Here is a 55,225-nt window from a genome sequence, read left to right on the forward strand (position 1 = left end):
AGGGGCGGCGAAGAGGTTACGGGTCCAGTGGTTGTTGTAGCCGCCGGCCGGCAGGTCGAGGATCTTCTTCCCGGGGGCGGTGACACGGGTTTCGCCCAGCTTGTACGGAAAGCGCCAAACGCCATCCGTGCCCGCGACGTAGAAGGCCGTCTGGGTGCCGTTGGTGGCCGCCGGACCGAGCGAGTACGGCGCGGACGCGGCCAGCAGCGCCATCCCGAACGGCTGGTTGAGGTTCTCCAGGAACACACTGCGGAAGTCGGCCACGCCGTCGCCGTCGGTGTCGCGCAGCAGCGTGATCCGGTTGGCGCTGCGTTCGGTGGTCGAGCCGTCGTTGCGGCGCAGCCAGTAGAACAGCCCCATGATCGGGGACTCCGGGTCCTTGGGCAGGGTGGCCGACTCCGCCACGAGCACATCGCCGTTGGGCAACTCGTAGAGCCAGCGGGGATGCTCCAACTCGCCCGCGAACCTGGTGACCGCGAACCCGGCCGGCGCCTTGGGCGCTCTGCCGGAGGGCCAGCCGACCACGTCAGGGGCGTTGACCTTGGGGATGGGGAACGTCTCGCGTTCCCCGAGTTGGGGGTCGGAGCCCAAGTGGGCGGCTGTCTGAGGGGCTCCGCCCCGGTTCACCGCGTAGGCCGCGCCGGCCACTGCGAGGAGCATGAGAAGGAGCAGCACAAGCAGGGCTCGAGGCAGGATTCGGCGTCTGGGGCGACGCGGCGCCGTCACCGGCGGTGTCACTTCGGAGGCTGTGGACACGGGGGTGTCTCCCGGTGAGCGGCTGATCGTTGATGGATGACTGGACGGCACGTAAGAACGGCAGCCAAGGATCCTCTCCCCTCGGATAAGCTGTCCGGAGTTAACGGCCGTTAGATTTCTAACATGTGTTAAGCGCGAGGTCAATTCTGATGCTCACCCGTCACAAGATCCTGGAAGCCGGCCTGGAGGTCCTCGAGGCCGACGGCGCCCACGGCATCAGCATGCGTAAGCTGGCCAAACGTCTCGATGTGACGGCGACGGCGATCTATCACTACTTCGACGGGCGGGAGTCGCTGCTGGAGGCCATCGTGGACGAGGTGTGCAGCAAGATCGTCTCTGAAGCCCCTCGTGAAGGGGGATGGAAGGACCAGCTGCGTGGCCTCATGGCCTCGATGGTCAGGCAGTCGCTGGAGCATCCCAGGGCCTCGGTCTGGTCCATCACCACGTATGCCCGGCGCGCGCCCGTGATGAGCCTCCACGAGGCCATCTTCGGAATCCTCCTGGATGCGGGCTTCCCTCCTGACCAGGCGGATCACGTGAAGGGGGCGGTGCTGCGCGTGTGCGTCGGGCATCTCGTCCTGCACGAGGCCGCCGCGAGGGACTGGACCGAACTGCCCGCCGACCGGTATCCGCACTATCACGCGGTCGAGGCCGCCCGGCTGCGGGCCGACCAGGTCGAACACTTCAAGTTCGCGCTCGACGCCGTCCTCGCCGGGTTGCCCGACCCCAGCCATGAAGGCGATGCCCCTGCTTGACCGCCTTCGAGCCACGATGTGGCGGCCCAGGAAGCCGGTAGCCGCGCGAGTTAACGGGTGTTAGGGTTTGGCTCGGCTCCGCATCCAACAAGACGACCTGATCGATCCTTCTCTTGTCCCTCATGACGTGATAGCACCGTTGACGGATCCGGAACGACAGGAGATGGGCAAGTCATGAGCGTCGTGGTGTGCGGTGAGGCCATGCTCCTGATGCTGGCCGAGCCCGGCATTCCCTTGGAACGTGCCACGGTCTTCCGTCGCTCCATCGCGGGCGCGGAGTCGAACGTGGCCGCGGGGCTCGCCAGGCTGGGCCATGACGTGCGCTGGCTCGGCCGGGTCGGCGCTGACCCGGCGGGCCGGGCGGTCCTGTCCATGCTCCGAGCCGAGAATGTCGACACCCGGCACGCGGTCATCGACCCCGGTGCGCCGACCGGTCTGCTGGTCCGCGACAGCCATCCCTCCCGGGCCATCGACGTGCAGTACTACCGTTCCGGGACCGCCGCGTCCAGGCTGAGGCCGGACGAGCTGACGCCGGAGATGGTGAGCGGTGCGAAGGTCGTCCACATCACGGGCATCACTCCGATGTTGTCGGATTCCGCGCACCTGGCCACCCTGCGGCTGCTGGAGCTGGCCGGGCAGGCCGGAGCGCTCGTCTCCATCGACCCGAACATCCGCTACAAGCTGGGCGAACCCGCGGCATGGCGTGAGCGGGTGGCGCCGCTCCTGGCCAGGGCGGACGTGGTGCTGGCCGGCGAGGACGAACTCGAACTGCTCCACGTCGACCCGGCGACGCTGCCCGGCCTCACGGTGGTCAAGCACCGGGACAAGTCCGCAACGTGCGCAGGGCTGCGGCAGGAGGCGTTCTTGGTGCCGGTGGCCGACCCCGTGGGAGCAGGGGACGGCTTCGCCGCCGGGTTCCTGTCGGGGATGTTGCGCGGTGAGTCGTACGACGTGTGCCTGCGCGAGGCGGCGGCGGTGGCGGCGCTCGTCGTCCAGTGCGCCGCCGACACCGACGGCCTTCCGGACCGGCCGGGTCTGGATCGTGCCTTGGCCGCCTTCACCGGGCACACCGAAACGGTCCACCGATAGCTGCCAACCAGCCGATGATTCTCCGCCGCCAAGAGTGCGATCGCCGCCGAGGAACAGCCGCTGCTGATCACTGATTCGTCGAAGTCATTCGCTACCAAGCACGAGCCTGTCGAAGGCGATCGAGTACGAAGTTTGCGTCCGTCCATGAGCTGACGAGGCCAGGGCGAAGGCGGTTCGTGGGAGGCGGGCAGGGCGTTGGGTGGGCAGGGCGTGGTGGGCAGGGGGGATCGTGCGTCACCACTGAGGGCGGCTCGCCGTGGCCGTTCGTCGGTGAGGAGACCGAAGGAAGGAAGTCATGTACCGCTGGGAGATCGTCCAGGCTGTCACGGAGCAACGCGTGTTCGGCATCCTCAGGGCCGCCACGCCCGAGGCGGCCCTGACGTCGGCCGAGGTCGTGCTGGATGCCGGGTTGCGTGCCGTCGAGATCGCGCTCACCACGCCCCGCGCCCTCAGCGCCGTGGCAAGGCTCACCGAACAGCGGCCCGACGCGCTGGTCGGGGCGGGGACCGTCCTCGACGCGGCCGCTGCCAGAGCCGCCGTGGAGGCCGGCGCGCGCTTCCTGGTCTCGCCCAGCCTGCACCCTGAGGTGATCCGCACCGGGCACCGCTACGGCGTGCCGGTCTTCCCGGGCGTGGCCACCCCGACCGAGATCGTTCGTGCCCTGGAAGAGGGGGCGGACGCGGTCAAGATCTTCCCGGCGACGGGCGTTTCACCGGCCTGGCTGCGGGATGTGCGGGCCGCCCTTCCGCAGGCGCCCGCGATCCCCACCGGCGGCGTGACCTTGGACGATGCGCCCGAGTGGATCGCGGCCGGCGCCGTGGCCTGCGGCATGGGCTCGGCGCTGACTTCGGGTGGTCGGGGCGCCGTGGCTGCACGGGTTGCGGCGCTGCTCGCCGGGCTGGCGGGGGCCCGATGAGCGTGGAGACTCTGCGGGGCCTGCACGGGCAGGTGCTCGACGCGGTCGGCCGGTCACCGGCGGGCGGGGAGATTGTGCGGGGCAGGTGCTGCGTCTGGAGCGTGCGGGGCAGGTTCTGCGTCTGGAGGACGTCCAGGAGCGATACGGGGTGCCCCGGACCGTCGCGCGAGGCCGTCCGCGTGCTGGAGTCGAAGCGCGTGGTCACCAGCCGGCCTCGTGTCGGGGTCACCGTACGGCCGATGAGTGCCTGGAACCTTTATGATCCCCAGGTGATCCGCTGGCGGCCGGCCTCGCCGGGGCGTGAGGCGCAGCTGCGTGAGCTGGCCGAGCTGCGCGCCGCGGTCGAGCCTGCCTGCGCCGCGCTGACCGCGTCCAGGCCCGACCCCCGCGTGCGGGACGAGCTCACCACCCACGACCGCGCCATGGACGCCGCCGCTCGCGAGGGTGACGGCCAGGCCTACGTCACAGCGGACGCCGCCTTCCACCGGGTGTTGCTGACCGAGTCGGGCAGCGGCATGTTCGCCCAGCTCGCCGAGGTGACCGAGGTGCTGCTCGAAGCCAGGCGCGAGCTGCTGCTCCTGCCCGTACGTCTGGAGACGACCGCCATCGGACTCCACCACGAGATCGCCGAAGCGGTCGCCGCCGGGCGGGCTGCCGAGGCGGCGCAGACCGCTGCGGACATCGTCGGGCGGGCCCGCGCCGAGGTCGAGCAGATCCTGGCAGACAGCCGAAAGCACGTCACGGAGGTTCCCCGATGAGTGTCGCCGTCCACGTCGGCCCTGAGCCGGTCCCCATGTTGGTCGACGCCGTACGGCGGTCGGGCGGCAGCGTCGTGCCGCTGGAGGAGGCCGAGGCGATCGTCTACTACGGCCGCGGCGGCCCCGAGGAGCTGCGGTCCATGATTCATGACGGCATCCGGTGGGTGCAGCTTCCTGCAGCGGGGGTCGAGCGGTACGCCGAGGCGGGAGTGATCACTGAGGAGCCCGTCTTCACCGCCGCCACCGGCTCCTACGGCGTGCCCGTCGCCGAGCACGCGCTCGCGCTCATGCTGGCCGCGGCCCGCAACCTGCCCCGGCTGGCCAGGGCCACCGAGTGGGGGAAGAACGAGTCGAGGGAGTTCGCCGGCTCGACCGTCGCGATCATCGGCTGCGGAGGCATCGGGCGGGCGCTCATCAGGATGCTGGAGCCGTTCGGCTGTCCGGTGATCGCGGTCACCGACAGCGGCCGGGCGCCCGGTGCGCACCGGATCCTGCCTCGTGACCGGTATCGGGAGGCGTTGCCGGAGGCCGCGTACGTCGTCCTCGCCGCTGCGACGACGCCGAGCACCAAGGGCATGATCGGTGCTTCCGAGCTTGACCTGATGCGTACGGACGCCTGGCTGGTCAACATCGCCCGGGGCGCGCTCGTCGTGACCGACGACCTGGTGACGGCGCTGCGCGAGAGGCGGATCGGTGGTGCCGCGCTGGACGTCACCGACCCCGAGCCGCTGCCGTCCGGGCACCCGTTGTGGCACATGGAGAACGTGCTGATCACGCCGCACACGGCGAATCCGTCGTCGTCCTACTGGCGCGGCCTGGCCGAGCGGGTGGCCGCGAACGTGCGCCACTTCGCGGACGGCGCCCCGATGGAAGGGGTGGTGTCGCCGGCGCAGGGGTTCTGAGGGGGTAGGACCGTGGGCATCATCGGAACTGGGAAGTGCCCTTGTCACGAGTCGTGACTTCTTGTCCGGTGTCCTGCGTTCCCGACTGACGTCGCGATCACGCTGCCAATGGACCAAGGCCTGGTTGGAGAGGGCTCGGCGTGGGGCTGTTGGTCTGTGCGGGGTGGGGATGGGTGGCGGTCCAGGGGGCCGTTTTGTTGGGGGTGATGGCTGGTTGATGGGCAGCCCCAGGGCTACTTACGTCCAGGGCTGCTTACGCTCCAGGCTGCTTACGCCTCAGGTCTACTTATGCCCCAGGGCTCACCTGCGTTGCTGGCTGGTTCAGGGTTGCTTGTGTTCTGGCGCTGGAGGGCTGAGTCGCTGGCTGGCTCAGGGCTACTCCGGCTCTGCGGCTTATACCTGAGTCGCTGGTTGGCCCACGGTTGTTCCCGCTCGCAGGCTATGCCTGAGTTGTGGGCCGGCTTAGGGCTGCTTGTGTGCTGGCATTCAGGTTTGAGTCGCTGGTTAGCTCAGGGTTACGCGGGCTCCGGCGCTCAGGCCTGAGTCGTGTACTTCGAGGCCCGCGGGCTCGGCGCTTTTCGGCAGGTCGAACACCAGTGTGCCGGTGAAGGACTGGCCGGGGGCGATGCGGACCGGGGTGATCTCGGCGCCGCTCTTGTCCAGGAGCTTGCTGCCGCCGTGCAGGGCCTCGTCCTCGTCGATCAGCTTCTGCTGGCCGGGGTAGAGGACGCGGGCGTCGGGGCCGACGTTGTTCACCTTCACCGTGACCTGACAGGTGCGGCGGGAGGCGGACTTCGCGGGTTGGGGGCACTTTGTGCCGGTTACCGCGAACTTCAGCTTTCCGTCCTGAACCGGGCCTTCATCGCCTATGGCGGGGGAGCGGAAGATCCACGCCAGGGTGGCCAGGACCACCACGAACAGGACGATCACGATCACCAGCGCGGTCATGCAGCCGGTGAACACGCCGCGCTTGCGGCGCACAGGCGGGTACCCGGGCAACGGGCCCTGGCCCGTGGTGTGCGGCGGTAGCGGGCCCTGGCCGGTGGTGTGTGGCGGTAGTGGGCCTTGACCGGTGGTCTGGTGGTGGGGGAGCGGGATGTTCCCGGTCCGGTCGACGGGCGGCGGCATCTGTGGCGCGCGAGGTCCCGGGTGCTCCGTGGGGGCGGGCATGGGCGGGCGAGGGCCCGTGCGTTCGGCCGAGGAGGGCATCTGCGGCGGACGCGGTCCGGTGCGCTCGGCCGGCGAGGGCATGGGCGGGCGGGGGCCGGTGCGTTCGGCGGGGGAAGGCACGTGCGGTGGGCGCATGCCGGTGTGCTCGGTCGCGGGAGGCATCTGGGCGGCGTGGGGTGCCGCGGGGTCGGCTGCGGACGGGGGCTGCGGTGTGCCTGACCCGGGGTGGTCTGCAGGGACGGGCATGGGCGGGCGGGGGCCCGTGCGTTCGGCCGGGGAGGGCATGTGCGGCGGACGCGGGCCCGTACGCTCGGCGGAAGGCGGCATCGCGGCGCCCGCCCCCGTGCGTTCGGCCGCGGGTGGCATCGGAGGGTGCGACCCCGTGCGTTCGGCCGCGGGCATCGGAACGGCGGATCCCGGGCGATCAGCTGCGGGTGGCATCGGAACGGGGGATCCCGGGCGATCAGCCGCGGGAGGCATGGGGGAGCGGGACCCCGTCCGGTCGGCGGACGGGGGCATCGGAGGGCGTGAGCCCGGCGCGGAGGGCATCGGAGGGCGAGGCCCCGTGCGTTCCGCAGGGGGAATCAGGTGGGGGGAGCCCGTGCGCTCCGCAGGTGAGGGCGGGTGCGGAGGGCCCGTGCGTTCGGCAGGTGGGGGGAGGTGTGGATGGCCGGTGCGTTCGGCGGGTGGGGGGGTGTGGCCGAGGGGGCGGAACTCCGAGGGGTTCCACGCGTTCGTCAGGTGTTCGGTGGCCGCCAGCTGGGCCGCGGGCTCGTCGGCCGCGCCCACCAGTTCCAGCAGGAGCTGCTTGGCCGCGGGCCGGCGCGCCGGGTCGGGGTGGATGGCCGCGGCGACCAGCCGGTCCAGGGGGGCGGGCAGGCCGCGCAGGTCCGGCGGCGCGGTACGGGCCCGCGCCGCCATCACGTACGCGTCCCCCTCGCCGAACGGATGCCCGCCGAGCCCCGCGTACGCGATCAGCGAGCCCCAGGCGAAGACGTCGCCGGCCGGGCTGGTGTGGCCCTCGAAGACCTGCTCGGGAGCGATCCATCCGGGCGTGCCCATCACCATGCCGGCGTTCGTGTGCCGGGACGCGACGTGCGTGGAGCGCGCCAGGCCGAAGTCGATCACCCGCGGCCCGGCCAGCGTCAGCATGACGTTGGCCGGCTTGAGGTCGCGGTGGACGAGCCCCGCGGCGTGGATGGCGGTCAGCGCCGCCGCCACGCCCACGGCCGCCGAGTGCAGCACCGACGGCGGCAGCGCGCCGTGCTCGATCAGCTGGTCTTCCAGCGAGATGCCGTCGATGTACTCGGTGACCAGGTAGAGCACGCCACGGTCCTCGCCGTGGTCGAGCACCCGCGCGGTGCAGAACGAGGCCACCTTGCGCGCGTTGGACACCTCTTCGTGGAAACGCGCCCGGTAGACCGGGTCGGCCGTGTAGTCACGCCTGATGGCCTTGAGCGCCACCTTGACCCCGTCGGCGCCCCTGGCGAGATAGACGGTGCCCATGCCGCCCGAGCCGAGGCGGCTCAACAGCTCGTAGGGGCCGATCGCCGGCGGATCCTCAGGCTTCAGCGGAGTGCCTGCCGAGCGCCCCACGGTCGCCGTCCTCTCGCCGTCGTCATCCCGTCGCAAACCGAACCGTTTCTTCCGCCGGTACGCCTTTTTCCACCCCAGACTCTAACGGAGAAGCCGCGGCCCGGTGGCGACGAAGCCCGGTCAGCTCTGGCCCGGACGCCGCTTCAGCGGACGCATCGTCACCCGCAGGCGGGCGGCGTTGAGCGTCGGGGGCAGCGGGCGGTGCGGGGACAGCGTCCGGCCGGACAGCGTCCGGCCGGACGCCTTCGGGCGGGCCGAGGCCAGGATCCCGCCCAGGAAGGCCGTGCCGACGCCGAGCATCAGGTGCACGCCGTCGCAGCGCGGCAGGGCCCACCATTCGCCGGCGGCGGTGCCGTCGAGCCAGATCTCGGGGGCGAAGGAGTCGGCGTAGTGCAGGCGGGGGCTGCGCTGGTGGGGGGCGAACGGGAGGATCACGTGGGTGCCGGCGGGCACCGGGACGCCGTACCAGTCGGTCTCCTCGGTGGTGAGGCGGGACAGGGCCGGGACCGGCGGCCACAGGCGCAGGCCCTCGCGCAGGCAGGCGCGCAGGTAGTCGGGGTCGGCGCGGGCGCACTTGCGCTGGACGGGGTAGGTCGCCAGCAGCGCGAGGGTGCGCATGAGGCTGCCGGCGGTCACGCTGAAACCGAGCAGCCAGAACGCCGCCTGCCGCAGGCCGCGCGCCTCCGGGCCGCTGGTCTCGGCGAGCAGGCCGGCGAGGGTGCCGGGCTCGGCGCGGCGCAGGTGGTCGAGGATGCGGGCGTCGTAGCGGCCGGACAGGATCTCCTGGCGGCGTCTGGCACGTCCCCTGCCTGCCCTTCTGACCTGGGCGAGCAGGGCGCTCAGCTCCTCGTCGCCGGCCGCGCCGGCGCCGTAGACGCACCGCCGCGCCACCCGCTGCCAGCACGACTCCAGCCGAGCGTAGTCGATCACGCCGTCCGTCAGCGCGGCCGCCTCCTGCCGGGCCACCTCCGCGAACGCCGGCCGCAGCACGTCGTAGGGCAGGCCGGCGGCCCGTTCGCGCACGGTGGGGACGAAGGCGGGCTCGGACAACACACGTTCGGCGTCCCGCTGGGACAGCACCACCAGGGCCGTGCGGCGCGGGCCGCGCACGAGCACGGGACGCCCGCCGTACCGGACGTGCAGGCCGGTCAGCAGGGAGCGGGAGCGCAGCAGGTCGAGTCCGGCCGTCAGGTGCGGCGTGCCCGGCGGCAGGAGGGCGCCGGCCAGGCGCAGGCTCTCCAGCACGGTGGCCCTGTGCAGGCCTCTAGGCACGCGCGGCCTCCCCCTCGCCGGTCGGCCTCCGCGTGCGGGGGACGGTCCCGGCCTCCCCGTCTCCGGCCGGCGTCGGCTTGCCCTGGGGCGTCCGGGTCTTCCCGTCTCCGGTGGGCCTCCGCGTGCCCCGGGTCTTCCCGTCTCCGGTGGGCCTCTGTGTGCGCGGGGTCGTCCGGGGCTGAGATGGCCGGGCCGTGGGCGCCTCCTCGGGTGCCGGAACGGGAAGGAAGTTCATGGGGTCATGCGATCGCCCGTCCGCCGGGCGCGCAAGCGGAGGTCTCGCTGGGCGGAACGTTTTCGGGCCGCGCTCTGTGGAGCGTTCCAGGAGCCGGAACACCTCAGGCCACCACCAGCGCGGCCGAGATCGCCTGCGCCGCGCCGCGTACGGTGAGGCCCAGCCGGGCCAGCGGCGCGGACGGGCCGGGCGCCGCCACCCCCACCGACATGCACACGCCGCCGCCCGGCCCGAACACCGGCGCGGCCACGCACGACACGCCCTCGGTGTACTCCTCCTGGGCGTAGGCCACGCCGTACCGGCGGACCTGGGCCAGCTCGCGCTCCAGCGTGGCCACGCCGGTGATCGTGCGGCTGGTCAGCCGCTCGAAGCCGCCCTGTCCGAGCACCTCCTCGCGCAGCCCGCTGTCGAAGGCCAGCAGCGCCTTGCCGGTCGCGGTGCAGTGCAGCGGCGCGAGGTCGGTGCCGTCGGAGCGGGACCGGACGCGGTCGTGGCCGTACAGGCGCTCGACGTAGCGGGCCTCCAGGCCGGCGGGCACGGCCAGGTTGACGGTCTGGCGGGTCGTCTCCTGCAGGCAGAGCAGGTACGGCAACACCACCCGCCGCGACCCGGGGATGCGGTTGCGGGCGATGCCGGCCATCGTCTCCAGTTGCCGGCCGGGCAGGTAGCCGGTGCCCACCCGCCGGGCCAGTTCGCGCGCGCACAACACGCCCAGGATCCGGTGGGCCGTGGACTTGGGCAGGCCCGTGCTCCGGCTGAGCTGGGCCAGGCTGACCGGCCGGGGCGCGGCGCTCAGCGCGAGGAGGATGTCGATGCCCCGCTCCAGGCTCCCGATCGGCGTCACCGGACGCGTGAGGTGTTCCTGGCGGGCCGTTTGCAGCGGCATGGTGCTCCCTTTCGCTCTCCGAGGAGCGGATGGGGCTTCCCGGGGCTACGGCTTGGCATTCCTTGCCCTACCCCGCCCGTCGCGGTCCGAATACCGGGTTCGGCGCAGGCTGATGATCTCGGCGTGCCCGGAAAGGGCCACTTCAGCGGGGGTTCTGGGATATAAGTCCAGACTTGCGGCATATGATCGGGCGCGCCGTTTCAAGACAGCCGCACGCGCGCCCGTCACCGAGCGCGCGCAGTCACGGCGAGGCCACGGCCCACCACCGGTGGACGAACGCAGGAACCTACCGGGGCAGAGCTGCCGCGGCGGCGGCGAGCTTCTCCACGCGGGCCCAGTCGCCCGCGGCCAGCGCGTCGGCCGGGGTGAGCCAGCTTCCGCCCACGCAGCCCACGTTCGGCAGCCGCAGGTAGTCGGCCGCGCTCTCGGCCCGGATCCCGCCGGTCGGGCAGAACCGCACGTCCGGCAGCGGCCCGGCCAGCGACTTCAGGTACGCGACGCCGCCGGCCGCCTCGGCCGGGAAGAACTTCAGCTCCTTGATGCCGCGCTCGGCCAGCGCCATCACCTCCGAGACGGTGGCCGCGCCCGGCAGGTACGGCACCCCGCTGGACTCCAGCGCCTCCACCAGCGACAACGTCGTGCCCGGCGAGACCAGGAACCGGGATCCGGCCGCCACGGCCGCCGAGATGTCGGCGGTGGTGCGGATCGTGCCGGCGCCGACCGTCGCCCCCGGCACCTCGGCGGCGATCCGCTCGATCGCTCCGAGCGCGGCCGGCGTGCGCAGCGTCACCTCGATGACGGGCAGCCCGCCCGCCACGAGAGCCTCGGCCATCGGCACGGCGGTCGCCACGTCGTCGATCACCACGACGGGGATCACGGGGGCGAGGTCGAGCAAGCTCATCAGAGTCTTCTCCTCATCGGCCGGGGTCACGGCCGTCTAGTGATGATCAGGGTGGGCCTCAGCCCACGAGTTCGGTGGTGGCCCGCCCGCGCAGCCAGGCGGCCGCGCCGGTGAGCGCCGGCTGGGGCGCGACGATCAGCGTGGTGGAGATCGCCTCCAGGTATCCGGGCATGTCGGGGTTGCCGACGAACCGGGCACGGAAGCCGCTGGTCCGCACCCGTTCCACGATACGGGGCAGCACCCCGCCGCCCAGGTAGACCCCACCCCTGGCGCCCAGGGTGAGCGCCACGTTCCCGGCGAAGCTGCCCAGCATCTCGCAGAACACCTCGACGGTCTCCGCGCAGAGCGAGTCGTCGAGCCGGGCCACGATGTCGGAGGCGTTCAGGTCGGGCGCGGTCACGCCGTTGACCTTGGCCAGCGCCCGGTGCAGGCGTACCAGGCCGGGGCCGGACAGCAGGTGCTCGGCCACGACGTGCGGCAGCCCCTCGGTCTGCAGCACCCGGACGATCTCCAGCTCGCGCCGGTCGATCACCGGCACCGTGACGTGCCCGCCCTCACCCGGGACGGGCGTCCAGCCCCGGTCGGTGGGTACGAGCCCGCCGACGCCGAGCCCGGTCCCGGGGCCCAGCACGGCCTTGACGCCGTGGGAGGGCTCGGGCCCGCCCAGGGACACCAGGTCGGGGCCGTCCAGGTGGGGCAGCGACACGGCCAGCGCCTCGAAGTCGTTGAGCAGCACCGCGTACGGGATGCCCAGGTCGCGTACGGACCCGGCCCACGCCGAGTTGGTCAGCCGGTACCGGTCGCCGTCGATCGGCCCGGCCAGCGCCAGGCATGCCGCGCCCGGCCGCGCCCCGCCCGCGTGCTCGGCGAGATAGGCGTCGACGGCGTCGGGCAGGGTGGGGTAGGCGGACCCGGCCAGCACCGCGACGTTCGAGGGCCGGGCCTGCGGCGAGGTGACCAGCCCGAACCGGGCGTTGGTCCCCCCGATGTCGGCGACCAGCCAGGGAAGGTCAAAGGCACTCATCCCACACCTCCGATGCTCACGCCTCCGATGCCCACGACGACGGGGCCAAGATCGTACGCCGTCGTCACCGGAAGGATGCCACGCACGCTCACCGGCTCCGCCCGGCGGCCCGCGTGCCCACGGGCGCGCCGCTCTCCAGGTGGGAGGCGCCCGCCTCGGCGGGGAAGCCCAGCCCGGGGCCGTGGTGCGGCGACTCGGCGCCGCTCACCCCGAAGATCCCGGCGCCCTGCTCGGCGTGCCCGGCCATGCGGCGGAACGTGGCGAACAGCTCGCGTCCCGTGCCGACCCACTCCGCGTCGCTCAGCGGCCGGCCCTCGGGCGTGCGCCGGGCCAGCTCCTCGGCCGGCACCAGCAGCTCCAGCGTCCCGGCGGCCGAGTCGAGCCTGATCACGTCGCCGTCGCGGACGATCGCGATCGGACCGCCGTCGGCGGCCTCGGGCGACAGGTGGATGGCCGCGGGGACCTTGCCCGACGCGCCCGACATGCGGCCGTCGGTGACGATCGCCACCCGCTGCCCGCGGTCGAGCAGCACGGCCATCGGCGGCGTGAGCTTGTGCAGCTCGGGCATGCCGTTGGCGCTGGGGCCCTGGTAGCGGATGACGGCCACGAAGTCCTGGCCGTCCAGCTCGCCGGCCTCGAAGGCGCGCAGCAGGTCGAGCTGGTCGTCGAACACCTTGGCCGGGGCCTCGATCACCAGGTGCTCGGGCTTGACCGCCGACACCTTGCTGACGGCCCGGCCGAGGTTGCCCTCGACCATGTGGATGCCGCCGTCGGCCGAGAACGGCTCGGCGACCGGGCGCAGCACGTCGCGGTCCTTGCTGCCGCCCGTGACCGGCTCCCAGACCAGCTCGCCGTCCACCAGCGAGGGCGCCTGGCGGTAGCGGTCGAGGCCGGGGCCGGCGACGGTCAGCACGTCGCCGTGGAGCAGGCCCTCGTCCAGCAGGTCGCCGATGAGCACCTGCATGCCGCCGGCGTCGCGGAAGTGGTTCACGTCCGCCTGGCCGTTGGGGTAGATCTTGGTCAGCGACGGCACGACGCGCGACAGGCAGGCCAGGTCGTCCCAGGTCAGCACGATGCCCGCGGCGGCGGCCATGGCGACCAGGTGCAGCGTGTGGTTGGTGGAGCCGCCGGTGGCCAGCAGCGCCACGCAGGCGTTCACGATCGACTTCTCGTCCACCAGCTCGCCGATCGGCGTGTACTCCGGGCCGTGGGCGGTGATCTCCACCGCGCGGCGGCCGGCCGCCTCGGTCAGGGCGTGGCGCAGCTCGGTGTGCGGGTTGACGAACGTCGAGCCGGGCAGGTGCAGGCCCATGACCTCCATCAGCGCCTGGTTGGAGTTGGCGGTGCCGTAGAAGGTGCAGGTGCCGGGGGAGTGGTAGGACTTGGCCTCGGCGTCCAGCAGCTCCGCCCGTCCGACCTTGCCCTCGGCGAAGAGCTGGCGGGTGCGCGCCTTGACCTTGTTGGGCAGGCCGGAGGTCATCGGCCCGGCCGGCACGAAGATCGCCGGCAGGTGCCCGAAGTGCAGCGCGCCGATGAACAGGCCCGGCACGATCTTGTCGCAGACGCCCAGCAGCAGCGACGCGTCGAACATGTCGTGCGACAGCGCGATGGCGGCCGCCATGGCGATCACGTCGCGGCTGTAGAGGGACAGCTCCATGCCGGCGCGGCCCTGCGTGATGCCGTCGCACATCGCGGGCACGCCGCCGGCGACCTGCGCCACGCCGCCCGCCCTGCGCACCGCCGCCTTCAGCTCGGGCGGGTAGGTCTCGTACGGCTGGTGGGCGGAGAGCATGTCGTTGTAGCTCGTCACGATCGCCACGCCGGGTTTGGCCGTGCCTCGCAACGAGGGCTTGTCCTCATCGGAGGCGGCGGCGAACCCGTGCGCCAGGTTCGCGCAGCCCAGGTGGGCGCGCGCCGGGCCCTTGGCCCGCGCCGCCTCGCCGTCGCGCCGGATCCGCGCCAGGTAGGCGGTACGGCTGGCCGCGCTGCGCTCGGCGATCCGATCGGTGATCTCCTGGATGACGGAATTCACAGGTCTTCCTCCTCGTGCCAGGCGCGACCGCTGCGGCCGAGCAGTTCGTGGGCCCCGGCGGGGCCGGTGGTTCCTGCGGGGTAGGGCTCGGGCAGGTCGGCGGAGGACTCCCAGGCCGCCAGGATCGGATCGATCCAGCGCCAGGCCGCCTCCACCTCGTCACGCCGCATGAACAGCGTCGGGTTGCCCGCCAGCACGTCGGTCAGCAGCCGCTCGTAGGCCTCCGGCACCCGCGCGGTGAACGTCTTGCCGAAGCTGAGCGACAGCGGTACCGGCTTCAGCGTCACCTCGCCCGCGCCCGGCTCCTTGGCCATGATGTGCAGCTCGATGCCCTCCTCGGGCTGCAGCCGCAGCACCAGGCGGTTGGGCGTGCCGCCGGGGAAGATGGAGTGCGGCACGTCCTTGAACTGCACCACGATCTCCGACCGCCGGTACGGCATGCGCTTGCCGGTCCGCAGGTAGAACGGCACCCCCGCCCAGCGCCAGTTCTTGATCTCGGCCCGGATCGCGGTGAACGTCTCCACCCGCCGCGAGGCCTCGGTCGTCGGCGTGGAGGCGGGCTCGTCCAGGTAGGACGGCATGCCGCCGGCCTCGGTGTACTGGCCGCGCACGGTGAACCGGTCCACCTCGGTCCCCACGATCGGCCGCAGCGACTGCAGCACCTTGACCTTCTCGTCCCGGATGGACTCGCGGTCGTTGCGCGACGGCGGTTCCATCGCGGTCAGCGTGAGGAGCTGGAGCAGGTGGTTCTGCACCATGTCGCGCAGCGCGCCCGCGTGGTCGTAGTAGCCGCGCCGTCCCGGCGTGCCGACGGTCTCGGCGGCGGTGATCTGGACGTGGTCGATCCACAACGAGTTCCAGATCGGCTCGAGGAAGGCGTTGGCGAAGCGCAGGACCAGCAGGTTCTGCACCGTCTCCTTGCCCAGGTAGTGGTCGATGCGGAAGATCTGGCGCTCGTCGAAGATGGCGCCGACCTCGTCGTTGATCCGCTGGGCGCTGGGCAGGTCGCGGCCGAGCGGCTTCTCCAGCACCACCCGCGAGAGCGGGGTGACCAGGCCGGCCTCCTCCAGCTCGCGGCAGAAGGGGCCGAACGTCATCGGCGGGCTGGCCAGGTAGAACACCCGGTCCCGCTGCTCGTGACCGGCCAGCAGTCTGGTCAGCGCGCCCCAGCCCGACTTGTCCTCGCCGCCGACGTCCACCGAGACGTGGTGCAGGCGGCCCAGGAAGCGCTGCCAGACGGCGGGGTCGTCCACGGGGACCTGGTCGCGTACCTCGGCGTCCACCTTGCCGCGGAAGTCGGCGTCGGTCAGCCCGCCCCGGGACATGGCGATGACGCGGGTCTCGGGGGACAGCCGGCCGTCCCTGTCGCTGTGGTAGAGCGCCGGGATCAGCTTGCGCATGGACAGGTCGCCGGTCCCGCCGAAGACGACGAGATCGGCGGTATGGGCGGGGCTGGCGGTCGAGAGGGGGGACAAGGCGAAGCTCCGTTGATCTACCAAGCAAGGACAGAACGGACACTAACGAGAGTTTGGGTCGTGCACAAGCAGGGTTTTGGCATCTGAGATGAAAAAGTCTTCACTTTTCATTACCGAAGCCCATGTGATTCACTTGGCCGATGCCTCGACGTACCGCCGCGACCCTCGCCACGAGTGGCGAGGTGCTCCGCCTCATCCGCACAGGTGAGGCCGTCACGCGCGCCGACCTCGGCCGGGTGACCGGTCTGTCGCGCCCGGCGGTGCAACTGCGCGTCGGTGAGCTGCTCGACCGCGGCCTGGTCGTCGAGCGCACCGACGCCCCCTCGACCGGCGGGCGGCCGCCGGTCCGGCTGGAGTTCAACGCCGGGGGCGGCGTCGTCCTGGTCGCCGCGCTGGGCGCGAGCCGCACCCGGGTCGCGGTCTGCGACCTGGCCGGGCGCGAGCTGGCCGGCCGCGACTTCTTCATCGACGTCGAGCAGGGCCCCGACGTCGTGCTCCCGCTGCTCATGGACACCTGGGACGAACTGCTCGGCGACCGCCCCCGCTCCAGCGTCAGGGGCGTCGGCATGGGCGTGCCCGCCACCGTCGAGTTCGCCCAGGGCCGCACCGAGAGCGCCCGGGTGATGGCCTCGTGGACCGGCGTGGTCATCCCGCCGATCATCCGCGAGCGGTTCCCCGTGCCGGTGCTCGTCGACAACGACGTCAACGTGCTGGCCATCGGCGAGCACCGCGGCGCCTACCCCGACCTCGGCGACCTCATGTTCGTGAAGGTCTCCACCCGCATCGGCGCGGGCGTGATCGCCGGCGGCGAGATCCTGCGCGGCGCGCTCGGCGCGGCCGGCGAGATCGGCCACATCCCCGTGCTCGACGGCGGCGGCGTGCTCTGCCGCTGCGGCAACACCGACTGCGTCGACTCCGTCGCCAGCGGCACCGCGCTGCTGCGCGACCTGCGCGAGGCGGGCAAGGACGTCGGCACCATCGCCGACGTGACCGCCCTGGTCCGCGCGGGCGACGCCGAGACGATGGCCATCGTGCGCACGGCCGGCCGCCGCATCGGCGAGGTGCTGGCCGGGGCGGTCAACATCCTCAACCCCTCGGTCGTGGTGCTCGGCGGCGACATGGCCGAGGCGTTCGGTCCGCTGGTGTCGAGCATCCGCGAGGTCGTCTACCGCCGCTCCACCGCCCTGGCCACCCGGCGGTTGCGCATCGAGCCGAGCCGGCTCGGCGCGGGCGCGGGCATCAGCGGCTGCGCCGTGATGGTGCTCGACCACGTGCTCTCGCCCGAGGCGGTCGACGAGACGATGACCGTCTCGACGCTGCGCCGCGAGCGCGGGCTGGCCGGCGCCGGCTAGAGGTCCCAGCGCGGTTCGGGGCTCTCCCGCACCACGCCGTCCGCGCCGAAGATCAGGTGGCGGTCCAGGTCGTCGGCGAACCAGCGGTCGTGCGTGACCGCCAGCACCGTGCCGGCGAAGCCGTCCAGGCCCTCCTGCAACGCCTGCGCGCTGGCCAGGTCGAGGTTGTCGGTCGGCTCGTCGAGCAGCAGCAGCGTCGCCCCCGACAGCTCCAGCAGCAGGATCTGCAGCCGTGCCTGCTGGCCGCCGGACAACGTCTCGAACCGCTGCCCGCCCGCCGGGGCCAGCTCGTAGCGGGCCAGCGCGGCCATGGCGTCGTTCCTGGTCAGCCCGAACGTCTCCGTCACCAGCTCGGCGACGGGCCGTCCGTGCAGGTCGGGCCGCAGGTGGGTCTGCGCGAAGTGGCCGGGCACCACGCGGGCGCCCAGGCGGGCCACGCCGGTGTGCGCAACGGGCTCGCCGGCCAGCAGGCGCAGGAAGTGGCTCTTGCCGGTGCCGTTCAGGCCGAGCACGCCGACCCGCTCGCCGTAGGCCACCTCGGCCGAGAAGGGCCGCACCAGCCCGGTCAGCTCCAGATCCACGCACGTCACGGCCCGCTTCCCGGTACGCCCGCCGCGCAGCCGCATCCGTACGTTCTGCTCCTTCGGCGGCCGGCTCGGCGGCCCCGCCCGCTCGAAGCGCTCCAGCCGGGACACCGCCGACCGGTAGGCCCCCGCCAGCGCGTCGTTGTTCGCCGACCGCTGCCGCAGCACGTGCACCAGCCGGCGCAGCCGGGCCCGCTCGTCCTCCCAGCGCCGCCGCCGCTCCTCCAGGCGCTCGCCGCGCCGCCTGCGGGCCTCGGCGTAACCGGCGAAGCCGCCGCCGTGCACCCACACCTCGCGGCCCTCGACGGTGACGACGCGGTCGGCCGCCTCGGCCAGCAGCCGCCGGTCGTGCGAGACCAGCAGCACGGTCTTGGCCGAGCTCCTGATCGCCCGCTCCAGCCACTGCTTGGCCGGCACGTCGAGGTAGTTGTCCGGCTCGTCGAGCAGCAGGATCTCGTCGGGGCCGCGCAGCAGCGCCGCCAGCATCAGCCGTTTCTGCTCGCCGCCGGACAGCGTGGCCAGCCCCCGGCCGGCGACCTGTTCGTAGGGCAGCCCGAGCGCCTCGGTCGCGCACGCGTCCCACACCACCTCCAGCTCGTAGCCGCCCACGTCGGCGTAGTCGGCGACGGCCTGGGCGTAGGCGAGCTGGCGGGGCTCGTCGTCGCACAGCGCGATCGCCGCCTCGGCGCGGGCCAGCTCGGCCGCGGCCGCCCGCACCCGCGCGGGCGCGACGCCCAGCAGCAGGTCGCGCACGCTGCCGGTGCCGAGGAACTGCCGCATCACCCCGACGCCGCCGCCGGTGGTGATACGCCCGTCGTCGGGCCGCAGGTCGCCCGCGATCAGCCGGAGCAGCGTCGTCTTGCCCGCGCCGTTGGGGCCGACCAGCGCCGCCTTGGCGCCGTCGCCCACCTTGAACGACGCCTCCAGCAGCAGCGGACGCCCGTCCGGCAGCAGGTACGTCACGCCGCTCACCTCGATATGACCCATGTTCCATTACTAGACCATCGATCCGGTTCACGTACAACGTATTATCCGTCGTGTGGACAACGTTTGGGTTCGCCCCCGCAAGGACGCCAAGCCGAGGCTGACGCTCGACCGGATCGTCGCCGAGGCCGTCGCGCTGCTCGACGAGGAGGGCGTGGCCCGGCTGACCATGCGCCGCCTGGCCGAACGTCTCGACACGGGCTCGACCACCCTCTACTGGCACGTCCGGACCAAGGAGGACGTGCTGGACCTGGCGCTCGACGCCGTCTTCGGCGAGGTGCCGCTCCCCGGCGGGCACGACGACTGGCAGGCCGCCGCGCGCGACCTGATGAACGGCTGGCGCGCCGCCCTGCTGCGCCACCCCTGGTCGGCCACCATCCTCGACCGCCCGCTCATGGGCCCCAACGCCTTGGAACGCACCGACTTCCTCTACCGCACCCTGTCCGGGGCCGGCCTGGACGGCCCGCAGGCCGCCTACAGCCTGTCCAACTACGTCATGGGCTCGGTCATCATGCAGGTCACCTGGCAGCGTCGCGAAGGGCTCGACACCGACGCCTTCCTGCGCGAGCGGGCCGCCAGCTACCCGTCCCTGGCCGAGCACGGCCTCGGCCACGACTGGGACGCCACCTTCGCCACGGGCCTCGGCTACCTGTTGCGCGGCATGACGCACGACGCCGCCTGAACCGCCCGCAGCGGGCCGTCAGCAGCCGTCGCACCCCGGCGACGGGCGGTCATCCCCTGGGCTTGTGGGTCCTGGACGGGTGGCGGCCCGGCGGCGTGCCGTGCGGGTGTGACGACGGAGTCGCCGCCGGATCGCCGCTCCAGGACGGCGTCGGCGCAGTGCTGGGGCGAGAGCCGTGCGAGGGCGACGACGACGACGGCGACGACGGCGAGGGGGCCGGGGTCCGGCCGGGGGAGGCGACGACGGCGCCGGGGGTGGCGCCGGCGACGGTGCCGGACGTGGTCGAGCGCGGCCTGCGCGTGCCCCGCCCGCCCTCGGGCCGGACGCCGTCAGGCGTGGAACCGGTCACGGCGGGCCCCGTGCGCACCCGGGTGGGCCGGGCCGTGGCGGTGGCAGCAGGGGTGAGGGGGGTGGCCGTGGCCCTCTCGGAACCCACGGCGACGGGCCCCGGATCGCCGGAGGTGCGGCCCGGAGCGTGCGGCCAGTGCACCGGGTCGAGGCCGGGCGAGCTGAACGCGTCGCCCATCAGCGCCCCCGCCCCGGCCAGCATGAGCGTGCCGAGCAGCACCCCGGCGGCCATCAGCGCCCGGCCGCGCCGCGCGCCCCCCTCCGCCGGGGAGGAGGCGGTCCGCGTCGTCGATCGATGGGTTCCGCTCACGTACCCCGATGGTAGTGACGTGCGGGCATGGGTCGGGCCGTGGCGGACGTCCAGGGGGAAAATTCAGCGTCAATCGTGATCAACAGCCGCACAGCAGCCCGCGCAGGGCCGTCTCCAGGCACAGCCCGGACCGGGCGGGGACCGGCCACGGGAAGCGCACCAGCGACTCGTCCACCCGTACGGTGGCGCCGTACCGGTCGAGCTCCCACAACCACACCTCGCCGGGCTCCTCGCCGAGCTGCCTGGCCACGCCCGCGGTGAGCTGCGGCCGGTGGGAGTCGTTGACGTGCGCGATCACCCGTTCGGCCGTCTCGGTGAGCGGGTCGGGGGCCGCGCCGAGGTAGTCGTCGGCGTCCAGCAGGCCGGACTCCTGGCCGGTCAGGTAGACGACCTGGGCCACGTCCAGGCGCAGCAGGCGCGGGGCGTCGGGACGGCCGTACCGCTCCAGGGCCTCGAACAGGCCCTCGTCGGCGCTGTGCGCGGCCACCGCCACCGCCGCGGAGCGGGCCTGCGACTCCGGCACGGCCTCCGCCCACCCGTGCACCTCGATCATCGCCCGCGGATGTGTCACCGCGCCGAGCTGCCGCATGGCCGTCAGGTTCACCGCGACCACGGCGTCCTCGCGCAATCCGTGCAGGGGTTCGCCGGGCCGGACCAGCAGCACCGGGCGGCCGCTCTCGTCCACGCCGCCCCGGGCGGGGGCGCAGGCGCCGTCCACCGTGAGTTTGGCCAGCGTCGAGGTCGAGGCGAGAGTGCGGATCCGCTCGGCGAGGGGCAACATTGAGATCACATCCATTGGTAGGTTAGGCTCACCTAAGTAAGGATTACCTAACCACATCGAGGTGAACGTGCGCTACACCGGCCCGAAGGTGCGACTGTCGCGTCGCGCGGGCGTCCCGCTGACCAGGAAAGCCGTCCGCTACTTCGAGCAGCGCCCCTACCCGCCGGGCGAGCACGGCCGCAGGACCAACCGCCGCACCACCGGCGACTATGGGCTGCGGTTGATGGAGAAGCAGAAGCTGCGCTGGTACTACGACGTGTCCGAGCGGCAGCTGCGCCGCTACTGGGACCTGGCGGTGCGCAAGCCGGGCGCCTCGGGCGCCGAGCTGGTCACCATCCTGGAGACCCGCCTGGCCTCCCTGGTGCTGCGGGCCGGCCTGGCCCCGTCGATCTACGCCGCCCGCCAGTACGTCAACCACGGCCACATCGCCGTGGACGGCCGCAAGGTGGACATCCCCAGCTACCTGGTCAAACCCGGCCAGGTCATCACCGTGCGGGAGCGCTCGCGCCGGATGCAGCCCTTCGTGGCCGCCGCCGAGGGCGTGCACGCCGACGAGCGGATCGCGCCCTACCTGTCGGTCGACCACGCCGAGCTGCGCGTCACCCTGCTGCACCGGCCCGAGCGCGAGCAGATCGCGGTCCCCGTGGACGAGCAGCTCGTGGTGGAGTTCTATTCTCGTTAGCCGTGACTGAAGCGGGAGAGCGCCACGCGAGCTGGCTTGAGCTGTTCTTCGACCTGGTCGTCGTCGTGGCGGTCGCCCAACTCGCCCATCGGCTCCAGCATCCGACCTGGACGAACGTCGTCCTGTTCGTGGTGCTCTACTACGCGGTGTGGAGCGTCTGGACGTCCTTGACGCTCTACTCCAACGTCCGGGCCGGCAAGACGCGGGTGCGCAGCATGCTGGTCGGCATGTTCGGCATCGCGGTGATGGCCGCCGCCGCGCCCGACGTGGCCCACGAGATCGACAAGGCGGCCGGCACGCACGACGGGTGGTTCATCGCGGCGTACATCGTCTGCCGGATCAGCGCCTCCCGGTCGATCCAGCACGCCGGCACGATCATGACGGCCTGGCCGGCGGCCCAGCTCGGCGCCGGGCTGTTCCCCTGGGTCGCCTCCATCTGGGCGGACGGCTCGACCCGCTACGGCCTGTGGGCCCTCGGCATCCTGCTCGACGTGGTCTTCTCCGTCGTCAACAGCCGCCGGCCCGAACGTTTCCTGGCCGAGATGCGCGGCCAGGCACACCGGCTGGCCGCGCGCGAGGAGCGCCGGATCAGGGCCGGCCGCCCGGCCCGCCCACTGCCCCGGCCCGCCGCCGCCGTGCTCGATCCGGCCCACCTGGGGGAGCGGCTCGGCCTGTTCGTGATCATCGTGCTGGGCGAGGCGGTCATGCAGGTCGTCGTCTCGGCGTCGGGCCACTCGTGGGGGCCGGAGCTCGCCGTCGCCGCCGCGGCCGGCTTCGGGCTGATCGTCGCCCTGTGGTGGCTGACCTTCCAGTACGGCCTGACCACCGTGCCGGGGGCCGCCGAGCGCGGCCTGCCGCCGTACGTCGCGCTGCCCGCGCACTTCGCCATGACCGCCGGGGTGACGGCCACGGCGGCCGGGCTCGGCGTCGTCGCCGCCGAGCCGGCGCAGTCCCTGCACCACGGCGCCGGCTGGGTGCTGGGCGGCGGGCTGGCGCTGTACTTCGCCGCCTCGGCCGTGCTCGGCGTGGCCCTGCGCGCCGGGTGGCGCTGGATCTGGGGGTGGGCGGTGCCCACCGCCCTCGCGCCGCTGGGCGTCGCCGCGCTGTCGGGGCTCGTCCCCGGGTACGTCTCGGTCACGCTGTTGCTGGCCGTGGCCCTGTGGCGGCTGGTCTACCGGTCCGGCCGGACCGGCTCGGAACACTCTGACCAGGTGCGCTCAGCCGGTGACGTCCTGCCGGCGTAGCTCGGCGACCTCGCGGCGCAGGGCGGTCAGCTCCTCCAGGATGCGCTGGGTGTGCAGGTTGTTGTCCTGCTCCAGCGCGGCGCGCTCCTCGGCCGACTCCTCGTCCATGGCGCTGACCACGACCGCCATGAACAGGTTCAGCACGACGAACGTGCAGACCAGGATGAAGATGGTGAAGAAGATCCAGGCCGTGGGGTGGGCGCCCATCACCTCGCGGGCGATGTTGCCCCAGTCGTCCCCGGTCATCGTCTGGTAGAGGGTGAACAGCGAGGTCGGCAGGCTGCCGAAGCGCTCGGGGGAGTCGCCGCCGTACAGCTTGGTGGCCATGACGGCGGCGACGTACAGGACCAGGGAGAGCAGCAGCACGATCGAGCTCATCCCGGGCAGGGCGCGCAGCAGCGCCGAGACCACCCGGCGCAGGCTCGGCACCACCGACAACAGCCGCAGGGCCCGCAGGATGCGCAGCGAGCGCAGCACCGACAGTCCGCCGGTCGCCGGGACCAGGGCGATGCCCACGATCAGGGTGTCGAACAGGTTCCACGGGTCGCGCACGAACGCCGAACGCTCGACGTAGACCTTGGCCAGCAGCTCGGCCACGAAGATGTAGAGGGCGGTGTGGTCGATCACGACCAGCAGGTGGCCGAACTCCCCGACGACGGCGGGAACGGTCTCCAGGCCGAGAGTGGCCGCGTTGACCAGGATGACGCCGACGACGAAGCGCTGGAAACGCCGGTCGGCGAGGAGGGCGCGGACGCGTTCACGCACGGGGGCAAGCTCCTAAAGATCGGTCATGTGCCGTTCCATGATGCAGCAACATGATCAAGGAGGCGCCTGTGGTATAAATCGCACCTGACAGTCACCGGGGCAAGGGGGCACAAGGGGCATGTCGTATCCGAACTACGGTCCGTCCTATTACGGCCCGCCGCCCCAGAGTCACCCCAACGGCACCACGATCCTCGTGCTCGGCATCCTCAGCCTGGTGGTCTGCGGCATCCTCGGCCCCTTCGCCTGGTCGATGGGCAACAAGGCGCTCAAGGAGATCGACGCCAGCGGTTACGCCTACGACAACCGCGGCGCGGTGCAGGCCGGCCGCATCTGCGGCATGATCGCCACGATCCTGCTAATCCTCGGGGCCGCCTTCATGGTGCTCGGGCTCGGGGCCGGCATCCTGTCGGCCGTCTTCTCCAACTGAGGGCCGCACGCAGTAGTCCCCGATGCCCGACTCCAGCAGGTCGAAGGCCGCCGTGGCCTGGGCCCGCAGGTCGGGCGCGATCGTCTCCCAGCTCTCGCCGGCCAGCATCCGGGTCACCGCGTGCGTGGTGAGGATCCTGGTCGTGCCGAGGATCTGGGTGGCCACCATCTGCGGGGTCAGGTCGTCGGGGTCGGCGTCGAGCTCGTCGGCCAGGGCCCGGGCCAGCGCCTGCTCCCGCGCGACGTGCAGCTCGCGCAGCTTGGCCACCAGTGACGGGCTGCCGTTGACGATGCGGGCGAACACGTCGCCGCCCTCGTTGAGGCCGTAGCGCCAGTGGCGTGAGTCGAGGGCCTCCAGGAAGTCGCGCCGGAAGGCCCGCGCCACGCTCTCGCCGGGCCGCCGCCCGCGCACCACCTGCTGCGGCAGGTCGGTCACCAGCTCCTGCCGGTCGGCGAACAGGTCTTCCTTGGTCGGGAAGTAGTTGAACACCGTGTTGACGGACACGTCCGCGGCGCGGGCGATCTCGGCCACCGTCACGGGGTCGAACCCGCGCGTCATGAACAGGCCCATCGCCACGTCGGCGATGCGCTGCCTGGTCTCCCGCTTCTTGCGCTCCCGCAGCCCCTCTTCCATGCCGCAATGATACCGAACTTGCAGTGACTCCAAAATTGTGGCTACCCTAATTTTGGAGGCGATCACATGTTGAGAACCACAGGTCTGACCAAGACCTTCGAAGGCGGCGTGGAGGCCGTCAAAGGCGTCGACATCTCGGTGGAGGCGGGCGAGATCGTCGGCTTCCTCGGGCCCAACGGCGCCGGCAAGACCACGACCATGCGCATGCTGACGACCCTGCTCCGCCCCACCTCGGGCACCGCCACCGTGGCGGGCCGCGACCTGCTGGGCGACCCGCGCGAGGTGCGCCGCCGCATCGGCTACGTCTCGCAGGGCGGCGGCGTCAACGTCATGGCCCCGCTCGCCGAGCAACTGGAGCTCCAGGGCATGCTGTACGGCCTGAGCCGCGCCGAGGCCAGGTCCCGGTACCGTGAGGTGCTGGCCCGGCTCGGCCTGGCCGGCATGGAGGAACGCGTGGGCGCCGCGCTGTCGGGCGGCCAGCGGCGCCGCTTCGACATCGCCTTCGCCCTGCTGCACGACCCCCGTCTGCTCTTCCTCGACGAGCCGACCACCGGCCTGGACCCCCAGAGCCGCGCCAACCTGTGGGAGCACGTCCGCTCCCTGCGCGAGGAGCACGGCGTGACGATCTTCCTGACCACCCACTACCTGGACGAGGCCGACGCGCTCTGCGACCGGCTGCTGATCATCGACGACGGCCGGATCGCCGCCGCGGGCACCCCGGCCGAGCTCAAGGCGGGCCGCACCCTCGACGAGGCGTTCCTCGACATCACCGGCCGGTCGCTGCGCGAGGAGGCGGGGGTCTGATGCTGCGCGACACCTGGGTGCTGTTCCGCCACTCGCTGCGCGCCACCCTGCGCCAGAAGCTCGGCATCGTCTTCGGCGCCGTCCAGCCGCTGCTGTTCCTGGTGCTGTTCGGGCCGATCTTCGCCACGTTCGGCACCTGGGAGGTGCTGGTGCCGGGGCTGATCGTCCAGCTCGGCCTGATGAGCATGGGGCTGGCCGGGTTCGGGGTGGTCTTCGACAGGCGCTTCGGCGTGCTGGAACGGCTGCGCGTCACCCCGGCCAGCCGCCTGGCCCTGCTGCTCGGGCGGGTACTCGACAACGTCGTGACGATGGCCGTGCAGACGACGATGGTGCTGGCCGTCGGGTTCGCCTTCGGGATGCGGGTGCCGGTCGCCGGGCTCGCGGCCGGGTTCGTGCTGGTCGTGGTGCTGGGGGCGAGCCTGGCCGCCCTGTCGTACGCCGTCGCGCTGACCATCGGCGAGCAGCTCTTCGCGCCGGTGATGTCGACGGCGGTCGTCCCGCTGGTGCTGCTGTCGGGCGCGTTCCTGCCCATGTCGATGGCGCCCGGCTGGCTGGACGCGCTGTCGCACCTCAGCCCCTTCAGGTACGTCCTGGAGGCGCTGCGCGACCTGTTCGCCGGCCACTACGCCACCGGCACGGTCGGGATCGGCGTGGCCGTCACGGCCGGGCTCGCCGTGGTCGGCCTGACCGTCGGGGCCCGCGTCTTCAACCGGGAGACGGCGTGAGCGGGCCGCTCCGGGACGGCCCGCCCGCCCGTGCTCAGGGGTGTACGCAGGGCCGCGCTCAGGCCGCGGCCTTGGCCCGCCGGTGCAGCGCGGCCAGGATGCCCGCCGGATCGACCGTCCCGTAGCCGTAGTCGTAGTCGAAACCCACCTCGCTGCGGTCCTCGGCGGTGCGCCGCAGCAGCGCCCGCAGCTGCGCCGGCGACAGCTTGGCGGCCGGCCACCGGGTGCGCACCGCGGCCACCAGCCCGGCGGCCACCGGCGTCGCCGCCGAGGTGCCGGTGTCCGGCTCGCCGTCGCCGAACGCCCGCGACCCCGAGAAGTGCGTGTACGCGCACACGTCGGGCTTGCGCGCGGTCAGCCGCCCCGGCCCCTGCGAGGAGTAGCCCACCCGCTCGCCGTTGACGTCGACCCCGCCGATCGACAACGCCTTGGGATGGGAGTTGGCGCCCCCGATGGGCCGGTTGGGGAAGGCGCACCGGCCGTCGGGACACTGCCTGCCGCAGTTGCCCGCCGCGAACAGCACGTCCGCGCCCGCCCGGTCGAGACTGGCCACGACCAGGTTGAACGGGTGGGCGGCGTTGTCGGAGTAGTTGCCCGGATGCCCGACCGGGAAGTCCCACTCGGGGGAGAACGACCCCCAGGAGTTGCTCACCACCAGCGACCTGGACGCCGCGGGCTGGGCCTCCAGCACCGTCCGCAGGTGCGTGAAGGCGGCCACCGCGTCCGACAGCAGCCCGTCGAGCGCCGAGCCGCCCGGCCGGGCCGACCGCAGCAGCGGGACGTCGATCAGGGACGCCTGCGGCGCGGCGATGAGCGCGTCGAAGGCGCACATCGTGCCGTGGTCGACCTCGAACTGGCCGGCCCGGCCGGGGACGCCGGAGGGGTTCCAGCTGCGCTCGGCGTCCAGCGTGACGGCGCGGCCGAGCTGGCGGGCCACGTGCGCGGCGTTGACGCCGGTGTCCAGGACGGCCAGCGCCACCCCGGCGCCGTCGAACCCCTCGGCGTGCAGCCCGGCCACGTTCAGCAGCCGCTCGACGTCGTGCCAGTCGCCCACCGGCGGATCGCCGCCGCAGGTCAGGCTGGACTCGATCACCGGGTCGGCGAACACGCCGACGACGTCGGGACGCAGCGTGGGCAGCAGCGTGACCCGCGAGGTCAGCTCGTCGTCGGAGATCGTGCCGCGGACGAGCACGGAGGCGTCCTCGGCGGCCAGCGAGAAGTCGAGGGGCTGGTGGAGGGAGAGGGGATCGCCGCCGGCCGCCGGGACCGGCCTCGGCACGGCGACCGGTGTGAAGGCCGTGTCGAGCTCGACGCCGGGCAAGCCGTCGGCGACGTCGGCCGTGGTGGCGGTCTGGCCGGGATCGGCGACGGCCGCGACCAGATCGGGGGAGGGACGGAGCTGGATCAGGACCCGCATGAGTCACCACCGAACGTAATGGGGGTAAACGAACGACCCAACATTCCTGCATCCGTCAAGGCGCGTCCAGCCCCTTACGGCGGTTGTGACCTGCGAAAACACCGCATAACTGACGAAGCGGACCATAATTGTTTCCGGGGCGTCAGGCTTCCTTGTCCTCGGTCTGTTCACTACGGTGATGCATCATGACGCTCCAGGCGCAGACGCCGGTTTCCGACGGGGAAAGACAACACTGGCTGCCGGTCCGGCCGAGGCTCGTCCTCGCCAGTGCCTTCATGCTCTTCCTCGAACTGGCGCTCATCCGGTGGACCGGCTCGAACATCGTTCATCTGAGCTATTTCACCAATTTTGTCCTGCTCGGTTCTTTTCTGGGAATCGGGCTCGGATTTCTGCGCGTGGGGCGCTCGCGCCGCCAGCCCTATTACTCGCCGGTCGTCCTGCTCGTCCTGGTGGCCCTCGTGCTGGCCTTCCCGGTGACGGTCGACCGCAACACCGAGGGCGTCCTGTACTGGACGAGCCTGGGCACCGTCGGGCCGCCCGCCTGGCTGATCCTGCCGGTGATCTTCATCGCCGCGGCGGCGGTGCTCATGGGCCCCGCCGAACTGGTCGGGCGCTGCTTCCCCGAGCTGCCGCGCCTGGAGGCCTACCGCTACGACCTGATCGGCAGCCTCAGCGGCATCGCCGCGTTCACCGCGCTGTCGTTCCTGTCGGCGCCGCCGGTGTTCTGGGGGGTGGTCGCGGCCCTGTGCTACGGCCTGCTCCTGGCGCCCCGGCCCCGCTCGCTCTACCTGGGCCTGGTGGTCCTGCCCTCGCTCCTGGTCGCCGGCCTGCTGCTGTCGGAGACGCTGACGGCCGGGGCGCTGTGGTCGCCGTACTACAAGGTGACCTACAAGGCGATGCAGATGCTCGGCGTGCCGGTCACCGACATCTCCGTCAACGGCATCCCGCACCAGCAGGCCGTGCCCGCCTACGCCCGCCTGCAGTGGGAACGCCAGTACGGGCTGCCCTACGAGCGCACCACCAGGCCGCCCGAGGACGTGCTGATCGTCGGCGCGGGCAGCGGCACCGACGTGGCCATCGCGCTGTCCAAGGGCGCCCAGCACGTCGACGCCGTCGAGATCGACCCCAAGCTGCGCGAGCTGGGCGGCAGCCTGCACCCCGACAAGCCCTACGCCGACCCGCGCGTCACCACCCACATCACCGACGGCCGCGCCTTCCTGGAACGCAGCGGCGACCGCTACGACCTGATCCTGTTCGCCCTGCCCGACTCGCTCACCCTCGTGTCCGGGGCCAGCTCGCTGCGCCTGGAGAGCTACCTGTTCACCGCGGAGGCCATGCAGGCCGCCCGCGCCCACCTGCGGCCGGGCGGCACGTTCTCGATGTACAACTACTACCGCGAGAGCTGGCTGGTCGACCGCCTGGCCTCGACCATGCAGACCGCCTTCGGCCACAAGCCGTGCGTCGACGTGGTCAGCACCGCCGGTCAGCAGGCCGTCATCACCGCCGGCCTGACCGCCGCCGACCAGCGCTGCGCGAGCCAGTGGCCCGGCGCCGCCGCCGGCACCCCGGCCCCCGCCGACGACGACCGCCCCTTCCTCTACCTGAAGGACCGGACGATCCCGCCGATCTACATCATCACCCTCGGCCTGATCCTCATCGTCAGCCTGCTGGCCGTCCGCGTCGTGGCGGGCCCCTACGGCCGCATGAAGCCCTACGCCGACCTGTTCCTGCTCGGGGTGGCGTTCATGCTGCTGGAGACCAAGAGCGTGACCGGCTTCGCGCTGCTGTTCGGCACCACCTGGGTGGTCAACGCGATCGTCTTCGCCGGGGTGCTGGTCGCCGTGCTCGCCGCCGTCGAGGTGACCCGCCGCTTCCGCACCCCGCCGCTGCCCGTCATGTACGCCGTCCTGCTGGCCGGCCTGCTGCTGGCCTGGCTGGTGCCGAACGCCTGGCTGTTGTCGCTGCCGGTGCCGTTGCGCGCCGTGGCGGCCGTGACGGTGGCGTTCCTGCCGATCTTCGCCGCGAACGTGGTCTTCGCCAAACGTTTCTCCGACACCGCCGACGCGACCACGTCCTTCGGCGCGAACCTGCTCGGCGCGATGGTCGGCGGCTGCCTGGAATACCTGGCGCTGGTGATCGGCTACAAGGGCCTGCTCATCGTGGCCGCCCTGCTCTACCTGGGCGCCCTGGCGCTGATGCCGCGAAAGACCGCGCTCGTGTGACAAAGGGAAATGGTCCGCGGCGGTCCTGTGTAATGCCTTGACCGAGGGTCAGGATGAATTGTCGGCGGCGCGGGTTGATTTGTCGCCGCGGGCGAGGTGAGCTGGAGACGTCATCGAATCCGGAAAAAGATCGAACGATATTCAGAAAGGCGGGGCACGCGAATCGGGGGTCACATCCGGTAACCCACGAGAAAAGGTGACAGTCATGGCGACACCAGGGGCGGCCAGGATCGACGTCGAGCGCGTTCAGGCACAGGAGTCCGGGCCCGCGCCCGCCGGACGCGCGCAACAGATCGCCGGAGCGCTCCCCACGGGGGTGTTCTTCGCGCACGACCCCGCCGGCTCCGGGGAGCGCCGCGAGCCCGACGCGCGGTGGGAGCTCACCTCCGCCTGGCCCTACCAGGGCCGGCTCGCCACGGGGACGGCCGCCGTCCATCTCGCCGCCGGCCACGACGCGCTCGTCCGTGCCATGATCTTCGCCGACGGGTTCGGCCTCGGGCCCAGCGACCTGGCCGGGCTGTGGGGACGGCTCGACGCGCCGTACCCGCCGCACGGCGACCGGCTGCTCAGCCGGCTCCTCGCCCAGGGCATCGACGTCGTGCTGCTCGGCTTCGCCGCCCGCCACACCCACCTCCAGGCCAACGCCGGCGTCGCGGCGGCGTGCGTGGGCCGCGTGATCTCGGAGCGGCTCGGCACCACGCCGCTGATCGTCGGCGGCCTCGGCGCGGGCGGCCTGGTCACCCGGTACGCGCTGGCGGAGATGGAACGCCGCCGCGAGGACCACCAGACGACGACCTACCTGTCCTACGACTCGCCGCACAACGGCGCCTGGCTCCCGCTCGTCCTGCAACAGCTCGCCCACTTCGCCGAGGCCCTCGCGCCGGCCGCCCCCGGCACGCCCGGCCAGGCCGAGCTGATCAGGAGCCCGGCCGCGCAGCAGCTCCTGTGGGGCTGGGTCCCGGACGGGCGCTACTCCGGGCCGGTCGCCACGGCCAGCCCGCTGCGCCTGGCGTTCATCGAGGACCTGCGCGCCGCCGGCTGGTTCCCGCTCAGGCCGCGCAAGCTCGGCGTCTCCAACGGCGCCGCCGACGGCACCGGCCGCAACGTCCCGCCCGACGCCCTGGCCTTCGAGTGGACCGCCCTGGACGGGCTGGCCGGCGCCACCGTGCGCACCCAGCCGGACCGGGGCGCCGGCCGGCGGGTGGGCGGCATGCGAGCCGTCCCGCTGTGGGCCAGCACCAGCCGCACCAGCGACGTCGCGCCCTTCGACGGGGCGCCCGGCGGCACGCTGGCCTGCTACGGCACGGTCGCCGACGCGTTCGGCGCGCCGATCGCCGGCCGGTTCCGGTCGGCCTGCTTCGTCCCCACCGTGAGCGCCCTCGCGCTCCAGTACGACCCCCTGGACTGGACCGTGGACCTCTACACCGACATCACCGCCCTGTCGCCGGAGCAGAGCGAGCTGGACGACTACCAGTGCGACTCCGACAACTCCGAGCACGGCACGGTCACCGGCACGCTCGCCGACTGGATACTCGGGCACCTGACGAAGTGACCCGAGGCCGCGGGCTCTCGCGGTCGCAGCCCCGCCGGAGCCGGGCTCCGGCGGGGGTGCCGGTCACAGGCCGCACAGCTCCGTCAGGGACTTCGCGCCGCCCCGCTGGCTGTTGCGGGTCGGGGTCTCGGTCGGCGTGGCGCCCTGGGCCTGCGTACGGGTCCGCGACGGCGTGGCCGTCGGGGAGCCGGGGGACGCGGTCACGTTGGCGGTCTGGGCCTGGCGGGCCGAACGGTCGGAGTCGGCGATCGCCTTCCTCGCGGCCGCGCGGATCTTGACCCAGTCGGGCCTGCCCGAGTAGAAGTCCGGCGGCACGAACTGCAGGCTGGTGATCTTGGCGTCCTTGACCTTGAGCGCCAGGTCCGCCAGCGGCGCGACGAGCGGACGCGGGATGTTCGTCTGGGCCAGCCGCTTGGCCGCCCCGGCGATCTTGGTGAAGTTCGTCAGGATCACGCCGGGCGTGGCCTGCTGGGCGAAGGCGCCGATCACGCAGCGCTGGCGTCCCATGCGGGAGAAGTCGTCGCTGTTGACGCGGGAGCGGCCGTACCACAGGGCCTCCTCGCCCGACAGCTTGCGGTAGCCGGCCTTGATCGTGCCCGCGGTGCCGAAGTGGCCGCCCCACTTGACGTCCTCCTCGACCCGGATCTTCAGGCCGCCGATGGCGTCCACCAGGGCGGCGAAGCCGTACATGTTGATCAGGGCGTAGTAGTCGATCCGGAGGTTCAGGGTGTAGCCGATGGCGTCCATGAGGGCCCGCGGGCCGCGGTTCTTGCCGCCCATGAGCTGCGGGTTGTCGTTGGCGTACTGCCAGACCTCGTTGAGCAGGCCGCCGTTGGGCAGCTCGGCCATGTAGCCGTTCGGGAAGTGCTTGTGCAGCGGCGAGGACGGGGGGAAGCGCACGTGCTGCAGGTTGCGCGGCAGGCTGAACAGCACGGTGTTGCCGGTCCTGGTGTCCACGCTGGCCACCGTCATGCTGTCGGTGCGCACGCCCACGCGGTTGCCCGCGGCGTCGCCGCCGACCAGCAGGAAGTTCACCCGGGTCTTGCCGTCCCAGGGGTCCTCGGGGTTCTTGATCTGGACGGGGTTCTCCGGGTCGGGGTGCGAGGGGAAGATCGCGTTGACGGCGTTCCGCCCGGCCAGCACGTAGTTGGCCGTCAGCGCGAACGGCGACATGACGGCCACGCACAGCACGCCCACGACGATCCCGGTCACCACCTGGCCCTGCTGGTTCAGCCTGTTGGGGCCCAGCGCCACGTACGAGACGGCGATCACGGCGAACCAGGCCAGCGCGCACGCGGCCGCGATGACGATCACCGTGACCATGGCGCCGTCCTCGGCCAGGCCCGTCAGGTTGCTCAGGTCCCGGGTCAGGCCGAAGGCCAGGGCCGCGAGCAGGATCACCGCGTACGCGCCGATCATGATCAGCCCGGTACGACGGCGCCCGGCCCGCAGATGCGCGGCGCCGGGCACCAGGGCGGACAGAGCCGTCCAGCCGATCACGGAGGCGGTCGTCAGGGGTTTGGCGAAGCGCGGCGCGGGGGAGGAGCCCTTGCGCGGGCGTGGAGTCCGCCGCTTGGCGCCTCCGGGCACGGCGTCCACCCGATCGCGCTTGCTCACACCGGCTCCTTCACACGCCTACCAGGCAAAAAATGACGTTCGCCCCATGTCGGGCACAAGATTGCCAGGATTCTAGCCCCCATACCTGGACATCAGAGACAACTCTTCAACATGAGATGAACGCCACGTGTCGCTCAGGAGGTCGTCGAGGACGGCGCCAGCCACGTGTTGCACTGGTACGTCTTGTCCCTCTCCCACCCCTGCCGGAACCAGCGGTTGTTGTTGGCGGGCGTGCCGTGGTCGCGCGGATAGCCCGGGTAGTCGCCCACCTGCGCGTAGAACCAGAACAGCCGCGAGCGCAGCGAGGACGGCACCGGGTAGGACGAGGCGACCGAGCGCATCCACATGCCGCCGAGACAGGTGGCCTGCAGCTCCAGCTTCCTGCTCAGCGCGAGCTTGCCGCTCTGGCTGGAGGAGTTCATGGTGCCCTGCCACCAGGAGTCCATCACGCCGGTGATGTTCTGGATGTGGTGGCCGTACTCGTGGGCCATCATGCTGATGATGCCGCCGTGCCAGGAGATGATCTGGCCGTAGCCGCGGGCGTTGCCGTTGCCCCTGGACATCGCCGAGGTCGAGGCGTAGATCGTGTTGTTGCGCGGGCAGTAGTAGGGCACCATGCTCCCGGCCGACGGGTAGTCGCCGCACGCGCCCCGTCCGCGCCCGGCCGCGATGGCGTAGTGCGGCGGGCTGAAGGCGATGCCCTGCCGCTGCAGGATCGGCCCCCACGCCTGGTCCATGCACCGGCCGGTCTTCAGGATCAGCGCCTTGAGCTGGCTGTGGCTGAAGATGTTCGTGTTCCCGGCCCGGCAGTTCACCCGGGGCAGGCTGCCCGCCCGGTAGAGGGTGTTGTTCTTCAGGCTGGTGTTGAGCGTGACCTGCTTGGGCGGCGTCACCGTGTCCTGGGTCGGCCGCTCGGTGGGCCGCTGCGACGGCTCCCGCGTCGGCTGCCGCGTCGGCTCCTGGGTCGGCTCCTGCGTCGGCTCCCGGGTCTGTTCCTGGGTGGGCTCCTGCGACGACGACGTGTCGTGCGTCGGCTCGTGGCTGGGGAAGGGCTCGTCGGTCCGCGACGGCTCGTACGACGGCAGCGCGACCGGCGTGGTCGTGTCCGGGTGCGAGGACGACTTCAGCATCGCCGCCCCGATGACGATCAGCACGAACAGCGCCGCCAGCGACCCGAACACGGCCCCGAGGACGCCGGCGACCCCCATGCCGGACTTCTTCCTCGGCTGCTGCGGCCACTGCCTCGTGGGCATGGGCGGCATGGGCGGTGGCGGTGGCGGCGGCTGGTACTGCTGCCCGTACTGCGGCGGCGGATACTGCGGGCCGCGCGGCGGGTGTCCCTGCGGCGGATAGCCCTGCGGAGGCTGCGGCGGCCCGTGCGGGGGACCCTGAGGGGGGCCCTGCGGGGGCGGCGGCTGCGGCGGATAACCCTGCGGCTGGGGGTGCTGCGGCGGATAGGGCTGATGGCCGGGCGGCGGCCCCGGCGGAGGGCCCTGCGGAGGCCCCTGGGGCGGGGCCGGCGGCGCCTGCGGGTAGGGCTGGCCGCCCTGCGGCTGCGGCTGCCGGTAGCCCGGCGGCGGCCATGGCCGCGAAGGGGGCCGCAGGGGCTGCCCGGGCCCTTGTGGCGGAGGTGGATATTGCCCGTTTCCTGTCACCGTGTCTCCCCGTTAAGCCGCTTGTCTGCAATGCACGGCTTTGCGGCAGACCCCAAAGGATCTTTGCCAAATTTGGGGCAAAAGCATACTGATTTATCACCCGTCACGGATGTAGCGGTACTCGGTCACGCTCCGAAATCAATCGAGGTGATCTCTGCTATCTACCGGTCCCGGAGCAGGGCGGTGTCCTAGCTTCGTTGGCATGAATCTCCAGCAGCTCCGCTATGTGGTCGCGACTGCGGAGCACCGCACCATGACCGACGCGGCCAGGTCGCTCTACATCGCGCAGCCTGCGCTGTCCCGCGCGATCCGCGATCTTGAGCGAGAGCTCGGCATGACGCTCTTCGCCCGCTCCGGCCGCGGCGTGGTGGTCACCGCCCAGGGCCGCCGCGTGGTCAAGCTGGCGAGGGAGGCGCTCGACGCCGTGCACGAGATCGAGGGCCTGGCCAACCACGCCGGCGTGACGGAGGCCGAACTGCGCATCGCCTCCACCCCGAGTCTCGAACCCGGACTCGCGGGGCGGCTGCTCCCTGCCTACGCGGCCGAGCACCCAGGGGTACGCGTGCACATCGTGCGCTGCGACGGCCGCGACGGCGTCGTCAGCGCCATCCGGGATCAGCGGGCCGACCTCGGGCTCACCGATCTGCCCGTGCCCACCGACCTCATCACCCACCCGCTCGAACGCCAGGAGATCGTGCTGATCTCCCCGCCCGGGCTCGACCTGCCCAGTCCGGTCCCCATGGGCAAGCTGCACGGCATGCGCCTGGCGCTGCCCGCCCGCGGCAGCTCGCGGCGCAGGGAACTCGACGCCATGTTCGGCAAGTACGCCGTCACCCCCGTGGTCGTCCTGGAGACCGACGAGCGCAACGGCTGGCTGAACGCGGTCCGCGCCGGCCAGGCCTCCCTGCTGTGGTACCGCGGCATGGCCGACCAGGCCGCCAGGGCCGGCCTGGTGGTGCGCTCACTCGAACCGGCCGTGCGGCGCGTCATCGCCGTGGTGCACGCACGCCGCCGCCTGCCCCTCATCGCCCAGGACTTCCTGTCCACCGCGGAGAAGGGCACAGCCGCCTGACCAGGAACGTTCCATGATCCCCCGCAACTCCCGCCGTTGACCCCCAGCCCGCCTCCGGCCCGCCCGCCTAGCGGGACACCGGAAGGCGGACCACGGCACGCAGACCCGGCGCCGCGTCCTGCAGGACCACCGTGCCCCCGTGGGCGCGCACGGTCTCCCGGACGATCGCCAGCCCCAGGCCGGCCCCGCCCTCGTCCCTGCTGCGCCCGGAGTCCAGCCGGGTGAACCGGTTGAACACCCGCTCCCGGTCCTGCTCGGGGATGCCGGGGCCATCGTCGGTCACCGTCAGCACGCCGTCGGCGGTCAGCGCCACCTCGACCTTCGAGGAGGTGTGCCGGGCGGCGTTGTCCATCAGGTTCGTCAGCACCCGGCTCAGGTCGAGGGCGTCCCCGCGCACCACCACGGGGTCGCACGCGGTCAGCCGGGCCTCGCCGTACCGCTCGGCGACCTGGCGCACCACCTCGTCGAGGTTGACCGGCTCGTCGCGGGCCGGCACGCCGCCGCGCTCGTCCAGGCGGGCCAGCGCGAGCAGGTCCTCGGCCAGCCTGGACAGCCGCAGGGCGTCCTCCAGCACGCCCTCGGCGGTCTCCCGCCAGTCCTGGCCCTCCGGATGGCCGAGCGCCACCTCCAGCTGGAGCCGGATGCTGGCCAGCGGGCTGCGCAGCTCGTGGGCGGCGTCGGAGACCAGCGCGCGCTGGCGCTGCTCGGCCTCCTCCAGCCGGGCCAGCATGCCGTTGAGCGTGGTGGCCAGGGCGTACACCTCGTCGCGCGACTGCGGCACCGGCAGCCGCCGGGACCGGGCCGTGTGCGTGATCTCGGCCGCGACCCGGCGCAGCGACGAGATCGGGCGCAGCGTCCTGCCGATCATCAGCCAGCTCGCCACCGCCAGCAGCACGACCAGCGCGGGCGTGCCCACCAGCAGGACGCGCCCGGCCACGCCCAGGCTCGTCTGGATCTCGCCGATCGGCCTGGCGGCCAGCACCGTCTGCCCGTGGTCGGCGCTGAGCACCACCACCCGCAGCGGCCCCGCGATCGCGTACGGCCGGCCGTCGAGGAACGTCGCCCGCCCCTCGTGCAGCACCCTGGCCCTGGCCGCCGCGTCCAGCAGCGGCACCAGCCGGTCGGCGCCGTACGTGACGTGCGTGATGCGCCCGCTCCGGTCGAGCACCTGGACGATCGTGCCGTCGTGCGTGGTGATCGGGCTGGTCAGCGTCCCGGCGTCGGCCGCCACGCGCACGGTCTGGGCCTGCTGCCGGGTCGAGGTGTCGACCGTGTCGATCAGCGCCCGGTCGAGCACCGACAGCAGCACCGAGGCCGACAGCGCCAGCGCCAGCCCCAGCACGGCGGCCGCCGCGACCGTCAGCCTGAACCGCAGCCCCTGACGCCGCCACCAGGCCATCGGGGTGTCAGCCACCGTCGCCCGCCAGCCGGTAGCCCGCGCCGCGCACGGTCTGCAGCGCGTTCCTGCCGAACGGGGCGTCGACCTTGCGCCGCAGGTAGCCGACGTAGACCTCGACCACGTTGGGGTCGGTGTCGAAGGTGTCCCACACGTGTTCCAGGATCTCCGACTTCGACACCACCTCGTCACGGCGGCGCATCAGGAACTCCAGCAGCGCGAACTCCCTCGGCGTCAGCTCCACCGGCGTCTCGCCCCGCTGCACCTTCCGGCGGGCCGGGTCGAGGGTCAGGTCGCCGGCCGCCAGCACCGACGGCCGCCGCCCCGAGTCGCGCCGCAGCAGGGCCCGGAGCCTGGCCACCAGCACCACGTAGGAGAAGGGCTTGGTCAGGTAGTCGTCGGCGCCGAGGTCGAGGCCGTCGGCCATGTCGTACTCGCCGTCCTTGGCCGACAACATGAGGATCGGCACCCAGTTCTCCTCCGCGCGCAACTGCTTGCACACGTTGTAGCCCGACAGCCTCGGCAGCATGATGTCCAGCACCACGACGTCGTAGTCGCCCTGCCGGGCCGCGTGCAGGCCCTCCTCGCCGTCGTGGGCGAGGTCCACGGCGAACCCCTCGGCCTGCAGCCCGCGCTGGAGGGCCGCGGCCATCCGCCGCTCGTCCTCGACGACCAGTACTCTCATGTGCTGATTCTCCCGTCCCTGAGCTGAGACGCCGCTGAGAAGGCTGAGAGGCGTCTCAGACAGTCTCAGGCCGGCCACAGGATGCATGCCGCAGGCTCTGGTCATCGACATACCGTTAAGGAGTGAGATGCGCAGAGGCACGTTCGTGAGGTGGGGAGTCCCGATCGCCGCGGCGGCGCTGATCGGTGGCGCGATCGGAGCCGGCCCGGTCATCGCGGCGGTGAGCGGCGAGCCCGTCCTGCCCGAGCGTTCGGCCCAGCAGCTGCTGGCCGACGCCGTGGCGGCGACGAGCAAGGGAGGCGGCCTGCCGCCCATGTCCGGCACGGTGCAGCAGACGGCCTCGCTCGGCCTGCCCTCGCTGCCCCAGACCGGCGGTGAGTCGCCGCTGAGCCTGCTGTCCGGCTCGCACGAGATCAAGGTCTGGTACGGCGGCGCCGACCGGTTCCGGGTGGCCATGCCGACCCAGCTGAACGAGACCAACCTGATCGTCAACGGCGACCAGGGCTGGTACTGGGAGAGCGCCACCAACACCGCGACCAGGTTGACCGTCAAGCCCGGCACGGGCCAGGAGCACAAGCTGCCCGGCACGCCGCCGGTCCAGCTGACGCCGCCGCAGGTCGCCGAGCAACTGCTGGCCAAGGCCGGCGAGCACACCGCGGTCCGCGTGATCAACACCGCGGAGGTGGCGGGCCGTCCGGTCTACCAGCTCGTCCTCGCGCCCAAGGACGAGGGCTCGCTGGTGCAGGAGGTGCGGCTCGCGCTCGACGGCGAGACCTACGTCCCGCTCCAGGTCCAGGTCTACGCCAAGGGCTCCGCCGAACCGGCCTTCCAGGTCGGCTTCACCCAGGTGACGTTCACGCCGCCGGCCGCGGAGAACTTCGCCTTCACCCCGCCCGCGGGCGCCAAGGTGGAGGAGAAGGACCTCAGCGAGCTGGGCGACGCCAAGCGCGCCGAGCAGCACGCCGAGCAGGCCGAGAAGGTCGCGGGCGAGCTCAAGGTCGTCGGCGACGGGTGGACGACCGTGGCCGTCCTGCCGTTCAAGCCGGAGGACCTCACGGCGGCCGGCCGGCCGGCGGGCGACGGCTCGACGCCCCGCGACGGCTCCCAGGCCGACGTGGGGGCGCTGGCCGACGCCGTCCTGAAGTCGGCCACGCCGGTGAGCGGCACGTGGGGCTCGGGCCGGCTGATCAGGACGAAGCTCGTCACCGTCCTGCTGACCGACGACGGCCGGCTGCTGGCCGGCGCGGTCACCCCGGAGGAGATCACGCAGGCGGCGGGCGTCAGGTGACCACCGCCGTCACGCAGGAAGCGGGGGCGCCCTTCGGGGCGGCCCCGCCCTCCGGGGAGCACGCCATCGTCACGCGCGGCCTGACCAAGCGCTTCCGCGGCGGCCAGGTGGCCGTGGACGCGCTCGACCTGACGGTGCCGCGCGGCTCGGTCTTCGGCTTCCTCGGGCCCAACGGCTCGGGCAAGACCACGACCATCCGCATGCTGCTGGGCCTCATCGCGCCCACCGAGGGGGAACACTCCCTGCTCGGGCTGCCGCTGCCGCGGGCGCTGCCCCGGGTGGGGGCGGTGGTGGAGGGGCCGGCGTTCTACCCGTACCTGTCGGGCGAGGCCAACCTGATGCGCTTCGACGCCGCCGACCCCACGGCGGTGCGCCGCACCGCGCGGGCGCGCGTCGCCGCCGCGCTCGACCGGGTGGGCCTGTCGGCCGCGGCCGGCAAGCGCTACCGCAACTATTCGCTCGGCATGCGCCAGCGGCTGGCCATCGCGGCCGCGCTGCTCGGCCCGCGCGAGCTGCTCGTCCTGGACGAGCCGACCAACGGCCTCGACCCGCAGGGCACCCGCGAGGTGCGCGCGCTGGTCAAGGACATCGCCGCCGGCGGCACCACCGTCTTCGTCTCCTCGCACCTGCTGGCCGAGGTCGAGCAGATGTGCACGCACGCCGCCATCATGCGGACCGGCAGGCTGGCCGCCCAGGGCACGATCGCCTCGCTGAACGGCGGCCTGGCCACGCGCGTCCGGGTCGAGACGCCCGACGTGGCCGACGCCGCGCGGGTGCTCGGCGGGCTCGGGCTGGCCGACGTGCGGCGCGGCGACGCCGACGTGACGGCCGAGCTGGGCGGCAACGCGCCGGAGCGGATCAACGCCGCGCTGGTCGGCGAAGGGGTCGCCGTACGGGGGCTGGCCGTGCTGCGGCCGAGCCTGGAGGACGTTTTCGTCGGACTGACGGGGGAGGGCTTCGATGTCGACGGCTGACACCTCGGCGCCGGACGCTGGGACACACGCGACGCAGCCGCGGGACGCCGGCGCGCCGGACCCGCGGGACGGCCGGGCCGGTGGGCGCATGCCCGGCCTGGTGCCCGTCACCGAGACGCTGCGCACCGTGGAGCGGCGCACCCCGGACCCGGCCGCGGCGGTCCCCGCACCCAGCGCCTGGACGGACGCCACGGGAGGCCCGCGGCGAGCCAGGTGGGCGTTCTGGCGGCTGCTCGGCTCGGAGCTGGGCCTGACCTTCCGCCGGCCGCGCAACCTGGTGATGCTGGCCGTGCTCGCCTGCGTGCCGGCCGTCCTCGGCCTGGCCCTGCGCGCGTTCGGCGGCGACGACCGCGACGGGATGGGCGGGTTCATCCAGAGCGTGGCGGGCAACAGCCTCATGCTCACGTTCGTCGCGTTCTCGTTCCTCGTGCTGCTGCTGATGCCGGTCGCCGTCAGCGTGGTCGCCGGCGACTCGGTGGCCGGGGAGGCGGGCGGCGGCACCCTGCGCTACCTGCTGGCCGCGCCCGCGGGACGCACCCGCCTGCTGGCCGTCAAATACCTCAACGCGGTCGTCTTCGCCTACGCCGTCACGGCGGTGGTGGCGCTGTCGGCGCTGGTCACCGGGCTGATCCTGTTCCCGGCCGGGCCGGTGACGCTGCTGTCGGGCACGACGATCTCCATGGGCGAGGGGCTGCTGCGCATCCTCATCGCCGTCGGCTACGTCGGGGCCGGCATGGCGGCGCTGGCCGCCGTCGCGCTGGCGCTGTCGACGTTCACCGAGGTGTCCATCGGAGCGGTGGCCGCCACGCTCGTGCTGGTGGTCGTCTGCCAGGTGCTGCGGGCCTTCCCCGAGCTGAGCGTGGTCACGCCGTACCTGCTGCCGACCAGGTTCACCAACTTCGACGCGGTGCTGCGCAGCCCGATGGACCTGTCGGCGCTGCGGGACGGGCTGCTGGCCTTCGGCGCCTACATCGTGCTGTTCTGCTCGATCGCGTGGGCGCGCTTCTCCGGCAAGGACATCACGTCCTGACCGGGCGGCGCGTCCCCGGCCGGGCGGGGTGCCCGGCCGGGGACGCCGCGTCGCACGGTCAGGCCGCCCGGCGGCGCAGGCCCAGCGCCCCGACAACGACGCCGATGACGCCGACGACCAGCCCGGCGCCGCCCAGCAGGCGGGCCGTGCCGTCGGAGGAGGAGGCCGAGGAGGCCGCCACCGGCGCCACCGACGGTCCCGTGGCGGCGGCCGGAGCGGCCGAGGCCGACGCGCTCGCGGCGGAGTGCTCGTCGCCGCCGGAGGCCGGGACGAGCTTCAGCGTGGGAACGGGGTGCTCGGCCTCGGTGCCGTCGGACTTGGGCGCGTCGGCCCAGTCGACCACCTCGCCGCCGGAGTACGTCTGCTTCGTCGGGAACGTCAGCGAGTCGACGTCCTTGGGCAACTGGCCCATGGACACCTCGAACTCCTGGAACTCACCCGGGTTGATCTTGCCGCCGGACCACACGACCGTGGTGACGGCCTCCTCCACGTCGCCGTACTCGGTCTTGACCGGCTTGGGCAGCTTGCCCTCGGTGACCTTGACGTCCCAGCCCGGCACGGGCTTGACCGACACGAACGCCAGCGGATGGTCGGTGGGGAAGCTGACCTGGACCTTGGTCGTGGCGGCGTTGTCACGCTCGTTGGGCACCCGGAAGGCGACCTTGGTGAACCCGCCCTGCTCGGCGGTGCCCGGGGTGATGGAGACGTGGGCCAGCGCGGGCAGCGCCAGGCCGGTGGTGAGGGCGGTGGCGGCGGCGAGCACGGTCGCCGCACGACGGACGAAGGACATGGCGGAACTCCACTTCGGTAAAAGACAGGGGTCTACGGGTGTCAGCAGGTCAGGCGGGAAGTGGAGGACCACGCCTGGCCACCCGGTGCCGGAACCCCGGCTGCGGGGGGACCACCCTGGTGTGCACGACCGGAACGCCCGGCCGCACCGCGGGCACGACCGCGAGCAGCGGCGGCACGAGCCGCAACCCCAGCCGGCGCAGCAGCGACCACAGCACGATCTCGCCGCGCGACAGCCACCAGCCGGTCATCAGGGTCGCCGTGAGGTGCGCGAGCAGCATGCCCGCGTTGACGGCCAGCCCCTGGCCGTGGCCGTGCTCGAAGACGTAGGAGGACGGGCTGCCGCCCGCGAACAGCTCGTGCAGGCCGAACTGCGCCACACCCAGCACGACGTTGATCACCGGCGCCGAGCGCTCCCTGCCGGACAGCGCCAGCCCCAGGCCGGACACCGCCACCAGGCCCAGCGCCGCCGCCCACGGCCCCGGACGCCCCCCGCCGCCCGCCACGTGGGCCAGGGCAGCGAGGGTCACGCAGACGGCGGCGAAGGCGGCCGTCCGCGCGAGCCGGAGGGGGAGTCGCGCACGCATGTGTGCCACATGGTCTCACGAGGCACCCGCGGATGAGACCCCTACTTCCGAGCGGGCTGATGCCTGGTCCGGAAATGGCTTTTGTCGCTAGGGTCGGTGCCGAGCGCGTTGACATTCGCGTTGACATTTGAGGTGAGAACGTTGCGGCACTTAGCAGGTTTGCTCATCGGCGTCGTGGTCACGGCGGCCGTCCTCGGGGGTGGCGGATGGGCCGTGCAGCAGGCCCTCGCCAGTGCGGCGATCACCCCGCCGCCGCCCGACAACCAGAAGATGTGGATCGCCCTCGGCGCCATGGCCGCGGTCGGGCTGGTCGTCGGCCTCGTCGTGGCCGGCCGGATCTCGCCGCTGGCCACGTTCGTGCCCTCGATGGTGCTGCTGGCCTGGACCGTCGTCTACGCCCTCGACACCGGCAGGGCGCTGTCGCTCATCCCCGACCAGGCGTCGGTCCACCAGGTCGTCCTGGACGCCGGCGCGGGCGACAGGACCCTGCTCACCACGGGCGTGCTGGCCCTGCTCGGCGTGGTGCTGTTCATCCCCGTGCTGATGCCCTCCCGCTGGTCGCGCCGGCACGACGACCTCGACGACGACGACTACGAGACCACGCGGGAGGGCGGCTACTACTGAGCGCCGGTGTAGAGCCTGGTCACCACGTCCTCGATGGTGGCCTGCTCCGGCGCGGTGGCCATGAGTTCGGCGAGCGTCCCGTCGAAGGCCAGCCGGCCGTGGTCGATCAGCATGATCCGGCGGCACAGGCGCTCGATGTCGCCGAGGTCGTGCGTGGTCAGCAGCACGGTGGTGCCGCGCTCGGCGTTCTGCCGCTTCAGGAAGCCGCGGATGCTCGCCTTGCTGACCACGTCGAGGCCGATGGTCGGCTCGTCCAGCACCAGCACGTCGGGGGCGTGCAGCAGCGCCGCGGCCAGGTCGCCGCGCATGCGCTGCCCCAGGCTGAGCTGACGCACCGGGGTGCGCAGGAAGGAGCCGAGGTCGAGGGTCTCGGTCAGCTCGGCCAGCCGGACCCGGAACGTTCCGCGATCTACTTTGTAAAGGTGCCGGACCAGTTCGAAGCTGTCCTTGAGCGGCAGGTCCCACCAGAGGGTCGTGCGCTGGCCGAACACCACGCCGATGCGCCGGGCGAGCGTGGTGCGCCGGCGCGCGGGGTCGAGCCCGGCCACCCGCACCGAGCCCGAGGTGGGGGTGAGGATGCCGCACAACATCTTGATCGTGGTGGACTTGCCCGCGCCGTTGGGCCCGAGGCAGCCGACGAACTCACCGGCCGGCACGCTGAACGACAGGTCGCGCACGGCGTGCACGACAGCGCGTCCGACCTTGAACGAGCGTCCCGCTTCGCGCAGCTCGATCATTGCTAACTCCCCGTCGATCGGTAGTGCCTGACGCCCTGCCGCCAGGCCGCCGCGGCGGCCAGGGCGAGGACCAGCGCGGCGGCCGGTCCGAGGAAGCGCATGAACCCGGGCGTGCCGAACGGGTCGTCCCGGCCCAGGACGTAGAGGCCGGGCTGCCAGTTGACGAAGGCCAGGGGCAGCGCGTACGTGACGCCGCGGACCAGGTCGCGGGCGTAGATGCTGAGGGGGTACTGGCTGAGCTGGTGGGTGCCGTAGGTGAAGGCGTTGGCCACCTCCGGCGCGTCGGTCAGCGCGAACTGCAGCGCGCCGGCGAGCGTCCAGAGCGCGGTGAAGATGACGACGCCGGTGACGATCATGACGGGGATCATCCAGGCCCGCCGCCAGTCGAGGCCGAGCGCGGCGACGGCGTAGGCGAGCACGGCCACGGCCTGGAGGACGCGGCCGATCCTGGTGGGCGCGAAGCGGTCGGCGGCGATCTGGATCCAGGCGGCGACCGGGCGGATGAGGATCGTGTCGAGCGTGCCGGCCTTGATGTGCTGGCTGATGCGGTCGAGGTTGCTGACGAAGGTGTCGCAGAGGGTGAAGGAGACGGCGGAGGCGCCGTACAGGAACAGCACCTCCTCGCGGGCGAAGCCGGCCAGGGTGGTGGTGTTGGCGAAGACGACGAGGATGGCCGCGACGTCGATCGCCCCCGTGACCAGGCCGAACACGACCATCAGGGCGAAGGAGAGCCGGTAGGCGGCCGCGGCGCGGGTCCAGGTCCAGGCCAGCAGGAAGTACGTCCTAACCACCCTGGATCACCACCTTGTGGCGGGCGGCGCGGGTGGCCAGCAGGCCGAGGGCGAACAGCGTCGCCGCCCAGAACGCCTGGAGGGCGAGCGTCTGCCCGACGGGGGCCTTGCCGAGGTAGAGGTCGGCGGGCGCCTGGACCATGGAGGCCCACGGCAGGGCTCTGACCACCTCGCCCAGCGGGCCGGGGAACAGGTGGAGGGGGAGCAGCATGCCGCTGCAGAACGTCGTCAGGACCAGGGACACGACGGCCACGCCGCGGTCGTCGGCGAGCCAGCAGACCGACAGCGCGACGAGGTAGCGCCAGCCGAAGCTGATGAGCACGCCGACGAGGCAGCCGGTCAGGGCCGCAGCCCATCCGGCCGGGGAGGCGGGGGTGGTGATGCCGAACAGGGCCGCGCCGAGCAGCAGCGGCGGGAGGCTGCGCACCAGCAGCAGGTACGCGGCCCGGCCCAGGTCCTCGGCCAGCGACCAGAGCGGGAGGGAGGCGGGCCGGACGAGGTCGAGCGCGATGTCGCCGCTGCGGATGCGCTCGGGGATGGTCAGGCCGCCGCCGAACAGCATCATCGGGCCGATGAGGGCCTGGGTGACGAAGCAGTAGGTGACGGCGTCGGTGACGTCGTAGCCGGCCAGGCCGGGGCGGGCCTGCCACAGGGCGATGAGGACGTAGGCGCGCAGGACGCCGAACACGCTGTTGGTGAACGCGCCGGCGAGCGCGGCCCGGACGTAGACGGCGTGTTTGCGGAAGCCGTACCGGACGAGGCGGGCGTAGAGGGGAACGATGGCTCACCTCCGGGGAGTGAGGACACGGTCACGCGTCGTGTCGGGGAGCGGGCACGGGTCGGCCTTGGCGGAAGCCTGGAATTATCCGCCGGTGGGTCAGCGGTCCGCAACGCGATATAGGAAGCGCAGGCCCGTCCAGGTCTCGTCGATCGCCGCGACCTTGTTGTCGACCAGCCCGGCGGCCAGGCCGAAGTCGCGGACGAGGCGGTCCGACAGGTCGGTGGGGATGCCGGCGGCGGGTTTGATCCGGCAGATCCACAGGCCGCCGTTCCTGGCCAGCGCGGCCTTGGCCGACGGGAACGCGCGGTGCAGGGTGGCGACGTCGGGGCAGAAGAGCAGGACGACGTCGTACGGGGAGCGTGCGCCGGCGGGCGGGCCCTGCTCGTGGTGCACGGTGGCGGCGGGTTCGCCGAGGTCGAGGCCGGCGGGGGCGGCGAGGGCCAGAACCTGGTGTCCCGGCTTGATGCCGAGCTTGCGGGGGAGCGGAGTCCCCGAATATCCCGCCATATCCCCAGAGTCGCACAAGGCCGGAATATTCGCGTCAGGGATGAGATCCTTACTGGCCGGTAGAGCCATGGCGTTCCGGGAAGAAAAGGGGTGGAGGACCGTCATGCGCATCAACAAGGACGTGGCACCCGACTACCCCTTGAGCTGGCAGGCCAGGGCCCTGACCTCGGTCATGTGGGGCACCCTGAAGCCCGCCTCCTCGGTGCTGATGCGTCATCCGCTGGCCCTGATCGGCGCGGCCCGCCTGGGCGAGCTGGCGCAGCTGATGCCGCTGCGCCTTCCCGAGCACGCCGTCGTCGCGCCCGCCGAGGGGCCGGACTGCGGCGGCGAGTGGGTCCGCGCCGGCCGGGTGGACGAGCGCAAGGCGCTGCTCTACTTCCACGGCGGCGGCTACTTCTCGTGCTCGCCGCGTACCCACCGGCCCATCACCTGGCGGTTGTCGGCCGTGGCCCGGCGGCCGGTCCTCGCACTGGACTACCGGCAGGGGCCGGTGCACCCGCTGGCCGACTCCCTGGCCGACGCGCTGGACGCCTACGAGTGCCTGATGCGCAACGGGCACGCCCCCGAGGACATCGTCATCGCCGGGGACTCGGCGGGCGGGCACCTGACCCTGGCCACCCTGCTGGCGCTGCGCGACCGCGGCCTGCCGACGCCCGCCGCGGCGATCTGCCTGTCGCCGTGGACGGACCTGACCGACATCCCGCGCCGTGCCAATCGCTGGCACGACCCGATGTTGCCGGCGGGCCGGGTGCGGTGGCTGGCCCGCCACTGGACCTGCGGGCTCGATCCGTGGGACCCGCTCGTCTCGCCGGTGCACGGCGACTTCACCGGCCTGCCGCCGCTGATGATCGTCACCGGCTCCACGGAGGTGCTGCGGGACGAGGCCCGCCGGGTGGCCGAGCGGGCCCGGGAGGCGGGGGTGCCGGTGCGGTACGAGGAGTGGCGGCGCATGCCGCACGCGTTCCCGATCCTGGCCGACGTGCTGCCGGAGGCGCGGCTGGCCTTCCGGCACATGTCGGCGTTCCTGGAGGCGGTCGCGGCTCGTGCGGCGCGGCGGGGGGATTCGGCGGCGGCCTGACTGGGGCTGCTGTGTCGGGGTAGTTTGAGCAGATATTTCGCAGTTTGGGGTTGTACGTGGAGGAAGGCGGCCAGGCGTTGCGGTGGCCAGGCCCGTCAATCCCACTGTAAGGTTAGGTATACCTAACTAACATATGGGGGCTGAAGTGATGGCTGACAAGCCCACGGACCACCATCGGGGCGTCGTCCTGCGGACCGAGCGGCTCTCCCCGCACATGATCCGCATCGTGGTCGGCGGTGACGGCCTGCGCGACTTCGCCTGCCGCGGCCTCACCGACCATTACGTGAAACTCGTCTTCCCGCACGAAGGCGTGGACTACCCCGAGCCCTTCAGCGTCAAGAACGTGCGCGAGACCATGCCGCGCGAGCTCTGGCCGCGCCTGCGCACCTACACCGTGCGCGCCTGGGACCCCGACGCCCTCGAGCTGACCCTCGACTTCGTCCACCACGGGGACAAGGGCCTGGCCGGGCCGTGGGCCGCCGCCGCCGAGCCCGGTGACGTCGTGCTGATGCTGGGCCCCGGCGGCGGCTACGCGCCCGACCCCGGAGCCGCCTGGCACCTGCTGGTGGGTGACGAGAGCGCGCTGCCGGCCATCGCCGCCTCCCTGGAGGCGCTGCCCGACGGCGCCCTGGCCCACGTCCTGCTGGAGGTGGACGGCCCCGAGGACGAGCTGAAGCTCGGCACGGCCGCCGACGCGCGGATCGCCTGGCTGTACCGGGGTGCGCGGCCGGTCGGCCAGGCGCTGGTGGAGGCGGTGCGCGCGCTGGAGTTCCCCGAGGGGGACGTGCACGCGTTCGTCCACGGCGAGGCCGGTTTCGTCAAGGAGCTCCGCCGTCACCTGCGCCTGGAGCGGGGCGTGCCGATGGAGCGGCTGTCCATCTCGGGCTACTGGCGCATCGGCGTGGACGACGAGGGCTGGCGGGCGGTCAAGAACGACTGGAACCGCGAGGTCGAGGCCGACGAGGCCCGCGCCCTGGCCTCCTGACCCCTTTTCCGGACGAAAGCCCCTCAACCACAACAAGCCACTTCAGAACGTTCCATCCCAGCACTTACTAACCCTCCGGGCACGAACGCCTTACCTTCGATACCCCTTGCGCAAGACATGCGGAAAGGGCCCCCGGATGCCGCCACAGTGTGCCTTGCCGTGTCCCCCACAGGAGAGGCGAGACCCGGATGGCGCGTGGTGCGAGCGACATGCCTCCTGGCGTGCGACCGCTTACGGTGGGCGACCCCGTCGTCATCGGCCGGTACCTTCTCCTCGGCCGCCTGGGGACGGGCGGGATGGGAGTGGTGTACCTGGCCGAACACCCGCAAGGGGGCCTGGTCGCGCTCAAGACGCCGCACGCGGTACATCTCCACGATGCCACGTTGCGGGCGCGTTTCGCCGAGGAAGTGGCTTTCTCGCGGAGATTGGTGCCCTTCTGCACCGCCGCCGTCATCGAGGACGGCGTCGAGGACGGCCGTCCGTACCTGGTCACCGAGTACATTCCGGGGCCCGCGCTGTCCCAGGTGGTCAAGGCCGGGGGAGCGCTCACGCCCGACCTCGCCTACGGCGTGGCACTCGGCGTGGCCGCCGCGCTCGTCGCCGTGCACGAGGCCGGTCTGGTGCACCGCGACCTCAAGCCCGGCAACGTGCTGTTGTCGCCCGCGGGGCCGCGGGTCATCGACTTCGGCATCGCCCGCGACGTGGACACCCTCGCCGCCCACACCCAGGCCGGCCAGGTCATGGGCAGCCCTGGCTGGGTGGCGCCCGAGCGGCTGACCGGCGGCCCCGCCCTGCCCGCCTCGGACGTGTTCGCGTGGGGCTGCCTGGTGGCCTACGCCGCGAGCGGGCATCACCCGTTCGGCGGCGGCGAGGCCGACGTGCTGACCCGGCGCATCCTGTTCGACCCGCCGCGGCTCGACGGCGTGCCCGTCCTGCTGCGCCCGGCCGTGGAGGCGGCGCTGGCCAAGGACCCGGGCTCCCGTCCGGGATCGGCCGAGCTGCTGCGGGCGTTGCTGGCGTCCGGGGGAGTGGGCGATCCGTGGGACCTGCGCCGGGCGGTCTCCGACGTGCTGGACGGGAGCTGGGCCGAGGTGCCGTACCCGGCGGGCGGCGGGGCGGGCCGTCCGGTCGCGCCGGGGGCGGAGCCGGGCGGGTCCGAGCGCAGGCGCAGGCGCAGGGCCAAGGCGGGGGCGCAGCTGTCGCACGCCGGCTTCGCCGCGCTGGTGACGGTCTCGCTCGCGGCGGTCACCGTGATCGCGGCCTCCGGTGGGGACGCCCTGAGCCTCGGCGGCGGCTCGCTGCTGCCCGAGCCCGCGGTCGTGCAGCCGCAGGGCAGCGCCCGCACGACCGAGCCGCCCACGGCGACCCCCGGCGGCGTCCGGCCGTCCGTGCACGTGGCGCCCCCGGCGAGCGCGGCGAGCGCGGCGAGCGCCGCCACGCCGTCGGTGTCCGGGACGCGTTCCCGCACGCCGGGCGGGCACTTCGCGATCCTCACCCCCGACCCCGACCGGTGGCCCGACGACTTCCGCCGGTCCCGCCCGTCCCGTCCCGCTCGTCCGTCCGGCACGTCCGGGCCGGGCGATCTGGGCGATCCGGGCGGGGAGCAGCCCGGTCCGTGCGCAGGTCCGGCAGGTCGCCGCCGCGGGGGCGCGGGCCGCCGCGACTGCCCGCGGCCGTCGGGCTCGATCAGCACGATCCCCCAGGACGGCCCCGGCGAGTCGCCCGGCCCCACCGGCTCGGGCCCGGCCACCCCGACGGCCACCGGAGCGTCCTGACGGCGCATGCCTCATGATCGAGGTGAGCGGGGGAAGCGTGGTGACCCTCCCGCACCCGAGAGCGAGGCCGTACATGAGCTACTACGACATAGAGGGCAACCCCATCAGCCCGGCACGGGCGCAGGAGCTGCTGGCCGACCGCGCCCGCCGCACGATCGGCGACGACCGCGTCGGCACCGCCGCGGGAACGTTCCGCATCCGCACCCTGCACCTGGTGCTCGACCAGGCCGACGGCGGGACGGTGCCGCTGCTGTTCGAGTCGACCGTGCGCCTGTCGCCGCCCGGCGCCGATCCGGGGACGGGCGGCGAGGAGGTGCTCAGCCTGCACTGGTCCACCAGGCAGCAGGCCGAGGACGCGCACGCCCAGCTGGTCCGCGACATCACCGAGCGGCAGGACCTGCCGTCGTGGGCCCGGGAGGGCGGCTGAGCGCACCGCGGGCGTCGAAGAGAAAAGGGGCCGCGCCGGGCTGGGGGAGCCGGCGCGGCCCTTCGCCGGGGGAACCTTCCCATGCCCTGGAGGTGGCCGGCGAGATCAGGGGATCAGTGGTGGAACTGCTCCTCCTCGGTGGAGCCCTTGAGCGCGGTCGTCGAGGAGTCGGGCGCGACGGCCGTGCTGACCAGGTCGAAGTAGCCGGTGCCGACCTCGCGCTGGTGCCGGGTCGCGGTGTATCCGCGCGTCTCGGCGGCGAACTCGGCCTCCTGGAGCTCGACGTAGGCCGTCATGCCGTCGGTGGCGTAGCCCTGGGCGAGGTCGAACATCGAGTAGTTCAGCGAGTGGAAGCCGGCCAGCGTGATGAACTGGAACTTGTACCCCATGTGCCCCAGCTCGCGCTGGAACTTGGCGATCGTGGAGTCGTCCAGGTGCTTCTTCCAGTTGAACGATGGCGAGCAGTTGTAGGCCAGCATCTGGTCCGGGTAGCGGGCCTTGATCGCCTCGGCGAACTCGCGGGCCACGTCCAGGTCCGGCGTGCCGGTCTCCATCCACAGCAGGTCGGAGTAGGGGGCGTAGGCCAGGCCGCGGGCGATGCAGGAGTCCACGCCGTTGCGCACCCGGTAGAAGCCCTCGGCGGTGCGCTCGCCGGTGGTGAAGGCCTGGTCGCGCGGGTCCACGTCACTGGTCAGGAGCGTCGCGGCCTGTGCGTCGGTCCGCGCGACGATCAGTGAGGGGACGCCGCACACGTCGGCGGCCAGCCGCGCGGCGTTGAGCGTCTTGATGTGCTGGCCGGTCGGGATCAGCACCTTGCCGCCCAGGTGGCCGCACTTCTTCTCGGAGGCGAGCTGGTCCTCCCAGTGCACACCCGCGGCGCCGGCCGCGATCATGCCCTTCATCAGCTCGAACGCGTTCAGCACGCCGCCGAACCCGGCCTCGGCGTCGGCCACGATCGGCGCCAGCCAGTGCGGCGCGTCCGGCACGCCCTCCGACCAGGTGATCTGGTCGGCGCGCAGCAGCGCGTTGTTGATGCGGCGCACGACGGCGGGCACGGAGTTGGCCGGGTACAGGCTCTGGTCCGGGTAGGTCTGGCCGCCGAGGTTGGCGTCCGCGGCCACCTGCCAGCCGGACAGGTAGATCGCCTTCAACCCGGCCTTCACCTGCTGGACGGCCTGGTTGCCGGTCAGCGCGCCGAGGGCGTTGACGTAGTCCTCGGTGTGCAGCAGGTCCCACAGGCGCTCGGCGCCGAGCCGGGCCAGCGTGTGCTCCTCCTGGACGCTTCCCCGCAACCGGATCACGTCCTGCGCGCTGTACGTGCGCTCGACGCCCGCCCAGCGAGGGTCGTTCTGCCACTTGTCCTGCAGCTGCTCCGCAGCTCCCTTGAGGCGATCGTTCATCGTTCGCTCCTTTGTCGTCCCCTGGGGCTCACGTCGATGATCTGCCCGGACGCCGCAGGTCAACAGGCTCGAACGCGGAGAAGAATCGCCGAAGTTTCCCGCATGTGCATTACTCGTGGGTATTCAGATGAGAAGAAATCGCAAGTTTTCCTGTTGGCCTAGACCAATCCTCATCCCGAACCGCACGCGGCCCTCGCGTCCCGCTGCGACGCGCCCTGAGTGCCCAAAGGCTAGAAAATGGGCCGAATTTCTGTCTAAGATGCCTGTATGGCGTCCCTGCTAGGCGAAGAACCGCTGTCTTTGACGCAGGAGCTCGATCTGATCGCGTTCGGCCAGCGTCTGCGCCACCTGCGCAAACAGCGCGGCCTCACCCTGTCGGACCTGGGCTCGCGCGTCAGCAGGGCGCCCAGCCAGCTGTCGCTGCTCGAGAACGGCAAGCGCGAGCCCAAGCTCTCGCTGCTGAAGTCCCTGGCGACCGCTCTGGGCGTCCCCGTCGAGGAGCTGCTGCGCCGCCAGCCGCCCAACCGGCGCGCCCAGCTGGAGATCGCGCTGGAGGAGGCGCAGCGCGACCCCATCTACGCCGGTCTCGGCCTGCCCCGGCTCAAGGTCTCCGCGCGCGTGCCCAACGACGTCCTGGAACACCTGCTCGGCCTGTACGGCGAGCTGCGCGCCCGGCAGGCCCGCGGCACCGCCACCCCGGAGGAGGCCAGGGCCGCCAACGCCGAGCTGCGGCGCAGGCAGCGCGAGGTGGGCAACTACTTCCCCGACATCGAGAAGGCCGCGGCCGAGGCCCTCGACGCCGTCGGCTACCGCACCGGCGCCCTGTCCCAGAGCACGATCCAGGGCCTGGTCACGCACTTCGGCTACACCGTCCACACCGCCCAGGACCTGCCGCGGTCGGTGCGTTCCATCACCGACCTGCGCAACCGGCGCATCTACGTCAAACACGAGCAGCTCGGCATGCACACCCCGCGCACGATCCTGCTCCAGACGCTCGGGCACCTCGCGCTCGGCCACGGCAAACCGCGCGACTTCGCCGACTTCCTGCGCCAGCGCACCGAGGCCAACTACTTCGCCGCCGCCGTGCTCGTGCCCGAACGGGCCGCCGCTCCCTACCTCCAGGAGGCCAAGGCGGCGCGGGCGCTGTCGGTGGAGGACCTGCGGGACGTGTTCGCCGTCTCCTACGAGATGGCCGCTCACCGCTTCACCAACCTGGCCACCCACCACCTGGGCCTCGTCTGCCACTTCGTGCGCAACGACGCCGGCGGCACCATCTACAAGGCGTACGAGAACGACGGCATCGTCTTCCCCGCCGACGAGCAGGGGGCCATCGAGGGGCAGCGGATGTGCCTGCAGTGGTCGGGGCGGCAGGTGTTCGCCTCGCCCGACCGGTTCTCGGTGTTCTACCAGTATTCCGACTCGCCCACCGGCACCTATTTCTGCGTCGCGCACGTCGATCCCTCGCGGGAACGGGACTTCGCCATCACGCTGGGGGTGCCGTACCGGGAGTCGCGCTGGTTCCGGGGCCGGGAGACCACCAACCGCACCAAGTCCAGCTGCCCCAACGGCGACTGCTGCCGCCGTCCGCCCGCTGAGCTGGCCGAACGCTGGGAGGGCTACGCCTGGCCGTCCGCGCGGGCCAACTCGCACATCCTGGCCGCCCTGCCGCCCGGGTCGTTCCCCGGTGTGGACGAGGCGGACGTCTATACCTTCCTGGAGCGTCACGCCACCCTCGCATAAGCTGACAAGCGGGGGAACGGGGGAGGTGTCGCACATGCTGCCTGATGTGCGGAAATGGTGGCATCGCCGAACTTCGTGCGCCGCGGACTGGCCGCTGGACGACCTCGTGGCGGCCAAGGGGCGGACCACGGTGAGCGTGGTCCTGCCGGCCCGCGACGAACGGGAGACCGTGGGGGAGATCGTCCAGGTGATCCGGCGTGAGCTGGACGGCCTGGTGGACGAGCTCGTCGTCATCGACTCCTGCTCGGCCGACGACACCGCGCGCGTGGCGGCGCGGGCCGGGGCCGCCGTGCACGCCCAACGCGACATCCTGCCCGACCTGGCACCGCTGGAGGGCAAGGGCGAGGCGCTGTGGAAGTCGCTGGCGGTCACCTCCGGCGACGTGGTGGCCTTCGCCGACGCCGACATCAGGCACTTCCGCGCCTCGCTGGTCGCCGGGGTGCTAGGCCCGCTGCTCACCGATCCCACCGTCGCCTACGCCAAGGGCTGCTACGACCGCCCGCTGGACGGCGCTCCCAACGGCGGGGGCCGCGTCACCGAGCTGGTCGCCCGCCCGCTGATCAACCTGCACTGGCCCGAACTGGCCGGGTTCGTGCAACCTCTCGCCGGAGAGTACGCCGGCCGCCGCTCGGCCCTGGAACGCGTGCCGTTCCTGACCGGGTACGGGGTGGAGCTCGGCCTGCTCATCGACCTGCTGGACCTGGCCGGGCTCGACGGCCTGGCCCAGGTGGACCTGGGCTCGCGCGAGCACGCCCCGCAGTCGACGGAGGCGCTCGGGGGGATGGCGGCCCAGATCATGCTGGCCGCGTGGTCGCGGCTGCGGCGGCAGGGGAAGATCGAGGCCCGTCATGCGCCGGGGGCGGAGCTGGCCCAGTTCCGGCGGTGCGAGGACGGCCACGACGTCCTGACCCGCCAGGTCGCCATCGGGGAACGCCCCCCGATGCTCACCCTGCCCCGCCCCGACGTCCCAGCGCCTCCGTGAGGGTTGCGGCGCGCCGGGTGGCTGGTTCCGCCGTATCCGCTGCCCGGCCGCGCCGGGGGCGGCTGGGCGTGCGGCGCTACTTGAGGGCCGCTGTGACGAAGGCGCCGATCTGGTCGCGGAGGGCGTCGTGGTCGTCGGCGGCGTCGCCCAGGATGATCCGCCCGAGCTGCGGCATCATCGACGGGAACAGCGCGAGCCCGGTCAGCATGAACAACGTGCGCGACGTCGCCTTCGACGGCTCCTCGCCGCGCCCCTCGGCCAGCGAGGCGGCCTTGCGCGCACACCGCTCGACCCTGGCCTCCTGGCCGGGCAGCAGCTCCTGGCCGCGGTAGTTGAGCGCCTCCCACATGAGCAGCCGGACCAGGTCGGGATGGCGCCGGTAGTAGTCGGTCAGCCGGGCCACGTAGTCGACGGGGTCGGCGCCGGGCAGGGCGATCTGCGAGGTCAGGTCGTCGAGCGCCTCGTTGATGACGGCGTCGAACAACTTCTCCTTGTTGCCGAAATGCCCGTAGATGCGCTCTTTGTTGACGCCGGCACGCTCCGCGATGCGATCCACGCGCGCCCCCGCCACGCCGTACGCGGCGAACTCCTCGCGGGCGGCTTCGAGCAGGGCGGCCCGGGTGGCGGCGGTCGAGACCTTGGGTGACATGCCACCATTCTGCCACCAACAACTAGTTGGTTGAAAACCAACTAACTAGTTGACATCCAACTGGTTGGTTGGCTACCGTCCTCTGCCATGGCACTCACGCTTCCCCGTACGAAGGCCGCTCCGGCCGTCCGTACCGATTACGCCCGCTTCGGCCGCACCCTGTTGGCGTTCACCCTCACCGCGGTCCTGTGCAGCGGCCAGTTGTACATCGTGATCCCCCTGCTGTACGACATGGCGACCGGCTGGCACACCTCGCCAGGTGGCCTGACCTGGCTGGTCACCGCGTTCGGCGCCGGGTACGGCGTCGGGTTCCTGGTGTTCGGCCCCCTTTCCGACCGGTACGGCCGCCGCCGCCTGCTGCTGGCCGGTCTGCCGCT

Annotated in this window: 52 protein-coding genes (2 of these 52 running past the window's edge); 26 read left to right on the forward strand and 26 right to left on the reverse strand. The window is 72.4% G+C overall.

Annotation, left to right across the window (positions count from 1 at the left end):
* Positions 1-660: the 5' portion of a PQQ-dependent sugar dehydrogenase gene (locus tag ACFYYW_RS04890; protein ID WP_387645152.1), read on the reverse strand. The gene continues 684 nt to the left of window position 1, outside the view; the window shows 660 of its 1,344 coding nt (coding positions 1-660); its start codon is at positions 658-660; its stop codon lies off the left edge, out of view.
* Between the two features lie 245 nt (positions 661-905).
* On the opposite strand from ACFYYW_RS04890, the gene ACFYYW_RS04895 reads away from it, so the two are divergent.
* From ACFYYW_RS04895 to ACFYYW_RS04915, 5 genes are all read left to right on the forward strand, one after another.
* On the forward strand, positions 906-1,511 hold the full coding sequence (locus ACFYYW_RS04895; protein WP_387645155.1) for a TetR/AcrR family transcriptional regulator: 606 nt from the start codon (positions 906-908) through the stop codon (positions 1,509-1,511).
* A gap of 174 nt (positions 1,512-1,685) precedes the next feature.
* The gene (locus ACFYYW_RS04900; RefSeq protein ID WP_387645157.1) at positions 1,686-2,600 is read left to right on the forward strand and encodes a sugar kinase; all 915 of its coding nucleotides are present in this window, start codon (positions 1,686-1,688) and stop codon (positions 2,598-2,600) included.
* Between the two features lie 295 nt (positions 2,601-2,895).
* Complete coding sequence (locus ACFYYW_RS04905) at positions 2,896-3,516, forward strand: bifunctional 4-hydroxy-2-oxoglutarate aldolase/2-dehydro-3-deoxy-phosphogluconate aldolase (RefSeq protein WP_387645160.1); 621 nt, start codon at positions 2,896-2,898, stop codon at positions 3,514-3,516.
* A gap of 239 nt (positions 3,517-3,755) precedes the next feature.
* Entirely contained in the window at positions 3,756-4,274 is a 519-nt protein-coding gene (locus ACFYYW_RS04910; protein ID WP_387645162.1) for an FCD domain-containing protein, read from the forward strand.
* Positions 4,271-5,176, forward strand: coding sequence for a D-isomer specific 2-hydroxyacid dehydrogenase family protein (locus tag ACFYYW_RS04915; RefSeq protein ID WP_387645165.1), 906 nt, complete (start codon positions 4,271-4,273; stop codon positions 5,174-5,176). The genes ACFYYW_RS04910 and ACFYYW_RS04915 overlap by 4 nt, the downstream gene beginning before the upstream one ends.
* Before the next feature lie 504 nt (positions 5,177-5,680).
* On the opposite strand, the gene ACFYYW_RS04920 is transcribed toward ACFYYW_RS04915, so the two are convergent.
* From ACFYYW_RS04920 to zwf, 7 genes are all read right to left on the reverse strand, one after another.
* Positions 5,681-7,942, reverse strand: coding sequence for a protein kinase (locus ACFYYW_RS04920; RefSeq protein WP_387645168.1), 2,262 nt, complete (start codon positions 7,940-7,942; stop codon positions 5,681-5,683).
* A 120-nt stretch (positions 7,943-8,062) separates the two neighbouring features.
* Positions 8,063-9,214 (reverse strand): cytochrome P450, encoded by a 1,152-nt coding sequence (locus ACFYYW_RS04925; protein WP_387645171.1) that lies wholly within the window; start codon positions 9,212-9,214, stop codon positions 8,063-8,065.
* A gap of 338 nt (positions 9,215-9,552) precedes the next feature.
* Positions 9,553-10,335, reverse strand: a complete 783-nt coding sequence (locus tag ACFYYW_RS04930; protein WP_387645174.1) for an IclR family transcriptional regulator — start codon at positions 10,333-10,335, stop codon at positions 9,553-9,555.
* A gap of 286 nt (positions 10,336-10,621) precedes the next feature.
* Positions 10,622-11,236, reverse strand: coding sequence for a bifunctional 4-hydroxy-2-oxoglutarate aldolase/2-dehydro-3-deoxy-phosphogluconate aldolase (eda, locus tag ACFYYW_RS04935; RefSeq protein ID WP_352351613.1), 615 nt, complete (start codon positions 11,234-11,236; stop codon positions 10,622-10,624).
* Positions 11,237-11,294: 58 nt separating this feature from the next.
* Positions 11,295-12,260, reverse strand: a complete 966-nt coding sequence (gene glk / locus ACFYYW_RS04940; protein WP_387645178.1) for a glucokinase — start codon at positions 12,258-12,260, stop codon at positions 11,295-11,297.
* Positions 12,261-12,348: 88 nt separating this feature from the next.
* The gene (gene edd / locus ACFYYW_RS04945; protein ID WP_387645181.1) at positions 12,349-14,292 is read right to left on the reverse strand and encodes a phosphogluconate dehydratase; all 1,944 of its coding nucleotides are present in this window, start codon (positions 14,290-14,292) and stop codon (positions 12,349-12,351) included.
* On the reverse strand, positions 14,289-15,692 hold the full coding sequence (gene zwf / locus ACFYYW_RS04950; RefSeq protein WP_387645503.1) for a glucose-6-phosphate dehydrogenase: 1,404 nt from the start codon (positions 15,690-15,692) through the stop codon (positions 14,289-14,291). The genes edd and zwf overlap by 4 nt, the downstream gene beginning before the upstream one ends.
* 215 nt (positions 15,693-15,907) lie before the next feature.
* Here zwf and ACFYYW_RS04955 point away from each other — a divergent pair, with 215 nt between their 5' ends.
* Positions 15,908-17,119: an ROK family protein gene (locus ACFYYW_RS04955; protein WP_387645183.1), complete on the forward strand. Its 1,212-nt coding sequence runs from the start codon at positions 15,908-15,910 to the stop codon at positions 17,117-17,119.
* On the opposite strand, the gene ACFYYW_RS04960 is transcribed toward ACFYYW_RS04955, so the two are convergent.
* Entirely contained in the window at positions 17,116-18,690 is a 1,575-nt protein-coding gene (locus ACFYYW_RS04960; protein WP_387645186.1) for an ABC-F family ATP-binding cassette domain-containing protein, read from the reverse strand. The genes ACFYYW_RS04955 and ACFYYW_RS04960 overlap by 4 nt on opposite strands.
* A gap of 52 nt (positions 18,691-18,742) precedes the next feature.
* On the opposite strand from ACFYYW_RS04960, the gene ACFYYW_RS04965 reads away from it, so the two are divergent.
* A complete protein-coding gene (locus ACFYYW_RS04965; protein ID WP_387645189.1) occupies positions 18,743-19,369 on the forward strand; it encodes a TetR/AcrR family transcriptional regulator C-terminal domain-containing protein in 627 nt (208 codons plus the stop codon).
* Positions 19,370-19,418: 49 nt separating this feature from the next.
* Here ACFYYW_RS04965 and ACFYYW_RS04970 read toward each other — a convergent pair whose 3' ends face one another.
* Both ACFYYW_RS04970 and ACFYYW_RS04975 read right to left on the reverse strand, forming a co-directional pair.
* Positions 19,419-20,027: a hypothetical protein gene (locus tag ACFYYW_RS04970; protein WP_387645192.1), complete on the reverse strand. Its 609-nt coding sequence runs from the start codon at positions 20,025-20,027 to the stop codon at positions 19,419-19,421.
* A 79-nt stretch (positions 20,028-20,106) separates the two neighbouring features.
* A complete protein-coding gene (locus ACFYYW_RS04975) occupies positions 20,107-20,808 on the reverse strand; it encodes a DUF2470 domain-containing protein (protein WP_387645195.1) in 702 nt (233 codons plus the stop codon).
* Between the two features lie 67 nt (positions 20,809-20,875).
* Here ACFYYW_RS04975 and rpsD point away from each other — a divergent pair, with 67 nt between their 5' ends.
* Together rpsD and ACFYYW_RS04985 are read left to right on the forward strand one after the other, a co-directional pair.
* Entirely contained in the window at positions 20,876-21,490 is a 615-nt protein-coding gene (rpsD, locus tag ACFYYW_RS04980; protein WP_387645506.1) for a 30S ribosomal protein S4, read from the forward strand.
* A 2-nt stretch (positions 21,491-21,492) separates the two neighbouring features.
* Positions 21,493-22,734 carry a low temperature requirement protein A gene (locus tag ACFYYW_RS04985; RefSeq protein WP_387645198.1) on the forward strand — a complete coding sequence of 414 codons (1,242 nt, stop codon included), beginning with the start codon at positions 21,493-21,495 and terminating at the stop codon, positions 22,732-22,734.
* Here ACFYYW_RS04985 and ACFYYW_RS04990 read toward each other — a convergent pair.
* Positions 22,708-23,499, reverse strand: a complete 792-nt coding sequence (locus tag ACFYYW_RS04990) for an ion transporter (RefSeq protein WP_352328274.1) — start codon at positions 23,497-23,499, stop codon at positions 22,708-22,710. The two genes, ACFYYW_RS04985 and ACFYYW_RS04990, sit on opposite strands and share 27 nt — an antisense overlap.
* A 118-nt stretch (positions 23,500-23,617) precedes the next feature.
* Here ACFYYW_RS04990 and ACFYYW_RS04995 point away from each other — a divergent pair, with 118 nt between their 5' ends.
* Positions 23,618-23,926 (forward strand): DUF4190 domain-containing protein, encoded by a 309-nt coding sequence (locus ACFYYW_RS04995; protein ID WP_387645201.1) that lies wholly within the window; start codon positions 23,618-23,620, stop codon positions 23,924-23,926.
* Here ACFYYW_RS04995 and ACFYYW_RS05000 read toward each other — a convergent pair.
* Positions 23,855-24,559 carry a TetR/AcrR family transcriptional regulator gene (locus tag ACFYYW_RS05000; RefSeq protein ID WP_387645204.1) on the reverse strand — a complete coding sequence of 235 codons (705 nt, stop codon included), beginning with the start codon at positions 24,557-24,559 and terminating at the stop codon, positions 23,855-23,857. The two genes, ACFYYW_RS04995 and ACFYYW_RS05000, sit on opposite strands and share 72 nt — an antisense overlap.
* A 66-nt stretch (positions 24,560-24,625) precedes the next feature.
* Between ACFYYW_RS05000 and ACFYYW_RS05005 the strand changes: the two genes are divergently transcribed.
* Together ACFYYW_RS05005 and ACFYYW_RS05010 are read left to right on the forward strand one after the other, a co-directional pair.
* The gene (locus ACFYYW_RS05005) at positions 24,626-25,363 is read left to right on the forward strand and encodes an ATP-binding cassette domain-containing protein (protein ID WP_364389755.1); all 738 of its coding nucleotides are present in this window, start codon (positions 24,626-24,628) and stop codon (positions 25,361-25,363) included.
* Entirely contained in the window at positions 25,363-26,088 is a 726-nt protein-coding gene (locus ACFYYW_RS05010) for an ABC transporter permease (RefSeq protein WP_364413424.1), read from the forward strand. The genes ACFYYW_RS05005 and ACFYYW_RS05010 overlap by 1 nt, the downstream gene beginning before the upstream one ends.
* Before the next feature lie 58 nt (positions 26,089-26,146).
* Here the strand turns inward: ACFYYW_RS05010 and ACFYYW_RS05015 are convergent, their stop codons facing one another.
* Entirely contained in the window at positions 26,147-27,505 is a 1,359-nt protein-coding gene (locus ACFYYW_RS05015; protein ID WP_352328279.1) for a S8 family serine peptidase, read from the reverse strand.
* Positions 27,506-27,690: 185 nt separating this feature from the next.
* Between ACFYYW_RS05015 and ACFYYW_RS05020 the strand changes: the two genes are divergently transcribed.
* Together ACFYYW_RS05020 and ACFYYW_RS05025 are read left to right on the forward strand one after the other, a co-directional pair.
* Positions 27,691-29,727 (forward strand): spermidine synthase, encoded by a 2,037-nt coding sequence (locus ACFYYW_RS05020; protein WP_387645208.1) that lies wholly within the window; start codon positions 27,691-27,693, stop codon positions 29,725-29,727.
* Positions 29,728-29,932: 205 nt separating this feature from the next.
* Positions 29,933-31,279, forward strand: a complete 1,347-nt coding sequence (locus tag ACFYYW_RS05025; RefSeq protein ID WP_387645211.1) for a hypothetical protein — start codon at positions 29,933-29,935, stop codon at positions 31,277-31,279.
* Positions 31,280-31,342: 63 nt separating this feature from the next.
* On the opposite strand, the gene ACFYYW_RS05030 is transcribed toward ACFYYW_RS05025, so the two are convergent.
* The gene (locus ACFYYW_RS05030; protein WP_352328089.1) at positions 31,343-32,896 is read right to left on the reverse strand and encodes an LCP family protein; all 1,554 of its coding nucleotides are present in this window, start codon (positions 32,894-32,896) and stop codon (positions 31,343-31,345) included.
* Positions 32,897-33,030: 134 nt separating this feature from the next.
* The gene (locus ACFYYW_RS05035; RefSeq protein WP_387645214.1) at positions 33,031-34,149 is read right to left on the reverse strand and encodes a neutral zinc metallopeptidase; all 1,119 of its coding nucleotides are present in this window, start codon (positions 34,147-34,149) and stop codon (positions 33,031-33,033) included.
* Positions 34,150-34,753: 604 nt separating this feature from the next.
* On the opposite strand from ACFYYW_RS05035, the gene ACFYYW_RS05040 reads away from it, so the two are divergent.
* On the forward strand, positions 34,754-35,623 hold the full coding sequence (locus tag ACFYYW_RS05040; protein ID WP_387645217.1) for a LysR family transcriptional regulator: 870 nt from the start codon (positions 34,754-34,756) through the stop codon (positions 35,621-35,623).
* A gap of 67 nt (positions 35,624-35,690) precedes the next feature.
* Here ACFYYW_RS05040 and ACFYYW_RS05045 read toward each other — a convergent pair whose 3' ends face one another.
* Positions 35,691-37,037 (reverse strand): sensor histidine kinase, encoded by a 1,347-nt coding sequence (locus tag ACFYYW_RS05045; RefSeq protein WP_387645220.1) that lies wholly within the window; start codon positions 37,035-37,037, stop codon positions 35,691-35,693.
* Positions 37,030-37,704: a response regulator transcription factor gene (locus tag ACFYYW_RS05050; protein WP_352328085.1), complete on the reverse strand. Its 675-nt coding sequence runs from the start codon at positions 37,702-37,704 to the stop codon at positions 37,030-37,032. Before ACFYYW_RS05050 ends, ACFYYW_RS05045 begins: the two co-directional genes overlap by 8 nt.
* A 127-nt stretch (positions 37,705-37,831) precedes the next feature.
* Here ACFYYW_RS05050 and ACFYYW_RS05055 point away from each other — a divergent pair, with 127 nt between their 5' ends.
* From ACFYYW_RS05055 to ACFYYW_RS05065, 3 genes are read left to right on the forward strand one after another with little or no spacing between them, the layout of a single operon-like run.
* Entirely contained in the window at positions 37,832-38,992 is a 1,161-nt protein-coding gene (locus ACFYYW_RS05055) for an outer membrane lipoprotein carrier protein LolA (RefSeq protein ID WP_387645223.1), read from the forward strand.
* Entirely contained in the window at positions 38,989-39,966 is a 978-nt protein-coding gene (locus tag ACFYYW_RS05060; RefSeq protein WP_352328083.1) for an ABC transporter ATP-binding protein, read from the forward strand. The genes ACFYYW_RS05055 and ACFYYW_RS05060 overlap by 4 nt, the downstream gene beginning before the upstream one ends.
* A complete protein-coding gene (locus tag ACFYYW_RS05065; protein ID WP_387645227.1) occupies positions 39,953-40,996 on the forward strand; it encodes an ABC transporter permease in 1,044 nt (347 codons plus the stop codon). The genes ACFYYW_RS05060 and ACFYYW_RS05065 overlap by 14 nt, the downstream gene beginning before the upstream one ends.
* 58 nt (positions 40,997-41,054) lie before the next feature.
* Here the strand turns inward: ACFYYW_RS05065 and ACFYYW_RS05070 are convergent, their stop codons facing one another.
* Both ACFYYW_RS05070 and ACFYYW_RS05075 read right to left on the reverse strand, forming a co-directional pair.
* Positions 41,055-41,786, reverse strand: a complete 732-nt coding sequence (locus ACFYYW_RS05070) for a YcnI family protein (RefSeq protein ID WP_387645229.1) — start codon at positions 41,784-41,786, stop codon at positions 41,055-41,057.
* A 49-nt stretch (positions 41,787-41,835) separates the two neighbouring features.
* A complete protein-coding gene (locus tag ACFYYW_RS05075) occupies positions 41,836-42,372 on the reverse strand; it encodes an MFS transporter (protein ID WP_352329536.1) in 537 nt (178 codons plus the stop codon).
* Positions 42,373-42,504: 132 nt separating this feature from the next.
* Here ACFYYW_RS05075 and ACFYYW_RS05080 point away from each other — a divergent pair, with 132 nt between their 5' ends.
* The gene (locus ACFYYW_RS05080) at positions 42,505-42,996 is read left to right on the forward strand and encodes a hypothetical protein (RefSeq protein ID WP_387645509.1); all 492 of its coding nucleotides are present in this window, start codon (positions 42,505-42,507) and stop codon (positions 42,994-42,996) included.
* Here the strand turns inward: ACFYYW_RS05080 and ACFYYW_RS05085 are convergent.
* The 4 genes from ACFYYW_RS05085 to ACFYYW_RS05100 form a co-directional block, all read right to left on the reverse strand.
* Positions 42,990-43,733 carry an ATP-binding cassette domain-containing protein gene (locus ACFYYW_RS05085; RefSeq protein WP_387645232.1) on the reverse strand — a complete coding sequence of 248 codons (744 nt, stop codon included), beginning with the start codon at positions 43,731-43,733 and terminating at the stop codon, positions 42,990-42,992. The genes ACFYYW_RS05080 and ACFYYW_RS05085 overlap by 7 nt on opposite strands.
* 2 nt (positions 43,734-43,735) lie before the next feature.
* Positions 43,736-44,524 (reverse strand): ABC transporter permease, encoded by a 789-nt coding sequence (locus ACFYYW_RS05090; protein ID WP_387645235.1) that lies wholly within the window; start codon positions 44,522-44,524, stop codon positions 43,736-43,738.
* Complete coding sequence (locus ACFYYW_RS05095) at positions 44,517-45,212, reverse strand: ABC transporter permease (RefSeq protein WP_387645238.1); 696 nt, start codon at positions 45,210-45,212, stop codon at positions 44,517-44,519. Before ACFYYW_RS05095 ends, ACFYYW_RS05090 begins: the two co-directional genes overlap by 8 nt.
* Before the next feature lie 189 nt (positions 45,213-45,401).
* Entirely contained in the window at positions 45,402-45,812 is a 411-nt protein-coding gene (locus ACFYYW_RS05100) for a hypothetical protein (RefSeq protein ID WP_387645241.1), read from the reverse strand.
* A 103-nt stretch (positions 45,813-45,915) separates the two neighbouring features.
* Between ACFYYW_RS05100 and ACFYYW_RS05105 the strand changes: the two genes are divergently transcribed.
* The 4 genes from ACFYYW_RS05105 (at position 45,916) to ACFYYW_RS05120 (ending at position 50,077) form a co-directional block, all read left to right on the forward strand.
* Positions 45,916-46,890 (forward strand): alpha/beta hydrolase, encoded by a 975-nt coding sequence (locus tag ACFYYW_RS05105; RefSeq protein ID WP_387645244.1) that lies wholly within the window; start codon positions 45,916-45,918, stop codon positions 46,888-46,890.
* Between the two features lie 148 nt (positions 46,891-47,038).
* Positions 47,039-47,875 carry a siderophore-interacting protein gene (locus ACFYYW_RS05110; protein WP_387645247.1) on the forward strand — a complete coding sequence of 279 codons (837 nt, stop codon included), beginning with the start codon at positions 47,039-47,041 and terminating at the stop codon, positions 47,873-47,875.
* A gap of 221 nt (positions 47,876-48,096) precedes the next feature.
* Positions 48,097-49,650 (forward strand): serine/threonine-protein kinase, encoded by a 1,554-nt coding sequence (locus tag ACFYYW_RS05115; RefSeq protein ID WP_387645250.1) that lies wholly within the window; start codon positions 48,097-48,099, stop codon positions 49,648-49,650.
* A gap of 73 nt (positions 49,651-49,723) precedes the next feature.
* The gene (locus tag ACFYYW_RS05120; protein ID WP_352351545.1) at positions 49,724-50,077 is read left to right on the forward strand and encodes a hypothetical protein; all 354 of its coding nucleotides are present in this window, start codon (positions 49,724-49,726) and stop codon (positions 50,075-50,077) included.
* Between the two features lie 113 nt (positions 50,078-50,190).
* Here ACFYYW_RS05120 and aceA read toward each other — a convergent pair whose 3' ends face one another.
* The gene (gene aceA, locus ACFYYW_RS05125; RefSeq protein WP_364389771.1) at positions 50,191-51,477 is read right to left on the reverse strand and encodes an isocitrate lyase; all 1,287 of its coding nucleotides are present in this window, start codon (positions 51,475-51,477) and stop codon (positions 50,191-50,193) included.
* Between the two features lie 267 nt (positions 51,478-51,744).
* Here aceA and ACFYYW_RS05130 point away from each other — a divergent pair, with 267 nt between their 5' ends.
* Together ACFYYW_RS05130 and ACFYYW_RS05135 are read left to right on the forward strand one after the other, a co-directional pair.
* Positions 51,745-53,217: a helix-turn-helix domain-containing protein gene (locus ACFYYW_RS05130; protein ID WP_352351541.1), complete on the forward strand. Its 1,473-nt coding sequence runs from the start codon at positions 51,745-51,747 to the stop codon at positions 53,215-53,217.
* Positions 53,218-53,251: 34 nt separating this feature from the next.
* Complete coding sequence (locus ACFYYW_RS05135) at positions 53,252-54,199, forward strand: glucosyl-3-phosphoglycerate synthase (RefSeq protein WP_387645254.1); 948 nt, start codon at positions 53,252-53,254, stop codon at positions 54,197-54,199.
* A gap of 76 nt (positions 54,200-54,275) precedes the next feature.
* Here the strand turns inward: ACFYYW_RS05135 and ACFYYW_RS05140 are convergent, their stop codons facing one another.
* Positions 54,276-54,848, reverse strand: a complete 573-nt coding sequence (locus ACFYYW_RS05140; protein WP_352329063.1) for a TetR family transcriptional regulator — start codon at positions 54,846-54,848, stop codon at positions 54,276-54,278.
* Between the two features lie 87 nt (positions 54,849-54,935).
* Here ACFYYW_RS05140 and ACFYYW_RS05145 point away from each other — a divergent pair, with 87 nt between their 5' ends.
* A protein-coding gene (locus tag ACFYYW_RS05145) for an MFS transporter (RefSeq protein WP_387645258.1) crosses the window boundary here: on the forward strand, positions 54,936-55,225 show its 5' end (the start). Its footprint extends 913 nt past the window's final position; the window shows 290 of its 1,203 coding nt (coding positions 1-290); the start codon lies at positions 54,936-54,938; its stop codon lies off the right edge, out of view.

The sequence above is a fragment of the Nonomuraea sp. NPDC001831 genome, assembly GCF_042892035.1.
Taxonomy (GTDB): Bacteria; Actinomycetota; Actinomycetes; order Streptosporangiales; family Streptosporangiaceae; genus Nonomuraea.

Excerpts from the sequence above, each read along its gene's own strand:
- ACFYYW_RS04895 (WP_387645155.1), top strand. The coding sequence starts at position 906 with ATGCTCACCCGTCACAAGATCCTGGAAGCCGGCCTGGAGGTCCTCGAG.
- ACFYYW_RS04900 (WP_387645157.1), top strand. The coding sequence starts at position 1,686 with ATGAGCGTCGTGGTGTGCGGTGAGGCCATGCTCCTGATGCTGGCCGAG.
- ACFYYW_RS04905 (WP_387645160.1), top strand. The coding sequence starts at position 2,896 with ATGTACCGCTGGGAGATCGTCCAGGCTGTCACGGAGCAACGCGTGTTC.
- ACFYYW_RS04910 (WP_387645162.1), top strand. The coding sequence starts at position 3,756 with ATGAGTGCCTGGAACCTTTATGATCCCCAGGTGATCCGCTGGCGGCCG.
- ACFYYW_RS04915 (WP_387645165.1), top strand. The coding sequence starts at position 4,271 with ATGAGTGTCGCCGTCCACGTCGGCCCTGAGCCGGTCCCCATGTTGGTC.
- ACFYYW_RS04930 (WP_387645174.1), bottom strand. The coding sequence starts at position 10,335 with ATGCCGCTGCAAACGGCCCGCCAGGAACACCTCACGCGTCCGGTGACG.
- eda (WP_352351613.1), bottom strand. The coding sequence starts at position 11,236 with ATGAGCTTGCTCGACCTCGCCCCCGTGATCCCCGTCGTGGTGATCGAC.
- glk (WP_387645178.1), bottom strand. The coding sequence starts at position 12,260 with ATGAGTGCCTTTGACCTTCCCTGGCTGGTCGCCGACATCGGGGGGACC.
- zwf (WP_387645503.1), bottom strand. The coding sequence starts at position 15,692 with ATGCGCAAGCTGATCCCGGCGCTCTACCACAGCGACAGGGACGGCCGG.
- ACFYYW_RS04955 (WP_387645183.1), top strand. The coding sequence starts at position 15,908 with ATGCCTCGACGTACCGCCGCGACCCTCGCCACGAGTGGCGAGGTGCTC.
- ACFYYW_RS04960 (WP_387645186.1), bottom strand. The coding sequence starts at position 18,690 with ATGGGTCATATCGAGGTGAGCGGCGTGACGTACCTGCTGCCGGACGGG.
- ACFYYW_RS04975 (WP_387645195.1), bottom strand. The coding sequence starts at position 20,808 with ATGTTGCCCCTCGCCGAGCGGATCCGCACTCTCGCCTCGACCTCGACG.
- ACFYYW_RS04995 (WP_387645201.1), top strand. The coding sequence starts at position 23,618 with ATGTCGTATCCGAACTACGGTCCGTCCTATTACGGCCCGCCGCCCCAG.
- ACFYYW_RS05000 (WP_387645204.1), bottom strand. The coding sequence starts at position 24,559 with ATGGAAGAGGGGCTGCGGGAGCGCAAGAAGCGGGAGACCAGGCAGCGC.
- ACFYYW_RS05005 (WP_364389755.1), top strand. The coding sequence starts at position 24,626 with ATGTTGAGAACCACAGGTCTGACCAAGACCTTCGAAGGCGGCGTGGAG.
- ACFYYW_RS05010 (WP_364413424.1), top strand. The coding sequence starts at position 25,363 with ATGCTGCGCGACACCTGGGTGCTGTTCCGCCACTCGCTGCGCGCCACC.
- ACFYYW_RS05015 (WP_352328279.1), bottom strand. The coding sequence starts at position 27,505 with ATGCGGGTCCTGATCCAGCTCCGTCCCTCCCCCGATCTGGTCGCGGCC.
- ACFYYW_RS05020 (WP_387645208.1), top strand. The coding sequence starts at position 27,691 with ATGACGCTCCAGGCGCAGACGCCGGTTTCCGACGGGGAAAGACAACAC.
- ACFYYW_RS05025 (WP_387645211.1), top strand. The coding sequence starts at position 29,933 with ATGGCGACACCAGGGGCGGCCAGGATCGACGTCGAGCGCGTTCAGGCA.
- ACFYYW_RS05035 (WP_387645214.1), bottom strand. The coding sequence starts at position 34,149 with ATGCCCACGAGGCAGTGGCCGCAGCAGCCGAGGAAGAAGTCCGGCATG.
- ACFYYW_RS05040 (WP_387645217.1), top strand. The coding sequence starts at position 34,754 with ATGAATCTCCAGCAGCTCCGCTATGTGGTCGCGACTGCGGAGCACCGC.
- ACFYYW_RS05050 (WP_352328085.1), bottom strand. The coding sequence starts at position 37,704 with ATGAGAGTACTGGTCGTCGAGGACGAGCGGCGGATGGCCGCGGCCCTC.
- ACFYYW_RS05055 (WP_387645223.1), top strand. The coding sequence starts at position 37,832 with ATGCGCAGAGGCACGTTCGTGAGGTGGGGAGTCCCGATCGCCGCGGCG.
- ACFYYW_RS05065 (WP_387645227.1), top strand. The coding sequence starts at position 39,953 with ATGTCGACGGCTGACACCTCGGCGCCGGACGCTGGGACACACGCGACG.
- ACFYYW_RS05070 (WP_387645229.1), bottom strand. The coding sequence starts at position 41,786 with ATGTCCTTCGTCCGTCGTGCGGCGACCGTGCTCGCCGCCGCCACCGCC.
- ACFYYW_RS05075 (WP_352329536.1), bottom strand. The coding sequence starts at position 42,372 with ATGCGTGCGCGACTCCCCCTCCGGCTCGCGCGGACGGCCGCCTTCGCC.
- ACFYYW_RS05085 (WP_387645232.1), bottom strand. The coding sequence starts at position 43,733 with ATGATCGAGCTGCGCGAAGCGGGACGCTCGTTCAAGGTCGGACGCGCT.
- ACFYYW_RS05100 (WP_387645241.1), bottom strand. The coding sequence starts at position 45,812 with ATGGCGGGATATTCGGGGACTCCGCTCCCCCGCAAGCTCGGCATCAAG.
- ACFYYW_RS05105 (WP_387645244.1), top strand. The coding sequence starts at position 45,916 with ATGCGCATCAACAAGGACGTGGCACCCGACTACCCCTTGAGCTGGCAG.
- ACFYYW_RS05110 (WP_387645247.1), top strand. The coding sequence starts at position 47,039 with ATGGCTGACAAGCCCACGGACCACCATCGGGGCGTCGTCCTGCGGACC.
- ACFYYW_RS05120 (WP_352351545.1), top strand. The coding sequence starts at position 49,724 with ATGAGCTACTACGACATAGAGGGCAACCCCATCAGCCCGGCACGGGCG.
- aceA (WP_364389771.1), bottom strand. The coding sequence starts at position 51,477 with ATGAACGATCGCCTCAAGGGAGCTGCGGAGCAGCTGCAGGACAAGTGG.
- ACFYYW_RS05130 (WP_352351541.1), top strand. The coding sequence starts at position 51,745 with ATGGCGTCCCTGCTAGGCGAAGAACCGCTGTCTTTGACGCAGGAGCTC.
- ACFYYW_RS05135 (WP_387645254.1), top strand. The coding sequence starts at position 53,252 with ATGCTGCCTGATGTGCGGAAATGGTGGCATCGCCGAACTTCGTGCGCC.
- ACFYYW_RS05140 (WP_352329063.1), bottom strand. The coding sequence starts at position 54,848 with ATGTCACCCAAGGTCTCGACCGCCGCCACCCGGGCCGCCCTGCTCGAA.